The following is a 41,857-nucleotide window of genomic DNA, read 5'->3' as shown; positions in this document are numbered from 1 at the left end:
GCAGAATTGAAATAAGTCATTGTTTTAAATGGATTTTTGCAGGAATTGCTACGTTGCAGGGTCCTGTAGTTAGGATGACACTTTATTTTCCTCCCACAATATCAAAGCCAGGCAGGCTGCGGGGGTACAATTTGACACCCACGTCATCGTCAATCCGGGCAATACCTGCGAATGGATCGTGCTATTCAAAAAGGACGCCGGAACGAGCTTTTTTCTGGTTGATGAACAGGAACAAGTGGACACCTTCGCTGACCTGAATCAGCTGGTGGATGAACTGCGCCTGCTGGGAATCAAGAGCGTCGAATTGAGCTGTTAAGCCCGACCAGAAAAGCCCCCGAACCTCCGGTATTAGCCTGAGGTTCGGGGGTTTTGTGTTTTAGGCTGAGGCTGTCGCCGCGTCGGGTTTGCCAATGCCGTAGAACATGCAATACAGCACCGGCAGCACCACCAGGGTCAGCAGGGTGGCGAAGCCCAGGCCGAACATGATCACCACGGCCATGCTTTGGAAGAAGGCATCGGCGAGCAGCGGGCTCATGCCCAGAATGGTGGTCAGGGCCGCCATGGACACCGGGCGCACGCGGCTGATGGAGGCTTCTTCAACCGCTTGCAGGGCATCCTTGCCACTGGCCAGCTGCAGCTGGATTTCATCGACCAGGACAATGCCGTTTTTCACCAGCATGCCGCTCAGGCTGAGCAAGCCCAACAAGGCCATAAAGCCAAAAGGAATACCGGTGATTAAAAAGCCCAGGGTCACACCGATCATTGCCAGGGGCACCGTCAGCCAGATCACCGTGGCGCGTTTGAACGAGTCAAACAGCAAAATGGTGATCATAAACATCGCCAGAAAACCCAGCGGCAAGCTGCCAAATACCGCACTTTGTGCGTCGCGGGAGCTTTCGTATTCGCCGCCCCATTCCAGGCTGTAGCCTTCCGGTAGAGGAATAGCTTCGATCTCCGGGCGGATACGGCCGAACAGCTGAGCGGCAGTTTCGCCGCTGAGCAGCGCTGGGTCGGCTTGTACCGTGAGGGTGCGTTTGCGGTTCAAACGCATGATCAGCGGGTCTTCCCATTCGGTGGTAAAGCCCAGCAGCACCTGCTCAATCGGCAGGTAACCGCCACGGGCGTTGCTCCACACCTGCAGGTCGTTGAGGCTGTCGGCATTCAGGCGCTCGTTGTCCGGCGTGCGCGCGATGATCGGCAACAGCTGCGTGCCTTCGCGGTACAGGCCCACGGTCATGCCCGAGAAGCTCATGCGCAGCAGGTCATCCAGTTCGCTTTTATCCACACCCAGCTCGCGTGCGCGGGCCTCGGCAAATTGCGGGCGGATCAGCTTGGTGCGCTCGTGCCAGTCGTGCGTCACGGCGTTGGCGACCGGGTCCTGGCGCATACGGCGGATGGCTTCACTGCCCAGCTGGCGCAGCACCTCGGGGTCGGGGCCGCTGAAGCGGGCTTCGATCTTGCTGTCGTTGCCGGGGCCAAGCATCAGTTGCTTGAACTTGGGTTTGATCTGCGGGTACTGCTCGGCCACATGCTGTTCAAGTTGGTTGATCAGCGGTTCGATGCGCGCCAACTCGTCGGTACGCACCAGCAACTGGGCATAGTTGGGGTACTGCTTTTGCGGTGAGTAGGTCAGGATAAAGCGCAGCGCGCCCTGGCCGATGGTGCTACTGACGGCGGTTACACCTTCCTGCTCCAAAACATGCTGGTCTAGTTCGGCCACCAATTGCTCGGTGTAGCGGATGTCCGTGCCTTGCGGCAGCCACAGGTCGATAAAGAACATCGGCGTGTTGGACGGCGGGAAGAAGCTCTGCCGTACGTTGCCGAAACCGGCAATGGCCACCACCAGCAGCACGCTCAGCAGGCCCAGTGTCAGGCGACGGTGGTGCAGGGCGAAGTCGAGCAGGGCGCGGTAGGCGGTGAAAATCACCCCGCCGTAAGGGTCGCCCTGGCTCTGGCCGGTCAGCGTCTGGTTGTCACGGAAGAACAGGCTGGCGAAGAACGGCGTCAGGGTGATGGCCGTGACCCAACTGAGCAGCAGGGAAATCATCAACACTTGGAACAGCGACAGGCAGAACTCACCCGTGGAGTCATCGGACAGGCCGATGGGGGCGAAGGCGATGATCGCAATCAGGGTGGCCCCGAGCAGCGGCAGGTTGGTCTGCTTGACGATGGCCCGCGCGGCTTGCAGCGTGGTTTGCCCGCGTTGACGGCCAACCAGAATGCCCTCGACCACGACAATGGCGTTGTCCACCAGCATGCCGAGGGCTATCACCAGCGCGCCGAGGGAGATGCGTTGCAGTTCAATCCCCAGCATGCGCATGAAGATAAAGCTGCCTAGCACGGTAAGGGCCAGGATCAGGCCGATCAGCAGGCCGCTGCGCATGCCCATAAACACCAGCAGCACGACAATCACGATGACCACAGAGGCGACGAAGTTGATCACGAAGCCCTGCACCGAAGAATCAACCTCGGCGGCTTGGTCGTAAAACACCTGCAACTGCATGCCGGCCGGGCGCTGGTTGTCCAGTTCGGCCAGGCGCGCATTCACCGCCGCACCGACATCGACCACGTTGACCTTGGGTGCAAAGGCAATACCCAGGGTCAGTGCATCCTGGCCGTTCATGCGGTAGAGGTTGCCCGGGGTTTCGCTGAAGCCACGGCTGACCTGGGCAATGTCGCCCAGGGTGACCTGTTGTGAGCTGCCGGGATCGCTGATGATCAGCCGCTCCAGCTCGCGCACATCCTGAAATTCTCCGGTGGGGTGCAGGCGGATAGACTCGCTGCCCACCAGAATTCGCCCAGCATTGGACACCACGTTTTGCTGGCTCAAGACCTGCGCCAGGCGCTGCGGTGCGATACCCAAGGCGCTCATCTTGCTGCGGGAGATTTCCACCTGCACCTGTTCCTGGCGCGCGCCGGCCAGTGTCACTTTGCCCACACCGGGTAGCAACACCAGTTCACGCCGCAGGTAGTCGGCAAAATCTCGCAGCTCCTGGGCGCTGTAGCCCTTGCCGGTGACCAGCAGGAAGAAACCGAAGACATCACTGAAATCGTCGCGCACCTGCGGTGGGTTCACCCCCGGTGGCAGGTGGGGTTGCAGGTCGTTGATCTTGCGCCGCAGCTCATCCCAGATTTGGGGGATTTCTTCAGATTTGATTTGGCTGTGCAGCTCCAGGCTGATTTGCGAGAGCCCGGCGCTGGAGATTGAGGTGATTTTTTTGATTGAGGGCAGCTGCTGGATGGCGTTTTCCAGCGGGTAGCTGACTTCCTCTTCCACCTGCTGCGGCGAGGCGCCGGGGTAGCTGGTGATAACCATGGCGTTTTTCAGGGTGAAGGAAGGGTCTTCCAGACGGCCGATGCCGAGAAAGGCCATCAAACCGCCAATGCCCAAGACCAGCGTGACCAGCCAGCTGGTGACCCGACGCTGGATAAAATAACCGGCGATATCCATTTACAGTCCCCGCTCGCGTACCCAGGGACGAACGGCCTGGCCTTCTTCCAGCTCAGCGCCGCCAACGGCAACAATCTGCTCACCGGGCGTCAACCCGCTCAACACTTCGATGCCATTGCGGGTCAGTTGGCCAACCTCAACGGGGCGCGCAGTGACAGTCATGCCATCCTCTACCGCGTTCACCACCCATACCTGCTTGGCGGTAGCCGGCCCGTTGTCGGGGCTGAATACCGCCTCGACGGGAACCAAAATGCGCGTATCGGGGTTGCGCACAATTTGTGCGAAGTCGACTTTAACGGTGGCGCTCATGCCCGGTAGTAGGTTGAGTTCCGGCGGGCGTGGAATCGACAGGGTGACTTGATAGGTCAGGGTCTTCGGGTCCGGCTGGGTGCTGTGTTCTTTGTACACCGCCTCAAACTCACGGCCTGGCAGGCTGTCGAGGGTCACGCTGGGGTGATAATCGGGATTTTCTTCGCGGCCACGCAGGTTGGTCAGCAGGTTTTCCGGCAACTGGAACAGCACATCCAGCATGTCGCCGCTTTGCAGTGTGGCGATGGGCTGTTTGGCCTGCACCACCTGGAAGTTATCCACATAAGTGCTGGCCACCACACCATCAAAAGGCGCGAGGATTTGCGTGTAATCCTGCTCTTGGCGCGCCAGGTTGAGCGCTGCCCGTGCCGAATCCAGGGTGGCTTTGCGCTGGTCGTACTCGGCGCGCGAAATCATCTGCCGTTCATAGAGTTTGGCGATGCGCTGGAACTGCGCGTTGGCTAGGTCATAACTGGCTTGGCGGTCACGTACGCGCAGGCGCTGGTCGGTGTCTTCGATGCTGGCGATCAGCTGGCCGCGTTTCACCTGCTGGCCTTGCAGCACGTTGAGGGTCTTCAACTGCCCGCCGATGCGGAACGACAGTTCGGCCTCGTTGGTGGCTTTCAGCCGAGCCGGAAATTCCCGCAGGCGCTGGCCAGCGGGATCGTCCACGGTGAACAGTTTGACCAGGCGCGGTGCCTGCTCCTGAGGTGGGCTGGGCTGATCACAGGCGGTCAGCAGCAGGCTGGCAGGCAAGCACAGCAGAAGCAGAGGGCGAAAACTCAAGATGGCTATCCCTAACGTCAAATGGAGATGGAAATCGGGGGTTGGGCTTTAGCCCAGGCGAAAGAGTTTAGGTGCATCCCGTGCTGATCTCCATGCGCGGAATCAATGTCCGGGCCAGCACGCGTAGCCGCCGGCATGACGTACCATGGGGATTTTCAGATTGGGATAGCGTTTTATGAACGATGCCCAGCGTCGCTGTCAGGTCACCCTGATCGTCCTGCTGATCCTGCTCGGGTTGCTGGCGAGCACCTGGCTGGCCGGGCGTTACGCCGAGCAGCGTGCCTGGCAGGATCGCAGTGTCGAGGCGCGGGGGCAGTTGCAGCTGTATGCACAATCGATCCACACCCTGGTTGAGCGCTTTCGCTCGGTGCCCGAGGTGCTGGCGCTGGACAGCGATATCCGTGCGTTGTTGAGCACGCCGGATGATCATCTGTTACGGCGTCAGCTCAACCTGCGGTTGGAGCAACTCAACACGGCGGCGGGGTCCAATGTGCTGTACCTGCTGGATGCTCAGGGCGAAACCCTGGTGGCGAGTAACTGGCGCGACTGGAGCAGTTTTGTCGGCAACAACTACGCCTTCCGCCCGTATTTTCAGGATGCCGTACGTCAGTCATCGGGGCGTTATTTTGCGGTAGGCGTGACCACCGGCATCCCCGGTTATTTCCTCTCCCATGCCGTGCGCGACGACAACGGCGTGGTGCTGGGCGTGCTGGTGGTCAAGCTGGAGCTGGAAGAGCTACAGCGCGAATGGGCCGGGCAATCCGGCGTATTTTTGGTGGCGGACAGTCATTCGGTGGTGATTCTCAGCAACCGCCCGGCGTGGCGCTTTCTGGCCCTGAGGCCCTTGAGCGAAAGCCAGCGTGCCGAGTTGGTCAACGAGCGCAAATACGCCGAACAAGCCCTGCAACCGCTGGTCAGCAGCTTGCGCCGACAGATCGACAGCGACAGTCAGTGGCGTTGGGTGCAGGGCCCGGACGGCCCGCGCGATTACCTCTGGCAGCAGCAGCGTTTGCAGGATGAAGACTGGACCCTGCACTTGCTGCACGAGCCGAAAAATCTGCTCGACAGCGTGCGCAGCTACCGCCTGGCCGCCGCCGGGCTGTGGATGACCCTGGCGTTCCTGCTGCTCTACCTGGCCCAGCGGCGCAAGACGCAACGCTTGCAGGCGGGCATTCGTGAACGCCTGGAGCAGGAAGTGGTGTTGCGTACGGCTGAATTGCGCGAAGCGCAGGAAGGCTTGGTGCACGCGGCGAAGATGGCCGCACTCGGGCAGATGTCGGCCGCCATGGCCCATGAGATCAACCAGCCGCTGACCGCCATGCAGATGCAACTGGGCAGCCTGCGCCTGTTGCTCGACAGCGGTCGGCAAGACGATGTGCGCGAAGGGCTGCAGCGTATCGACGCGCTGCTGCAACGCATCGCCGGGCTCACCGGCCACCTGAAAACCTTCGCCCGTAAAAGCCCGGCGGGGCTAAGCGAGCGCCTGCGTTTGAGCGATGTGCTGGAGCAAGCGCTGCAGTTGTTGGCCCCGCGCCTGCGCAGTGAACAGGTGCAGTTGCACAGCGAGATCGACCCACAGGTGCGGGTGCTGGGCGATGCGATTCGCCTGGAGCAAGTGCTGCTCAATCTGCTCAACAACGCGCTGGATGCCATGGCGTCTGCCGAATCGCGGCAACTGCAGATCCGCATCGAGCGTCAGGGCGAATACGCGGTGCTGAGCATTGCCGACAGCGGTGGCGGAATCGCTACTGACGCACTCGGCCGTGTATTTGAACCGTTCTTCACCACCAAACCGGTGGGTGCTGGATTGGGCTTGGGTTTGGCGGTGTCCTACGGCATCGTCCGCGAGCTGGGCGGCAGCTTGGACGCGGCCAATGGCGAGCAGGGCGCGGTGTTTACCCTGCGCTTGCCGGTCGCGCCTTAACTCATGTGGGTGGGGTTTTAGTCGCGAAGTAGGTATGTCTTTGTCGCTGCTAAAGCGGAGTGCCGCCCAGCACCTCCCACTAGGCTGTGTGCTGTCTTCAGAGGGTGATCGCCACAGGCGTATTGTTTTCCCCGATTCCTTCCGGGCTACACTGCCCGCCGATTTAAAGCAGGGGAGATGCCATGAGCGGGCACGTAATAGTCGTCGATGATGAAGCCGCCATCCGTGAGGCGTTGCAGCAGTGGCTGGAGCTGTCTGGCTTCAGCGTGCTCAGCTGTGCCACGGCCGAGGCGGCGCTGGCGCTGGTCGACCGTGATTACCCCGGCATCCTCATCAGCGATGTGCGCATGCCTGGCACCGATGGCCTGCAGTTGCTCGACAGTGTGCTGGAGCGTGACCGCGACCTGCCGGTGATTCTGATTACCGGGCATGGCGATGTGCCGATGGCGGTGCAGGCGCTGCGCCAGGGCGCGTATGACTTTATCGAAAAGCCCTTTACCCCCGAACGTGTGCTGGACAGCGTGCGCCGTGCGTTGGATAAGCGCCGTCTGGTCTGTGAGAACCGTCAGCTGCGCCAACAGTTCGCTCTCAAGGACCATATCGAGTCGCAGCTGCTGGGTGTGTCCAAACCGATGGAAACCCTGCGCCGACAGATTCTCGAACTGGCCGGCACCTCGGTGAATATCCTCCTGCGCGGCGACACCGGCAGCGGCAAGGAGCGGGTTGCCCGTTGCCTGCATGATTTCAGCAACCGCGCCGGCAAGCCCTTTGTCGCGCTCAACTGCGCGGCGATTCCCGAGCACCTGTTTGAGAGCGAGTTGTTCGGCCACGAAAGCGGCGCGTTTACCGGTGCACAGGGCAAACGCATTGGCCGTATCGAACACGCCGACGGCGGCACGCTGTTTCTCGATGAGGTGGAGAGTCTGCCGTTGGCCCAGCAGGTCAAACTGCTGCGCGTGCTGCAGGAGAAAACCCTGGAGCGGCTCGGTTCCAACCGCAGCATTCAGGTCGATCTGCGGGTGATCAGCGCGGTCAAGCCGGACCTGCTCGATGAGGTCAAGGCTGGGCGTTTCCGTGAAGATCTGTACTACCGGCTGAATGTCGCCACGTTACGCATTCCGCCGCTGCGCGAACGCCGCGAAGACATTGCCTTGCTGTTTGAACACTTCGCCCAGCAGGCGGCGCAACGCCACGCACGTGAGATGCCAGCGCTGACGCCGACGCAGTTGACTCAACTGCTGGGGCACGACTGGCCGGGCAACGTGCGTGAGCTGATTAACGCTGCTGAACGCCATGCCTTGGGCTTGAGTGGCGACATGCAGCCTGGCGAGGGGTTGCCCGTGCAATCGCTGGCGGAGCAGATGGAAGCCTTCGAAGCGCAGTGCCTGCACCGTGCCTTGCAGCATTGTCAGGGCAACATCACTGAGGTGATGGCGCTGCTGCAACTGCCCCGCCGCACCCTCAACGAAAAGATGCAGCGCCACGGCCTGCTACGCAGCCGCTATCGGCCAGCCGGCAGCAGCGACGAAGAGTGATGCCCGTAGCCCGGATGTAATCCGGGAACGTCGTTATGGCCGGTGCCTTTGTCCCGGATTGCATCCGGGCTACGCTGTTTCTATAGGCGGAATTTCGCTTATCCAGGTTTTTCCAGCAGCGGATTTCCGCTGGTTCAACCCTGCAGGTGGTTCATCACCCTCAGCGTAAAGGCTCTAGCACGGGCTTTTCTATCGCTGGCACGGCACCTGCTATAGCCCTTGTCAGCCAGGCACTCGATTGCCCGGCAGCCTATAAGAAAGACAAGAGGTGAACCCCATGCACTGCCCAGCCCCATCCGCGCGTTTGTCGCGCAGTCCCTCTCTTGTACGCACCGCTTGCCCGTGCGTGAGCTTCGGCTCCTTTCTGCTTGCTCGTTAGCCATGCGTACCGCGCCATGTCGGCGCACTGCGCGGCGTCAACCTTTGCATAAAGCCATAACAACGACGGAGTTTCTTCCATGCGAATGACCAAACGTTTCAGCCTGTTTGCGGCAGCTGCCGCCCTGACCGCGAGCACTGCGGTACTTGCCGCGCCGACCTTTATCAACGTGCTGACCGGTGGCACCAGCGGTGTGTATTACCCCATCGGCGTGGCTCTGTCGCAGCTCTACGGCAGCGGCATCGACGGCGCCAAAACGTCGGTGCAAGCCACCAAGGCCTCGGTGGAAAACCTCAACCTGCTCGAAGCCGGTCGCGGCGAGTTGGCCTTTGCCTTGGGTGATTCGGTCACCGATGCCTGGAATGGCGTGGAAGACGCCGGCTTCAAAGCGCCGCTGAAAAAACTGCGGGCGATTGCCGGTACCTACCCGAACTACATCCAGATCGTTGCCAGCAAGGAGTCCGGCATCACCACCCTGGCGGATCTGAAAGGCAAGCGCATCTCCGTAGGCGCGCCGAAGTCCGGTACCGAGCTGAACGCCCGCGCCATCTTCAAGGCCGCCGGCCTGAGCTATGAAGACATGGGCAAAGTGGAGTTTCTGCCTTACGCCGAGTCGGTTGAGCTGATCAAGAACCGTCAGCTGGATGCCACCCTGCAGTCCTCGGGCCTGGGCATGGCGGCGATTCGCGACTTGGCCGCGACCCTGCCGATCACCTTCGTCGCGATCCCGGCGGACATCACCGCGAAGATCGACAACGCGGCGTATCAGGCGGCCTTGATTCCGGCCGGCACCTACGACGGCCAGGACAGCGAAGTACCAACCGTGGCCATCAACAACATCCTGGTCAGCCATGACGGCGTGTCCGATGAAGTGGCCTATCAGATGACCAAACTGATGTTCGACAACCTTGAGCGCCTGGGCAACGCCCACTCGGCGGCCAAGGACATCAAGCTGGCAGGCGCTGCCAAAGACCTGCCGATCCCGCTGCATCCGGGTGCTGAGCGCTTTTACAAAGAAGCCGGCGCGCTGTAAGGCTGCTGAAGGGTTTCAGGTGTAGGTTGGCGCTGTGCGCAGCGCCAACCTCTCCGGACACGAGCTAGAGCTGCGAATAAAACCGGCGTGCAGAACACGGCAGGTTTTGTTGGCGACTCTTGTGCCATCGATGTTGTAACGAGGGTGTGACCTTCATGAGTGAGCAAAACCAAGGCCTCGCCGGCAGTCCGAGCGATTGGCCGAAAGCGCTGTTTTATGTGGCGCTGTTGTTTTCCGTTTTCCAGATCATCACCGCGGCGTTCCACCCGGTATCCAGCCAGATTCTGCGTGCCGTGCATGTGGGCTTTCTGCTGTTGGTGGTGTTTCTCTGTTTTCCCGCCCGTGGCAAAGAGCAGCCCTGGCAGCCGATGGCCTGGCTGTTGGGCCTGGCCGGTATGGCCACGGCGTTTTACCAGTGGTACTTCGAAGCGGATTTGATCCAGCGTTCCGGTGACCTGACCCAGAGCGACATGGTGGTTGGCCTGGTGCTGATCGTGCTGGTGTTCGAAGCTGCGCGGCGGGTGATGGGCATTGCTTTGCCGATCATCTGTGCACTGTTTTTGGCCTACGGCCTGTTCGGCCAGTACCTGCCGGGCGACCTGATGCACCGTGGCTACGCCATCGACCAGATCGTCAACCAGTTGGCTTTCGGCACCGAAGGGCTGTACGGCACGCCGACCTACGTATCGGCCACCTACATCTTCCTGTTTATCCTGTTCGGCGCGTTCCTCGAGCAGGCCGGGATGATCAAGCTGTTCACCGATTTCGCCATGGGCCTGTTCGGCCACAAACTCGGCGGCCCGGCCAAGGTGTCGGTGGTGTCGTCGGCACTGATGGGCACCATCACCGGTTCTGGCGTGGCCAACGTGGTCACCACCGGCCAGTTCACCATCCCGCTGATGAAGCGCTTCGGCTACAAGCCAGCGTTTGCTGGCGGCGTTGAAGCCACTGCGTCGATGGGCAGCCAGATCATGCCGCCGATCATGGGTGCCGTGGCCTTTATCATGGCTGAGACCATCAACGTGCCGTTCTTCGAGGTGGCCAAGGCCGCGTTGATTCCGGCGTTGCTGTACTTCGGCTCGGTGTTCTGGATGGTTCACCTGGAGGCCAAGCGTGCCAACCTGCGCGGCCTGCCGAAGGAGGAATGCCCGAACCCCTGGGCGGCGGTTAAGCAGCGCTGGTACTTGCTGATTCCGCTGTTCATTTTGGTTTATCTGCTGTTCTCCGGGCGTACGCCGCTGTTCTCCGGCATGGTCGGTCTGGCGCTGACTGCCATTGTGATTCTCGGCTCGGCGATCGTTCTGCGGGTGTCGTCCAAGGTCATGCGCTTTGCTTTCTGGATCGCCTTGGGCGTGCTCTGCGCCGGCTTCTTCCAGCTCGGCATCGGCGTGGTGTTTGGCGTCGTCGCGCTGTTGGTGGCGGTGTGCTGGTTTATCAAAGGCGGGCGCGACACCCTGTTGATCTGCCTGCACGCGCTGGTGGAAGGTGCACGGCATGCGGTGCCGGTGGGCATTGCCTGTGCGTTGGTAGGGGTGATTATCGGTGTGGTCTCGCTGACCGGGGTGGCTTCCACCTTCGCCGGTTATATCCTCGCCATCGGCCAGGACAACCTGTTCCTCTCGCTGGTGCTGACCATGCTCACCTGCCTGGTGCTGGGCATGGGCATCCCGACCATCCCCAACTACATCATCACCAGCTCGATTGCCGCGCCGGCGTTGCTGGAGCTGGGCGTGCCGCTGATCGTCTCGCATATGTTCGTGTTCTATTTCGGCATCATGGCCGACCTCACGCCGCCAGTGGCGCTGGCCTGCTTCGCCGCCGCGCCGATTGCCAAGGAGAGCGGGCTGAAGATCAGCCTGTGGGCTGTGCGTATCGCCGTGGCCGGGTTCGTGGTGCCCTTTATGGCGGTATACGAACCGGCGCTGATGTTGCAGGGCGATAGCCTGCTGGCAACCCTGTATGTGGTAGCCAAGGCGCTGCTGGCTATTGGCATTTGGGGTGCGGCGTTTACCGGCTACCTGCAGGCTAAATTGAGCTGGTGGGAGCGCGCGCTGGCCTTCGGCGCGGGTGTCAGTCTGATTATGGCCACGCCCATGAGTGACGAGATCGGCTTCGCCCTTGCGGCGTTGTTTATCGGCCAGCACTTTTGGCGTGCCCGTCATGCTCAGGTGGCTACGGCGTGATTGGCCTGTGTCTGGGCCTGGCAGGGGCGGTATGGGCAGAAGTGCCCACGCCCAGCTTTACCCTGGCCTGGACGCACACCATTGAGAAGGTTCGTTGGGAAGAGGATTACCGTGTGACGCCTGAGGGGTTGCTCCTCGGCGAAGCGCGGGTCAAGGGTTCCGGTGCCGGTATGGAAATTCCAGACGGCGCCGAACTGCGCGAGGGCAGCTGGCATTACCAGCGTCAGCTACCACCCTTGCAACCACTGCGTTTGGGGCGAACCCCCGAGGCAGGGGATTATCAACTGTGTTTCAACCAGCGTTGCCACTCGATGAGTGAATGGCTCGGCCCGCCACAAGCGACCCAGCCAGCGTTGGAACTCTGGAGCTGTGAGCAACGCTCCCCGGCCGCTGCGGCGGCAGGCCCGGATGGCGCTTAAGGCATCGTCTGCTCCCAAGGCCACAAGCCCTGGCGTAAAAGAGGAGAACCCCCATTTGGCTTAGCCGGTGGGGGTTTTGTTCATATGTAGGTTGGTGTTGAGCGCAGCGAAGCCCAACTGAACCGTTTCGATAGCACTCTGTAGGAGCCAGCTTGCAGTGGTTCGGCACTCCGATGATCCTTGCAGAGCTAAAGCATCGCCAGCAAGCTGGCTCCTACAATCTGCGGGCACTCCAACAAGCAGGAAGCCGATGAGCACCATCACCTATTACCTGGCCATGCAGCACCCCGAGCAGTTGCGCGCCAAGCCGCTGCCGGTCGAGCTGAGCGTGGTCGAATGCCAGCACAAGCAATTCCAGCTCAACCGTTTTCTCTATCAGTTGGTCGGCGAGCCCTGGCAGTGGACCGACAAACTCAGCTGGACCGACGCGCAGTGGCGCGAGTTGATCGAGCAGCCCCATCACCGCACTTGGGTGGCTTATCACCAAGGCGCCATCGTCGGTTATTACGAGTTGCTGCGTGATGCGGATGGCGCGGTGGAGATTCTCTATTTCGGCCTGGCTGAGGCGTTTTTCGGTCAGGGCTTTGGTGGCCCGCTGCTGACTCACGCGCTGCAATCCGCCTGGGCCTGGCCGGGTACCACGCGCGTGTGGGTGCACACCTGCAGCCTCGATCACCCCAGCGCGCTGGCTAACTATCAGGCGCGCGGCATGGCTGTGTACCGCGAAGAGTCGGCTTAAATCCTCAGCGGTTTTGCAGGGGATCGCGGATGCCGTGACGGTCTTTCAGGGCTTGGACCAAGGCGGCCTGGCTGGTGAGGAACGCGTCGAACTGCTCAATCACCTGTGGGTGTTTGATGCTCGACAGCAGGTAGTGGTCGTCCTGGTAGGCCAGTGAGCGGTCAAATACCAAGGCGCTTTCCTCTGGACTGTTACGCAGGCGGTATTTGACCACTTGCGGGTTGAGGTATACGCCGTCCACCCGGTCGTTGAGTGCCATGGCTACTAGTGAGTCGATCTGGTTGGCCTGAACCAGCAAAATCCGCCCGGCTTTGATGTCGTCCAGATACGGCCACGGGGTAAATCCGCGCTGAGTGCCCAGGCGCTTCAGGCTGTCCTTTCCGGCACCCAGACGCTGCGGTTTAACCAGCACCCCATCAATCGAAGGCGCGGTGGCCTGGCTGAAATACACCTGATGCGCCTGCTTGAGATCGGCATTCCAGCGTGGATGGTCGGGGTATTTGAAGTCCACCTTGCCGTTGAGGAAATCGCTCAGTAAGCGCCGCACCGGCAGTGGCTGATAAACAAAGACATAACCTTGGTGCGCGGCAAAGGCATCCAGCAGTTCACGGCCATAGCCCTGATATTGGCCGTCCTGCACATCGGAGTAGGGCATATAGGGCTGCAGTTCCACGCCAATCCGGAAAGTTTCGGCATGCGCTTGCGCTAAAAGCGTAAGCCACAGGCCTACCAGCAAAGGCATTAGACGTCTCATGGTTGGCAATCCGTGCGGTGACGTTGGGGGGCAGGTCTTTACGATAGCGAAAGGCCCTGCCCCGTGTTAGCCCCCTGAGCGACTTATCTGACGTATTGAGCAGGAAATCCTTTAGGACAGTAGTTTGGTTCGGCCCGCACCTTCAGTGGCCGATGCGGATTAATCGCCAAAGCGTGAAAAAGAGCGTTTTGCTCAACGCTAATGACCGATTTTCTGACTCATAATCGCTTAACCGACACAGTGCTTTGGCAGCTTAATGCCTTCGTATAAGCACTATTCGGCCCATACGTCGTGACGCGCAGGCCGCTGAGGGTAAGCGGGCGATTCAAGGAGTGGTGATGGAAGGGACAGGATTCGCGTGGCTGCTTGCGCTGTTGGCCTTGGCCGCGCTGGTGATTTATTACTACAACCGGCTGGTGTTCAACCGTGCGCGGGTGGCTGAGGCGTGGAGCGGGATTGATGTGCAGCTCAAGCGCCGGGCCAGTTTGATTCCGGCGCTGGTCGAGTGTGTGCGGCAGTACATGCATTACGAGCAGGACGCGTTGCAAGCCGTGGTGCAGGAGCGTCAGCGCGCGGTGCAATTGGCGGACTCGCCGCTGGGGCAGCGTGCGCCGGTGGAGGCGCATCTCGGCACGCAATTGCGTCAGCTGTTTGCTTTGGTTGAGGATTACCCGGCGCTCAAGGCCGACGGTCAGTTTCTTGACCTGCAACGCACCCTGACAGATGTCGAAAACCACATTCAGATGGCCCGGCGTTATTACAACGGCGCGGTGCGCGAGCTGAATGTGCGGGTCGAGTCGGTGCCGAGCAATCTGGTTGCGCGGGCGTTTGCCTTTGCCCCGGCCGACTACTTCAGCCTGGATGACCCGCGCGACGCTCAGTCGCCCAACATGGAGTTTTAAGATGCACGGATGGCAGCGCGGTCTATTGCTGTGCCTGTGTCTGCTGTCGCCCCTGGCGATGGCGGCTGAGGTGATCGAGAACTTTGCCGTGCGCCTGCAGGTGCAGCGTGACGGCAACCTGCTGGTGACTGAACGCATCACCGTGCAGGCCGAGGGCGAGCAGATCAAACGCGGCATCTACCGTGATCTGCCGGTGCGTTACACCTTGCCCACGGGGCTGCAGCAGAGCAGCCCGATCATCTTGCTCGATGCCTTGCGTGACGGCCAGACGGAACGCGTGCGCCTTGAGCAGAACGGTACGTGGGTGCGTTATTACCTCGGTTCGGCTGATCGCTTGCTGCAACCGGGGCGTTATGAATACGAATTGCGCTACCAGGTTGAGCGGTCGTTGCTGCACCACAGCACCACTGACGAGCTGTATTGGAACGTCACCGGCAATGGATGGGGCTTCCCGATTCAGCAGGCTTCAGTTGAGGTGCAACTGCCGTCGGGTGCGCGCATGGGCCAGTTTGCCGCGTATACCGGTGGCTGGGGCAGCCGCGACAAGGCCTACGAGGTGCAGGAGCAGCGCGACGATTACCTGCGCCTGGCCAGCACGCAGCCATTGCCGGCGTATCAGGGGCTGACCGTGGCGGTGGACTGGCCGGCGGGTTTGGTCACGCGGCCCGATTTTGCAGAACGCAGCGGCGCGTTGCTGCGCGATAACCTGGGCCTGTTCCTCGGTGCGCTGGTCTGGGTAGGGCTGCTGCTCTTCTACCTGCGCGCCTGGAAGCGTGTCGGCCGCGACCCGCAAAAGGGCGTGATCATCGCTCTGTTTGAGCCCCCTAAGGGCATGCGCCCGGTGCAGGCTGGTTACCTCTGGTATCGCGGTTTCAAAGGCTATTTTCAGGAGGCGCGGGCGTTTAGCGTCTGGCTTACCGACATGGCCATTCGCAAGCACCTGCATATCGAAGACATGCGCCACGGCGGCGGCTTTAACCTAGCCCGTGGCACGGGCGCTAAAGCTGACCTCAGCGATGCGGATCGTGCCTTACGTAAACGCCTGTTCCCGGCCAACAAGGAGGGCATCGCACTGAGCATTGGCAGTGGTTACGAGCCGCGTCTGGCCGATGCAGTGGTCGGCCTAAAAAGTCAGCTGGAGGCCGAGGGTAAGGCTTGGTTCAGCCACAACCGAGGCCTTTGGGCGCTGGGTTTGATCGGGGCGATGGTTGGCTGCCTGTTGATGGTGTTGCTGGAGGCGCGCAACCCGGACGATCTGGCCACCGGCTTAGCGGGTGTGCTGTTTTCTCTGGGCTTTGGTGTGCCGTCGCTGGTGGTGCTGTACATGGCGTGGCACCAAGCCACCCTGTCCAAGCAGGTGGGGCTTGGGTTTGTTGGGCTGATGTTTATCTGGCCTGGGGTTGTTGGGGCTTGGATGCTGGTGACGGTGGTGTCCGCCTCAACCCTGCTGCTGCTCGCGGCCTATGTGGTAGTGGTGGCGGTGTTCTTCGTTTTGCTGCCAGCACCAACGCCGCTGGGACAGCAACTGCTGGACCAACTGGAAGGCTATCGCGACTACCTGCAACTGGGTGAACGCGAAGCCCTGGAGCGCGCCGCTAATTTGCCGGCCATGAGCATCGCCCTGTACGAGCAACACCTGCCTTATGCCATGGCCCTCGGTGTGGAAGAAAAGTGGAGCGCCCGTTTCAGCGCGGCTCTGGCCAACGGCTTGATCTATCCGGCGCAGGCGGACTACCAGCCCGAGTGGTACCACAGCCGCAGCCCCTACAGCTCACCGCTGGCCATGAGCAGCGCGCTGGCCGCCGGCCTCAGCAGCGCCACGGCACTGGCGTCGTCACCGCCCGCGAGCAGTTCGTCAGGTGGTGGCGGCTCATCCGGTGGGGGCTCCTCGGGCGGAGGTGGTGGCGGCGGAGGCGGCGGTGGCTGGTAAAGCGCTTTCGTGAGAGGGGCTTTCGGCTCGGGCATCCTGCTTCGCAATCCACAGGGATGTGGTGAATGCCGCAAGCAGGCCGGGAGTCGGCGCGGCGCTAACTCCTGCATCCATGCCGTCGTGGCCGCGATTAACGGCAATCGCGGCTAAAGCCCCTCCCACACATCATGATCTGCGCAAGGTTAAGGCTTGCGGGTTTCCTGCAGCTTTGCCAACAAGGCTTCGCCCTGCGCTTTTTGCTCGGCTTCGCTGAGCCGCGGGTTTTCCAGCAGGCTGTCGAGTTGATCGATCAGCTCGCTCTGCCGGTTGATCCGCTCATCGATCTTTTCCAGTTTGCGCTGGTTGTGCCAGCTCCACACTGCGAGGGCGCAGGCGGCCAGCACCACGGCGGCCAGGACAATCAGGGTCAAAGTGTTCATCACAGCTCCAGGGTTTTGCGCATCAGCATGCGCGGCAAGTTAACAGTGCCGCGCGTCACCGTCTGTGCCTGCTGCACAGAAAATCCCTGACCGGCAAAAAACGCCTGGGCCACTAGGCTGGCTTCGGTAAACAGCTCGCGCACACCCGCCGCGCGCAAGCGTTGCTCGGCAGCGGCATACAAGGCGCTGGCCACACCCTGGCGGGCATAAGCGGGCGCGCAGTACAGCAGGTCGATATGACCATCCAGGCTAAAGCCGATAAAACCGGCGATAGTCTGGTCTTCTTCTGCGATAAACAGCTCAAGTGACGCCAAACGTGTTTGCCAGGTGGGCATGTCCGCAACCTCGGAAGACCAGGCCTGACGCTGCACTGCGTCGTAATGCTGAGTGGCCAACTGGCTGACCGAGGCCTGAAACAGCGCGACGGTGGCGGGCAGGTCGTGAGGTTGGAAGGGCCGCAGATGGATCATAGGGGGCGGCGCCTCTGTAGTTGTGAATGCTCGGCATTGTCAGTGTGCGGCGGGGCATTGCTCAAGGTGATTGAGTCGCTCTGGATTGCAGAACCCGCTCAGGATTTTTTCTTGCCCAGGCTTTTCAGGCGTTGGCTGGCGCGCTGCACGGTGGCCATCTTTTCCGGGCGTTTCATGCGCTTCCATTGTTTGATTTCGGCCTTGCTGCGCCCGCAGCTCAAGCACAGGTCGCCGCTCAGCAGGCAGAGCGAAATGCACGGGTTTTCAATTTCCTTGGCCATGGGTTAACGCTTGCCCGAACGCTGGCGCGTCAGGCGTTGTTGCCAGTTACCGCCGTCGGCCCGAAGGCACTGTTGTTCATTGTCGAGGCGGACATGGGCGGCCGGGTTTTCGAGTGAAACCTCGGCGACCTGCAAGGCAGCAGCGGTCAGTTGTTGCATCAGGCGCTCCTGGCCCTTGGCGATGGCGGCGTCTTGTTCCGCCTGGCTGGCGAACACCCAGATCACCCGCAGGCTGGCGGGGAAGCGCTGGTAGTCGACGTCATGGGTCAGCCACTGGAAGCCGACAATCTCGGCCTTGCCGGCTTCGCAGGCGTCGGTGAGGGTTGCGGCCAGCGTCCGTTCGATCTGGTTTTGCTCGCGCTTGGTCAGGCTCATGGAGTTCCTTGGTGGTCTGCGGTTGCCGTGCAGGATAACGCCTGGCCAACGGGTTTATGCAGGTTGCTAAACGGTGCACCGCCAGCAACCTGCCGAACAGCATGTGATTAGTCTGTCGCGTTCTGACCGGGCATGCGCGCCTCAGTGCGCAGCCGTTCGACCAGCTCAGCCAGCGTCAGGCTGCCGAGGTTATCGCCGGCGCGGCTGCGCAGGGTGACGCGGCCTTCGGCTTTTTCCTGTTCGCCGATGACCAGCAGGTAGGGCACTTTCTGCAGGGTGGCCTCGCGGATTTTGTAGCCGATTTTCTCGTTTCGCAGATCCACGCTGGCGCGCAGCCCGGCGCGCTTGAGGGCAGCGAGTACCTGGCGGGCGTAGTCGTTCTGCCCTTCGGAAATGGTCAGCACGGCCGCCTGCTGCGGGGCCAGCCACAGCGGGAACAGGCCGCTGTAGTGCTCGATGAGAATGCCAGTGAAGCGTTCCAGCGAGCCGAACAGGGCGCGGTGCAGCATCACCGGGCGTTCGCGTTCGCCCTGTTCGTTGACGTAGCTGATGTCGAAGCGCTCCGGCAGGTTGAGGTCCACCTGCAGGGTGCCGCACTGCCAGTCGCGGCCGATGGCATCGCGCAGCACGAATTCCAGCTTGGGCCCGTAGAACGCGCCTTCGCCGGGGTTGAGCTGGTAGTCGATGTTCATCCGTTGTAGCGCGCCGGACAGTGCGCCTTCCAGTTGATCCCAGGTTTCGTCGCTGCCGATGCGGTTGGTGGGGCGGGTGGAGAGTTTGACTGCCACCTCGTTGAAACCGAAGTCGCGGTAGATGGCGAACACCAGGGCGATGGTGTCGGCGCACTCTTGTTCCATCTGCGCGGCGGTGCAGAAGATGTGCGCGTCGTCCTGGGTGAAGTGGCGCACGCGCAGCAGGCCGTGCAGCGCGCCGGAGGGTTCGTAGCGGTGCACCTTGCCGAACTCGGCCATGCGCAGCGGCAGGTCGCGGTAGCTCTTCAGACCACGGGCGTAGAGCGCCACCGCGCCGGGGCAGTTCATTGGTTTGAGGGCGAACACGCGCTCGTCTTCGGTGGTGGTGGTGAACATGGCCTCGCGGTAGTTGAACCAGTGCCCGGAGGTTTCCCACAGGCTGCGGTCCATCACGTCCGGGGTGTTGACCTCGACATAGCCGGCGACGTCCTGCTGCTGGCGCATGTAGCCGATCAGCTGCTGGAACAGGGTCCAGCCCTTGGGGTGCCAGAACACCGAGCCGGGGGCGCAGTCGTCGAAGTGGAACAGGTCGAGCTGGGCGCCGAGCTTGCGGTGGTCGCGCTTACCGGCTTCTTCCAGACGGGTGAGGTAGGCCTTGAGTTCTTTCGGCGTGCCCCAGCAGGTGCCGTAGATGCGTTGTAACGCGGCATTCTTGGCATCACCGCGCCAGTAAGCGCCGGCCACTTTGGTCAGTTTGAAGGCGTGCAGCAGGCCGGTGCGCGGGATGTGCGGGCCACGGCACAGATCCTCGAAGTCGCCCTGGCGGTACAGCGACAGCACCTCGCCTGCGGGAATGTCGCGGATCAGCTCGGCCTTGTAATGCTCGCCCTGCGCCTCGAAATGGGCGATGGCGTCATCACGCGGCAGTTCGCGACGGCTGACCGGAAGATCGGCGGCGGCCAACTCGGTCATGCGCGCTTCGATGCGCTCGAGATCGTCCGGGGTAAAGGGCCGCTCGAAGGCAAAATCGTAAAAAAAGCCGTCTTCGATCACCGGGCCGATGGTCACCTGAGCGCTCGGGTACAGCTGCTTCACGGCCATGGCCAGCAGGTGCGCGCAGGAGTGGCGCAGCAGCTCCAGGCCCTCGGGGTCGCGCGCGGTGATCAGGCTGAGCTGGGCGTCGTGGTCGATCAAGGCGCTGGTGTCCACCAGGCGGCCATCCAGGCGGCCGGCCAGGGCGGCCTTGGCCAGGCCGGGGCCGATGTCGGCGGCGACGTCGGCCACGCTTAGCGGTTGGGCATACTGACGCTGGCTGCCATCGGGCAGGGTGATGCTGGGCATATCGGTTCTCTAATCAGGTTCGGTTAATCATGAAATTTGAAGAAATGTAGGGTGGGTTACGGCGCTTTGAGCATTGGTGTTGTTTGCATGATCGCGGTTCGCGCAATCCCCATGGATGGAGTGAATGCCGCAAGCCCGCCGGGAGCGGGCGCGGCCTAACCCACCCTACAAAAGCGCTCTTATTCAGTCGTCTGTCAGCCGCGCTGGTAGCGCAGCGGCAAGCCCTCGCAGTCGTCCTGCACCTGACCGTTGTGCCAGGCCAGTTGTCCGGAAACGATGGTGGTGCGCACGGCATGGCGGAAGGCGCGGCCCTGGAAGGGTGTCCAGCCGCAGTGCGCGAGCGTGGGGTCGGCTTCGACCGGGCGCGGTTCGGCCAGGCGCTCGATCAGGGTCAGGTCGGCCCAGTAGCCTTCGCGCAGGTAGCCGCGCTGCTCGATGGCAAAACGCTGCGCCACGGCATGGCTGGTTTTCTCGACCAAGGTGGTCAGGGGCAGCAGGCCGTCGGCCACCAGTTCCAGCAGCGAGGGCAGGGCGTGTTGCACCAGTGGCAGGCCGGACGGGGCTTGCAGGTAAGGGCGCTGCTTTTCTTCGAGGGTATGTGGCGCGTGGTCGGTGCCGATGATGTCCAGCCGGCCGCACAGCAGGGCCTGACGCAGGGCATCGCGGTCGGCTTGGGTTTTGATCGCCGGGTTGCATTTGATCAGGTGGCCGAGCGCCGCGTAGTCGCGGTCATCGAAGTACAGGTGGTGCGCGCAGACCTCGGCGGTGATCTGCTTGCCGGCCAGCGGGCCGGGTTGGAACAGGCTCAGTTCGCGGGCCGTGGTGATGTGCAGCACGTGCAACTGGGTGTCAAAGCGCTGCGCCAGGCTGACGGCGAGGCTGGAGGATTGGTAGCAGGCCTCGGCATCGCGGATCAGCGGATGCTGCTCGGCGGGAATCTGCTCGCCGTACTGCGCCTGCCACTGCTGTTCGCGTTCGCGGATGCGCGGCGTGTGTTCGCAGTGGGTGAGGATGATGGTCGGGCAATCGCGGAACAGCCGTTCCAGCGAGGGCAGGTCATCCACCAGCATGTTGCCGGTGCTGGCCCCCATAAACACTTTCACCGCGGCCACGCGGTTGGGGTCGAGCGCGGCGACGATGTCGAGGTTCTCGTGGCTGACGCCAAAGTGGAAGCCGAAGTTGGTTTTCGAGCAGTTGGCGGCGCGCCGCTCTTTGGCTTCCAACGCCTCCAGGTTAAGGGTCGGCGGGTTGGTGTTGGGCATGTCCATCACGCTGGTGATGCCGCCGGCCACCGCCGCCCTTGATTCCGTGGCAAAGCTGCCCTTGTGCGGCGCACCGGGGTCACGGAAGTGCACCTGATCGTCGATCATCCCCGGCAGCAGAAACTGCCCGGCGGCGTCGATCTCAACCTTGGCATTCACGCCGGTCAGGCTGCTGGCGATGGTCTCGATGCGGCCGTGGCGCACCAGCAGGTCGGCCTCGTATTCGCGGCCTTCGTTGATCAGGCGTGCGTTGCGGATCAGCAGGTCATTCATGGCGATGCTTCTCGTGACAGGGATGAGTGGGCGGCACCGGGTCGTAGCCGCCCGGATGCCAGGGGTGACAGCGCAACAAGCGGCGCAGGGCCAGCCAACTGCCGCGCAACGCGCCGTGGCGTTCCAGCGCTTCGACGGCGTAGTGCGAGCAACTGGGGTGGAAGCGACAGCGCGGCCCGAGCAACGGGCTGATCAGGTATTGATACAACCGCACCAGACCCAGCAGCAGGCGTTTCATTGCGGCACGCTGATCACGCTCACCCGTTTGTCGCGGATGGCGTTGTAAAAGCAGTTGGGTCGGCCGGTGTGGCAGGCCGGGCCTTGTTGCTCAACGAGCAGCAGCACGGCATCACCGTCGCAGTCCAGCCGCGCTTCGACCAGTCGTTGCCGGTGGCCGCTGGTTTCGCCCTTGCGCCACAACTGCTGGCGCGAGCGCGACCAGTAACAGACCTGGCCGCTGGCGAGGGTTTCTTCCAGCGCCGCGCGGTTCATCCAGGCCAGCATCAGCACCTCGCCGCTGTCGTATTGCTGGGCGATGGCGGCGATCAGGCCGTCCGCGTTCCAAGGGATGGCCTCCAGCACGGCGGCCAGCGGGCGGCTGTCGCCCAGCCCGGCCTGTTCCAGCTCAAGCCATAGGCTCATGGCTTGAGCGCGGCCAGCAGGGTGTCGAGGTTGTACTTGAACATGCCCAGGTAGGTGCTGGCTGGCCCCTCGCTGGCCAGGGCATCGGAGTAGAGCGTGCCGCCGACTTTGGCCCCGGCCTCGCTGGCGATTTGCTCGATCAGGCGCGGGTCGCGGATGTTTTCCACAAACACGGCTTTTACCCCGTCGGCGCGAATCTGCCGGATCAGCGCGGCCACGTCGGCAGCGGACGGTTCATCAGCCGTGCTCAAGCCCTGCGGTGCGACAAATCTCAGGCCGTAGGCCTGACCCAGGTAGGCGAAGGCGTCATGGCTGGTGATGATCGTGCGCTGCGCGGGCGGCAGTTGGCCCAGGCCGGTTTTGGCCTCGGCCAGCAGGCTGCGGATTTGTGCCAGGTAGGCATCACGACCGGCGCTGTAGTGCGCGGCGTTGTCCGGGTCGGCCTGGATCAGCGCCTTGGCGATGTTCTGTACGTAGATTTCGGCGTTGGCGAGGTTCTGCCAGGCATGCGGATCGGCGACCTGCTGGCCGTCTTCATCAAGCATCAATGGCAGCACGCCGCTACTTGCATCCAGCCGTGTGCCGGGCGCTTCGCTGCTGTCGATCAAGCGCGCCAGCCAGGGTTCAAAGCCCAGGCCGTTGGCGATGATCAGGTCGGCGGCGAATACGGCCTTGGCATCCTCAGCGCTGGGTTGATAGACATGCGCGTCAGCATCCGCACCCACCAGGTTGCGAAGTTCGAGCTTATCTCCGGCAATTTGCTGGGTAATGTCGGCCAAAATGCTAAAGCTGGTAACAACTTTGAGTTTCTCTTCAGCGTGGGCGAACAGGGCAAGACTTAAGGTCAGCAGGGCAATCAGGGTGCGCATGGTGGGTTCCTTAGGGTGCGTGAGATAAATGCGGAGGCCGACGCAGCAGGCCATTTAGCGGGCCAAATACGACGGAGCCGATGTAAGCGAAACCGGCGAGCAGCACGATGCACGGGCCGCTGGGCAGGTTGGCGTAGTAGGAGAGCAGCAGACCAAGCCAGACGCAGGTTGCGCCGGTCAGGGCGGCGAGCAGCAACATGCGCGGCAGGCGGCGGCTCCAGAAGCGTGCGGCTGCGGCGGGTAACATCATCAACCCGACCACCATCAGCGCGCCGATGGCCTGAAAGCCGACCACTAAATTGAGCACCACCAAACCCAGAAACAACCCATAGGCCAGCGGCCCGAAGCGACTGACTCCACCGAGAAACAGCGGGTCGAGGCTGTCCATCAGCAGCCAGCGGTATATCAGGGCGAGCAGCAACAAGCTGCCGATGGACACCAGCAACATGCCGTTCAGGGTGGGCGGGTCCACGGCCAGCACCGAGCCGAACAGCAGGTGCAGCAGGTCCAGCTTGTTCCCGGCCAGGCCCAGCAGCAACACGCCGCTGGCCAGCGAAATCGGGTAAATGGCGGCCAGGCTGGCGTCTTCACGCAGGCCGGTACGCCGTGTCACCCAAGCGGCGATTCCGGCCATGCCAAGGCCGGCGACCAGCCCGCCAAGCGTCAAGGCCGGCAGGCTCAGGCCGAACAGCCAGAAGCCCAGTGCCGCGCCGGGCAAGATGCCGTGGGCAATCGCATCGCCCATCAGGCTCAAACGACGCAACACCAGAAACACCCCCAGTGGCGCGGCACTGATCGCCAGCGCCACGCCGCCCAGCAACGCGCGGCGCATAAAGGCGAATTCGATAAAGGGCGTCCACAGCAGTTCCAGACTCACGCCACATGCTCCAGTGGCGAGCGTTGGCCCATCAGCTCGCGAATCGGCGCGAAGATGCAGCCGCTGCGCGACACCAGCAGGGCGTTGTCCAAGTGCTGGCTCATGTGACTGAGGGAATGGCTGACGACAATCTGTGTGCGGCCCTCTGCCTGCCAGCGGGCGATGTGCTGCCAGAGCAGGGCCAGACCGTGTTCATCCAGCGCGGCTTCTGGCTCGTCGAGCAACAGCACCTGCGCCTCGGTCAGGCTCAGGCGGGCGAGCAGGGCGCGCTGCAATTCACCGCCGGACAATGCGTGCAGGCTGTGCTGGTACAGCTCGCTCAGGCCCCAGTCGGCCAAAGCTTGCTCCAACCGCGCCTGACGGTGCGGGCGACTCAGGCGGCTGCGCCATAAACCGGCGCTGACCAGCTCCTGCAGGGTGATCGGGAATTGCCGGTCCAGTGCCTGCTGCTGCACCAGATAGGCCACGCCACCCAGGCGCGGCACGGCCAGTTCGATCTGCCCGCGCAAGGGCTGAACGATACCCGCGATAACCTTGAGCAGGCTGCTTTTGCCACAGCCGTTGCTGCCGATCACCCCGGTCAGGCTGGCGCGGGCCAGGTGCAGATTAAGCGGCGGAGTCAGCGGGTGACCCGCAGGGCCCCATTGCAGGTTGTGGCAGTGGATCATGCCAAGCTCCAGTTCCAACGGCTGACGGCAACCGCATCGTGGGCATGCAGGCTTTCTGCGTGCACCACGCGCAGGTGAAAGGCGCTGAAGGCCGGTTGTTCGCGCAAGGCGCTGTGCAGGCGGCGGGCAGCGTCTTCGCAGAACATCAGGTTTTGCCCGTTGGCCAGGGCAAAGGCCTGCTCATCGGCGCGCTTTACCGCCGTCTGCACGGCGGTGCCGAGGGCCTGTTCGGCGGCGTCGATCAGCTCAACGAGCGGCAATGCTGTACTGTCGGCGTGCAAGCGCACCTGCAAGGTGGCGTAGCTGCGCTGGCTGTGTGGCGTGGCGACGATGCCTTGGGGCGAACCAAGCCATTCCAGCACCTGTTCATGGCTGAGCGGCTGGTTGGCGAAGTCGTGAGCGAACTGCTGCTGAATCAACTGGCGGGCCAGCGCGGCTGAGCAGGGGCACGTCGAGGAATAGGCCACCTGTACCTGTAGTTCCACGTGAAACCCCCATGAATCCTGACGTGCACGCACTTCGAAGGGGTAGGACTTCCATCCGGACAATGGGCTGACCAGCGCTGGACGACTCAATAAGGCGTCGCCGTTGAGGGTCACGCTGGCTTCTTGCGACAGGCCTTCGTGGCTGTGCAAAAAATTGTTGAGCAACTGTTGCAGCACGGCCGGGGTCAGGGGTTGCGCTTCCAGCGCATGCAGCGCCAGGTACAACCGCGACATATGAATGCCACGGGCGCTGCCGTCATCCAGGCTTACGCCAGCGCTGGCGCGCGCATTGATGCGCTGGTCGGCCAGCAACACAGGCAGGGCAATGTCGCCCATGCCCACCCAGTCCAGGCGCTGTGCATGGTGGCTGGCCTGGCTGGCGATATCCGGCAGGGTGAGTGCATTCATCTGAAAATCCGAGGTGGCGGCGGGTGATAAATGTTATGTTATAACAATTAAAGCCGCATACCAGTGAATTCGCATCATGAGCACGACCCTGATTAGCCAAGAACAACTGCTGGCCCAGCCGGCAGACGACTACATGAACGACGCCCAGCAGCAGTTCTTCCGCGCACTGCTGTTGCAGCAGCGCAGCGAGTTACAGGCGCGCATCGCTGAGGAGTTCGAGGCCCTGCGTGAACGGGAAACCAGCAGCGACCCGGCCGATATCGGCAGCGCCGAGGAACAGCGGCAATGGCAACTGCGCCTGCTGGAGCGCGAGAAGAAGTTGCTCGACAAGATCGACGAAGCCCTCGACCGCCTGGCGCGCGGCGAATACGGCTGGTGCATTGAGACCGGCGAGCCCATCGGCCTTAAGCGCCTGTTGCTGCGCCCCACCGCCAGCCTGTGCATCGAAGCCAAAGAGCGTCAGGAACAACGCGAAAAACATCTGCGTAACACCGAACAATGATGGAGCCTGAAACCATGACCAAACACCTTCCCGTAACCGTGCTGTCCGGTTTTCTCGGTGCCGGTAAAAGCACCCTGCTCAACGCCATCCTGAAAAACCGTCAGGGTTTGAAAGTGGCGGTGATCGTCAACGATATGAGCGAAATCAACATCGATGGCAGCGAAGTTCAGCGCGATGTCAGCCTGAGCCGTGGCGAAGAAAAGCTCGTGGAAATGAGCAACGGTTGCATCTGCTGCACCCTGCGCGAAGACCTGCTGGAAGAAGTCGGCCGTTTGGCCCGTGATGGCCGCTTCGACTATTTACTGATCGAATCCACCGGGATCAGCGAGCCGCTGCCGGTGGCCGAGACGTTTACCTTCCGCGGCGAAGACGGCCAGAGCCTGGCCGATCTGGCCCGCCTGGACACCATGGTCACCGTGGTCGACGGGGTGAATTTCCTGCGCGATTTCCACGAGGCCGAGAGCCTGGCCAGCCGGGGCGAAACCTTGGGCGAGGATGATGAGCGTTCGATCACCGACCTGTTGATCGAGCAGGTGGAGTTCGCCGATGTGATCCTGATCAGCAAGATCGACCTGATCAGCAGCCACGAGCGCGAAGAGCTGATGGCCATCCTCAAGGGGCTCAACACCCACGCCGAGATCATCCCCATGGCCATGGGCGCGGTGCCGCTTAATAAAATCCTCAACACCGGCCGTTTCAATTTCGAGCGCGCGGCCCAAGCGCCGGGCTGGCTCAAAGAACTGCGCGGTGAGCACATTCCGGAAACCGAGGAATACGGCATTGCCTCCACGGCGTACCGCGCGCGGCGGCCGTTCCACCCGGAGCGCTTCTTCACCTTCATCAACCGTGAGTGGACCAATGGCCGCCTGCTGCGCAGCAAGGGCTTCTTCTGGCTGGCCAGCAAGTACCAGGAAGCCGGCAGCTGGTCCCAGGCCGGCGGCCTGATGCGCCATGGGTTTGCCGGGCGCTGGTGGCGGTTTGTGCCCAAGGCGCAGTGGCCGACCGACGACGAAGGGCTGCAGGCGATCATGAAAAACTGGGAGGCGCAGAGTGGCGATTGCCGCCAGGAACTGGTGTTCATCGGCCAGAACATCAACTTTGCACAACTGACCGCCGAGCTGGACGCCTGTCTGTTGAATGACGCTGAAATGGCTCAGGGCGTGGACGCTTGGTCGGCGCTGCCGGACCCGTTCGGCCCTTGGCACGAGGAGGCCGCCTGATGCTTGCGCCGGTTTTGCGTCAACCCTTGCAGCAGATCGCCAGCGAGCAGATTGATGTGTTCGGCGAGGTGCTGCGTGATCACATCAACCTGGCGCTTTGGCAACGTCAGCTGCCCGCGCAGATCAGCGATTTTGCCAACGCCCTGTTGGCTCAGGGCGAGCCGCTGGGGCAATCCATCGTGCTGGAGTTGGCCAGCCCGGAGAGCGAGCCGAACCTGAGCGGCCTGGTCGATGCCTACAGCGATTTGCCGGGGCAGGTGGCCTTTTTGCAGGATGTCAGCTGGCTGATCAGCGCCTTTGTCTGCCTGTTCGACGCCAAACGTATCGGCGTGCGCCTGCGCATTCTCGATAAAGCCATGTGCCCGCGTTTTCATGTTGACCACGTGCCGGTGCGGCTGATTACCAGCTACGCCGGGATCGGCAGCGAGTGGCTGGAAGAAGGCGTGATGGCGCGCCGCCGGTTGGGCGACCCCGCCGCTGAGCCCAGCGATCCGGCTCTTATCCAGCGCGCTGAGGCCGGGCATGTGCTGCTGGCCAAGGGCGAGAAATGGATCGGCAACGAGGGCGGCGGGCTGATTCACCGCTCGCCGCAACCGCCTGCCGGTGAGCGGCGGTTACTGCTGACCCTGGATTGGCTGGCCTGAATGTAAGTAAAAAAATAGGCTGCGATTAAAGCAGCCCGAAGCACCAGAAAAACCTGCCGGCGCGTGATCCGGCAGGAGGGGTGAGGTACCCAGGGTCACTAAAACACAGACCGGGTTACGCCTTGATGACGGTGCTTGGAAGACACAGGAGTCGTATTGCGACACGCATAATGTGTCGCTAGCTGTGGGAGGGGCTTTAGCCGCGACGGTACGGTTTAAACCGGGTTTAACAGCCGTCTAGTACGCCATCCACACGCCTTTGCTCTGCTTCTCGCAGAAAGGCTTTAGGTAAGCCGTATCGCTGGCAATGCCGTAATAGTGCACATCCTGCTTATACGGTGTGCCACCGACGGTAGCGTTGCGGCACACGCCAAAGGCGCCGGTGGGGCATTGTTCAACAAACTCCACCTCGACCTTCTGCCCCTGCAACTGCGGTTGGCAGAAACCGGTGCGGAACAGGGTGGGCGGGATGCTGCGGTTCTGCTGGCACACCTTCACATCCAGACGCTCGGCCTGACTGTGCACCACGCAGGCTTCACCCCAGGCCAGGCCGGACAACAGGTACAAGCTAAGCAGTAGAGCGACACGCATCGTTAAAGCCTCGAAAAACGGACCATGACCAAAAACAGACGAACCTTGTAGGAGCGGCCCAAGTTAATGGCATGTCAAAAATTGGCTGCAAACTCTAGCACGCAGCTTTTATTCAGTCTGCGCCATGCTCGGGGTTCTCTCCCGGCAGGCAAACACGCACCATAGGCCCATGCTCAACAATATCCCCACCCATGTGATTGCCGGGCCGCTCGGTGCCGGTAAAACCAGCCTGATCCGTCATCTGCTGGCGCAGCGCCCGGCGCATGAACGCTGGGCCGTGCTGATCAACGAGTTTGGCCTGGTTGGTCTGGACGCCGCCTTGTTAACCACCGATGACGACGGCATCGCCTTGGGTGAAGTGGCGGGCGGCTGCTTGTGCTGCGTCAACGGCGTGCCGTTTCAGGTTGGTCTCAGTCGCCTGCTGCGTCAGGCCAAACCCGATCGCCTGCTGATCGAGCCGTCCGGCCTCGGTCATCCTCTGGTGCTACTCGAACAGCTGCGCGAAATGCCCTGGGCCGGTGTGTTGGCGGTCCAGGTGCCGTTACTGGTGCTGGATTCTCAGGCCCTTGCTGCGGGTGAAGCGCTGCCGGAGAGTCAGCAGGCGACGCTTAGCCGCGCCGGTTTGTTACTGCTGAACAAGGCCGAAGGGCTGGATGAAGCAACCAAGGCGCGCATTCAGGCGCAGTTGCCCGCACGCCCGATCTACTGGACCAGCCAGGGCGCACTGCCGCTGGCGAAACTGCCCGGTTTTGCCGCGCAGGCCACTGACGGCGACAGTGCACTGAGCCTGCCCAACGCTGCTGCGCCCTTAGCCCATCTGTGGCGCAGCGTGAGTGAGCCGATCTGCCAGATTCAGCAACAGGCCGAAGGCTGGAGCATCGGCTGGCGCTGGCACCCCAGCCAGCAATTTGCGCCGGTGCAGGTGCAGCAATGGCTGAATAGCCTGTCTTGGCGGCGCGCCAAGCTGGTGCTGCACGGCCGCAAGGGCTGGCAGTCCGCCAATGCCCTGAACGGCCAGCCGTTGCAGTGGCAACCCAGCGAATGGCGTAAGGACTCGCGGCTGGAGCTGATCTTCAACGAGGCGCAGGATGTGCCGGCGTTGCAGGCGGGGTTGGCTGATTGTGCTCTAGCGCCCGATTGTTTCAGCCAGGCTGCCGACTATCAGGATCAGCAAGGCGATGGCGCTGATACGTAAGGCCAGTGTTGAGGTCAGCCACTGGAGTACTTGTTGTTTGGGGCCGGCGCGAAGAGATTGCCATTCCGGGTTGAATTGCGGATCGATGCGCAATGCAAACAGTCTGTCGCGGTACAGAAGGTGCCGAGCTCTGCTCATCTGGCTGTAAAGCGGCAGGCGAATGGCAAAGTGCTCCTTGCCATCAGCGGCGCGTCCCAGGGCCAGTACATGGCAGTTGACGCCTGCGCTGCTGAGTTTTTCTTGCAGGTGTTCAATAAAAGCTGCGTTGCAAGACTCTAGTAAAACAAACACGCTGACTCCTCCCTGAATGGTCTGACGTCAGCATGCCGGAGTCAGATAGAACTGACGAGTTCTATGACGATGCGGATAATCTCCCCCCAACGCGATCACGCAAGGCAAGCCCATGCACCTCCAACCCTGGTCCCATGACTGCTCAGCCGGCTTCACCCTGCGTGGCTGGCACACGCCGCCTTCGGGTAAACCCCTGCTGCACTTTCTGCACGGCAATGGCTATTGCGGGCGCGTTTATACGCCGCTGCTGCAACTGTTGGCTGAGGATTTCGACCTCTGGCTGTGTGATGTGCAGGGTCACGGTGACAGTGACCACGGCGGGCGTTTTCATGGCTGGAACCGTAGTGCGGAACTGGCGATTGAGGCGTTTGAGCAGGGGCGCGGTGTGTTTGGCAACGTGCCTTGCTTTGCTTTGGGCCACAGCTTTGGCGGAGTGTTGACCAGCCTGATGCTGGCTCAGCAACCGCAGCTGTTTCAGCGCGCAGTGCTGCTCGACCCGGTGCTGTTCAGCCCGGCGATGATCGGGGTGATGGCGCTGTCGGATGTGATGGGCCTGAGCCGGCGTACCACCTTGGCCAGCAAGGCGCTGAAACGCCGCAGCAACTGGCCAGACCGCGCTGCTGCCCATACTGCGCTGCATGGCCGTGGTATGTTCCGTGGCTGGACCGAAGAGGCGTTTACCGCCTATATCCAGCACGCCCTCAAGGACAGTGAAAAAGGCGTGGAGCTGAAATGCCGGCCCAGTCGCGAGGCCGATATTTTCAGCTCCTTCCCCAGGCGGCTGTGGCCGTCACTGGCCAAGGTCAGCACGCCGGTTAAGGTGTTTTACGGTGAGCGCAGCTATCCCTTTGTCGCCAGGTCTGTCGCGCGTTGGTGCGCCAGCAACGGCCATGTCAGCGCCCGTGTGTTGCCGGGAGGGCACTGCTTTATGCAGGAGCAGCCAGCGGACAGTGCGCAGCGTGTGGCTGAGTTTTTGTTGCAGCGTGAGCAGGCCTAGCGCCGCCAATCGTCGAGGCGAATAACCTTGGCATCGTGCTGCACGACCACCGGCTCAGGCTGGGTTTCCCGCACCGGATGGGGGGCCAGTTCAATGCGCCCAACCTGTTTGCCAAACAGGGTGATGCTGCCCGCGTGACGCTGCTCGCCGGTGACGGTGAACTCAAAGCTATACACCCGCGCCAAGCGCTTGCGCCCGCGAGCATCGGGCAGCATTGCAAGGCGGCGCAGGGCGACATTGCCATCGAGTAATTCCACATCGGCTTTGGTGCAGTGCTGCTTCACCTGCATCAAGGCGAACTCACGCAAACCATGGGCGTGCCACAGCCAAGCGCAGGCGGTGGCGAACAGCATCAGCAGAAATACATCGAAAAGCTCAATCATGGTGTTCCTTCGTTCAGCGCCTCGTAGCGCTTTTGCAGCTCGTGGCGGATTTCCCGGCGTTGCAGCGCCTGGCGCTGGCGGCGCAATTCATCAGGCGTTTGCGGATCAAGGGCGGGCACGGGAGCCGGACGACCCTGATCGTCCATGGCCACCATGCTAAAGAAACAACTGTTGGTGTGCCGCACCGAGCGCTCTCGGATATTTTCGGTGATGACCTTGATGCCCACTTCCATTGAAGTGCGCCCGGCGTAGTTGACCGAGGCGAGAAAGGTCACCAGTTCGCCGACATGAATGGGTTCGCGAAAAATCACCTGATCCACCGACAAGGTCACCACGTAACGCCCGGCAAATCGGCTGGCGCAGGCGTAGGCAACTTCATCGAGGTATTTGAGCAGGGTGCCGCCGTGGACATTGCCAGAGAAGTTGGCCATATCCGGGGTCATCAGTACCGTCATTGTCAGTTGGGCATTTCCGGCTTCCATGGCTCACTCCACAACAAAAGGGCGTGGCCAACCATAGCAGCTGCGCAAAAGCATTGCCCAGACCGGCTGTGGCAACCGGTCTGGGCGGGTGTCGCCTCAGGCGTGGGTCAGGTACCAGCGCCAGTCCTGCTCACCGACCTCGCCCATAAACTGGCGGAATTCGGCCCACTTGATCGCCAGGAACACCGTGAGGAAGTCCTCGCCCAAGGCTTCCTTGGCCCAGGCGGAGTTCTCCAGCGCGCGCAGGGCGGTCAGCCAGTCGGTCGGCAGGGTTTCGCGGGCCTGCTCGTAGCCGTTGCCGATGATTTCTTCGCCCGGATCGATCTGGTTCTGGATGCCGTGATGAATACCGGCCAGGATCGCCGCCGCCGCCAGATAGGGGTTGGCATCGGCGCCGCAGATGCGGTGCTCGACATGCCGGCTCTTGGCCGGGCCGCCCGGTACGCGGAACGACACGGTGCGGTTGTTCACGCCCCAGCTCTTGGCCAGCGGCGCGTAGCTGTTGGCCTGGAAGCGGCGGAACGAGTTGGCGTTGGGGCAGAAGATCGCCAGTGCATCATTCAGCGTGGCCATCATGCCGCCGATGGCGTGCTTGAGCAGCGGTGTGCCGTGCGGGTCTTCGGATGCCATCAGGTTGTTGCCGTTTTCATCCGCCAGGCTGACATGCATGTGCATCCCGCTGCCGGCCAAGTCGCCAAACGGCTTGGCCATAAAGCAGGCCTGCAGCCCGTGTTTGTTGGCCACGCCCTTGACCAGACGCTTGTAGCGCACGCCTTCATCAATGGCCTGCAGCGCGTCGAAGCGGTGCTCCAGGGTCAGTTCGACCTGGCCGGGTGCGTACTCAGAAATCGCCGTACGCACGGGCAAGCCCTGTACTTCACAGGCGGCGTAGAGGTCATCGAGGAACGGCTGCAGCTGTTCCAATTCATAGACGCCGTACACCTGCGGCGCTTGCGGGCGCACGCCATTGGTTTGCAGTGCCGGTTGCGGACGGCCGTTGGCGTCGCGCTGCTTATCCAGCAGGTAGAACTCCAACTCCACCGCCATCACCGGGTGGTAGCCGTCGGCCTTGAGCCGGTCGATGGCGCGTACCAGTACATGGCGTGGGTCGGCCGGGGCGGCGGGCATGCCCTGAGTCGGGTGCATGCTCACCTGCAGTTGCCCGGTGGGCGTGGCGCGCCAGGGTTGCAGGGTCAGGCTGCCGGGCAGCGGGTAGGTCCAGCAGTCGGCGTCGGCGACTTCCCAGACCAGGCCGCTTTCTTCCACGTCCTCGCCCTGGATGGTCAGCGCCAGTATCGAGCTAGGCAGCGGCCGGCCGTTCTCGTAGATGGCCAGCAGCTCGTCGCGGTGCAGCAGCTTGCCGCGCGGGATGCCATTGGCGTCGATCAGCATCAGCTCGATGCTGCGCACTTCGGGGTGGGCAGCGAGGAAATCGCGGGCTTCCTGGGGGGTGGCGAATTGCATGGTGGTTCTCACAGTGAGTCGTTGTCTTGTGGGAGGCGCTTTAGCGGCGATAGTCGCGGCTGAAGCCCCTCCCACAGGCTGATCGATGGGTTATTCGCGCGCGCCGGGGATGGCCAGCAACTCGGTCAGGGCCTGGTCGAGCATGGCGATCAGTGTGTCCACATCATCAGCCGATGTGCTCGGGCAACACAGGGTCATGTTGTGGAAAGGGGTGATCAGGATGCCGCGGTTGATCAGGTACAGGTGCAGGGCCATCTGCAGTTCGTCGTGGAACGCTGCTTCGGCCTCGGCGCCGGTCTTCGGTGACACCGGGCAGAACTGAAACTCACTGCGCGCGCCCAGTTCGGTCACCGACCACTTGAGGTCGTGCTTGCCGATCAGCGTGCGGAAGCCATCCGCCAGGCGCTTGGCCAGCGGCAGCATGTGGTCATAGGCGGCTTGCGTCATCACCTGTTCCAGGTTGGCGCGCATGCAATGCATGGCCAGGGCGTTGGCCGACAGCGTGGTGCCCATGCCGCTGTGACCGTGGCCATGGCTGCCTTCGCTGGCACGTTTGCGCGCAGCGGTCATGGCCTCGGCCATCGCCGCGCTGCAGCCGAAGATGCCGCACGGCACGCCGCCGGCAATCGGCTTGCCGACCACGAAGAAGTCTGGGTCGAGGTTCCACAGTTGGGTGCAGCCACCCATATTGGTGGAAATGGTGTGGGTCTCGTCGATGATCAGCAGCGCGCCGTACTTGCGGGTCAGCTCGCGGCATTTCTGCATAAAGCCCGGCTCGGGCAGGACCATGCCGATGTTGGTCATCGCCGGCTCGCAGAGCAGGGCGCAGACGTCGCCTTTCGCCAGCGCGGCTTCGAGTGCAGCCACGTCGTTGAACGGGATCGAGCGGCTGTGCTGGGTCAGGTCATAGGCCTGGCCGACCAAACCGCTGCGCGGCACGGTTTCGCCGTCGATGCAGCGCACCATCACGTCGTCCACCGTGCCGTGGTAGCAGCCATCGAACACCAGCAGGGTTTTGCGTTGGGTGATCGCGCGGGCCCAGCGCAGCACATAGCGGTTCGAATCGGTGGCGGTGGCGGTGACCTGCCAGAACGGCAGGCCGAAGCGTGCGGCCAGCAACTCGCCGCAGACCACCGCGTCTTCGCCCGGCAGCATGGTAGTCAGGCCGTTGTTGCCTTGTTCGGCGATGGCCTTGGCGATCGGATCCGGGGAGTGGCCGAACATGGTGCCGGTGTCGCCCAGACAGAAATCGATGTACTCATGACCGTCCACATCATAGAAGCGCGCATCCTTGGCCCGCTCGACAAACAGCGGCACCGGGGTCGACCAGTCGGCCATCCAGTGCATCGGCACGCCGCCGTACAGCGAGTGGCGCGCACGTTCGGCCAGGGCCACGGATTTTGGATTGCGCGCGATAAATCGCTCGCGCTCACGCTGGGCGAAGGTTTCTACGGCGGATGGGTGGATACCACTGGCAGTCATGTTGAACACCTCGTTCGAATATCTGCACATGCTATTTTGTGATCACAGAAAACTCAAGCTTTGGTTTGATTCGGCTTTATTGCTAGATTAACGCTACATTTGTGATCACAGGACGTTATGAAATGGTCTTCCAACAGCAGGTAGCCCTGATCAGCGGCGCAGGCAGTGAGTCGGGTATCGGCCTGGCCATCGCCCGCCGCTTGGGTCAGCAAGGTGCGCGCGTGCTGCTCACCGCCAGCAGCGCCCGTGTTGAAGAGCGTGCCGCTGAGCTGTGCGCCCAAGGTATTGAAGCACGCGGCCGCGCCGCTGACCTCACCGATGAGCAGCAGGTCGGCGAATTGCTCGACTGGGCGCAGGCGCAGTGGGGCCAGATCGACATTCTGGTGAACAACGCCGGCATGGCCATGCAAGGCAGCCCGGAGCCCTTCGCCGAACTGGCGGACATGGACCTGGCCACCTGGAACCTCTCCATTGCGCGCAACCTCGGCACTGCTTTTCTGCTCACGCGCGCGGTGCTGCCGGGCATGCGTGCGCGCGGCTACGGGCGCATCGTCAATATCAGCTCGACCACCGGCACCCGTGGCAGCAACCCTGGCGAAGCGGCCTACAGTGCGGCTAAGGCCGGCATGCTTGGCCTGTCCATGGGCTTGGCGCTGGAAGTGGCCAAGCAGGGCATTACGGTTAACAGCGTGGCGCCGGGGTGGATCGCCACCGGCTCCAGTACCGAAGAAGAACGCCACGCGGCTGCTTACACGCCGATGCGTCGCGCCGGGCGACCCGAAGAAGTTGCTGCCGCCGTCGCCTTTCTTGCTTCGCCGGAGGCCAGCTATATCACCGGCGAGGTGCTGGTTGTGGATGGTGGCAACTGCCTGATCGAGAACAAGGCCCCCTGAGCGCTTCTGCGTCGGTCAGGCGTTGTTGCAGGGATACTTGAAAATGCTCATTGACTGCAGTCAACTCCGCTTTTCAAGCACCCCTGCGCCTAGCCAGCCTCTAGCAGAGCCACTCAGACCATTTTCTAAACATCGGAGAACTTCATGCATAACTGCTCGCTAACCCTCGCCCAACTCCCCGCGCCGCCGGTACAAGGACGCCGCTGAACCATGGCCGACAATCTGCAGGAACACCTTTACCAACGTATTCGGGAAGGCTTGCTGGCGGGGCGTTTCCAGCCCGGCGAGCGTTTGAAAATCCGCGACTTGGCCGCCGAGTGGGGCACCAGCCCAATGCCGGTGCGGGCTGCGCTGCAGCGGTTGGTTGCCGAAGGCGCGCTGGAAGGCGAACCGCAGCGCTCGGTGCGCGTGCCGCCAATGACCCGCGAACGCTATGAGCACATCTTTCAGGTGCGCATGGGCCTCGAAGGCCTGGCGGTCGAACTGGCCACCCCGCGCCTGAGCGCCGATGATCTGGCCGTGTTGCGTGACTGCGTGGCGCGCATGGATCAGGCCATCGAAGAACGGCAGATCACCGCCTACCTGGATGCCAACAGCCAGTTTCACCTGCACCTCTACAGCGCTTGCGGCAACCCTGTGCTGGTGCGCAGCATTGAAACGTTGTGGCTGCAGATCGGGCCCTTCTTTAATCGCTTGTTTACCGGCGCGGACCTGTCACTACGCCTCAACGACTTCCACGAAGACGCCTTTGCCGCCTTCGCCAACGGCGACGCCAAAGCCGCCCGCCTGGCGATTGAGCAAGACCTGCAGTACTTCGCCCGCTTCCTGCTCAACCTGCTCGATTTGGAACAGCGCCCGCGTTAACGCGGGCGCGGGTGCACGGCTCAGCTCTCCAGCCAGACGTCGCGCACCCAGTGCCAGACCGATTCCCAGGTTTCGTCTTCGTTGATCTCGCCGGTTTCGGCTTCCCACAGCAGCACGGTGCCGTCTTCTTCGACCACGTAGTAGTTGCCATGGTCTTCGCACAGCGGCACGTACTCGCGTGGTACGCCGAGTGACCAGGCGGTGGCGGCAACTTCCGGCAGGTAGGTGTGCGATTGCGGATCGCTGGCGGTGACGGGCTCCAGGCGGCCGTAGACCACATCGCTGACCTGCAGCAGGTATTCACGCAGGCCAAAGGGCAGGTGGATCAGGATCTCTTCCTGAATCTCCACTAAGGTTTCTTCATCGGGGAGTTCCAGCGGGACGGGCACCGGCTCGTTGAGTTCGCGCAACTGTTCGATGACTTCTTCCACGGTGTAGGCCTCATGGGTGACGGGTAATACGGGAGCGTCTTATACCGTAGAACAGGTTTTGGGGCATCGTGGATACGTGTTTAAGGCCTGTGGAGTTGCGCGGTTATGCAGGTGTGGCCTGATGCCAAGCAGGAAGCTGGCAAAGTGCTATCGTTGTACATGATGTGTCAATTTTTGAGCGTCATAAAACGGTCTTCCTATGAAAAGCCAAGCGCAAGAGTCAGATGACGGTGTGCTCAGCGAAGAGGAGCGGTTACAACTCCTGACCAAGGCGGGTCAGCGCAATCGCTTGTTTATCCTGGCCTTGGCCGGGGTGTTGGGCACGTTGATGTTGGTCTCGGTCGGCCTGAACATTCACAACCTGTTCAGTGCGGGCGATGAACCGCGTATCGAGGCACTGGAGAAGCAGGTTAAGCGGCTGGAAGAGCAGCTTAAGGTGCAGCAGAGTGCGCTGAATAATCAGGAGGAGTTGCTGGCCAGCCAGCAAGCGTCACAGCTCACCGGGCTGTTTGAGCGGGCGGAAAACCCCAACAGCATCGTCCAGGTCAGCCAGGTGCTGCGCGCGCAGGAGCGCGACTACCAGCAGGTGATGAATGGGTTGAAGGCAGGCATGCGTGATTTGGCCAATATGCTGCCGGGCTCGCGCAGTTGGTTGGCTGATTACAACGAAATGATCGACCGCGCCCTGCTCAACAGCCGCAAGCGCAGTGAGGAAATTGAGGCCTGGCGCGACAAGGCCCAGCAAGCTGCGCCGGCAGCCAAGCCGCCGGGCAGTGCCAATCCGGGGTGAGGCGGGGTGGGCTTTTAGCCCATGTGGAAGAACGCCAGCTTGTTGCCGTCCAGATCGCGGAAGTAGGCCCCGTAGAAGCCGGGCATGCGCTCGCCCGGTTGACCTTCGCAGGTCGCGCCCAATTCGAGGGCTTTGGCGTAGAGTTTGTCGACACCTTCACGCGAGCCGCCGGGCAGGGCGATCATGTTGCCGTTGCCAGGAGTGGCCGCCTGTTTATCGAACGGCAGGCACACACCCAGCATGGGCTGACCTTTACCGGCCCCGTAAAAGGCCGCGCGGCCCACATCCATCACGATTTTTGCACCCATCTCAGCCAGTAACGCGGTGTAGAAAGCCTTGGCTTTTTCCAGGTCATTGGTGCCGACCATGCTGTATCCGATCATGCTGCTGTCCTCGTCAGAGTGGTTCTGGGAAAGGTGCAGTGTGCGTCATCAGGCGGGTAAAGGGTATGCAGGTCTTTCGTCCTGTCTGGCCCGTTTGGCCTCTATTTCGGTCGCTTTGAGTGCGCTTAAAAACACAAAACCCGGGCAAGCCCGGGTTTTTTGATGAAGCTGATGCATCAGCCGTTCTGGCGGATACCGGCTACCAGCCACGGCTGGTTATCACCGGCCTGACGCTCAAGGCGCCAGCTCTCACTGAAGGCTTCACCTTGATCAAAGCGCGAAGTTTTGGCGACGCCAGTAAAGGTCAGGGTGGCGATGGTCTTGTCGCTGTGGTCATCGACGCCGTCGAGTTGCACATCAAGGTCATCGACATAAGTGGACTGGAAGCCTTCACCCAGATCGGCACGCTCACGGCTGAGGAACTCCAGCAGCTGCGGGGTGACGAACTCGGCAATCTTGTCCATTTCGTTGGCGTCCCAGTGCTGTTGCAGGCTGAGGAAGTGCTCACGGCCAGCGCTGACAAAGCTCTGCTCGTTGAACCAGGCCGGAGCATTGATCACGGGCTTGATTGCAGCACTGGCAGCATTGCCGCCGAAGATCGAGCTAGGGGCAGCCTGGGTCGGCATTTCACGCTGATACGGCGCGCCACCGGCGGCAGCTGGCTGGGCCTGGCGACGACGGGCAGCGAGGAAGCGGAACAGCAGGAAGGCGATCAGGCCGAAGATCAGCATGTCCATGATCTGCAGGCCTTCAAAGCCGCCACCCATGAACATGGCTGCCAGCAGGCCGCCTGCAGCCAGACCGGCCAGCGGGCCCATCCACTTCGATGCGCCGCTGGCGGCGGCAGGTTGACGGCCAGCAGCCGGAGCGGCGGCTTGTTGTTGGGTCGGCGCTTGACGAGCCTGATGGCTGGGCGCGGAACCAAAGGATTTGCCGCTGCCCATGCGCTTGGCTTCGGCGTCGAAACTCATGGTAAGCCCCAGGCTAAGGCACATGGCCAGGGCGATGCTAAGGAAACGCTGCATGGTGGGCTGTCTCTTGGTTGATGGATCTACGCGCGCATCTTGCCCGGCGCACGCGTGGCTGGCTAGGCATAGAGTGTTTCCGACTTTTGCCCGCCGCGCGGTTGCGCAGTGATGCTGGGGCGTGGCGCGTGAATGGTGGATCGGCAATGCGCCGCTGAGCGGGTCAGGCTCAGGCGGCGCGAGAGGGTGCAAGGCGTGCGCTTAACGCCAGTCGTACAGCTCTTTTTCCGAGAGCTTGTGCATCTGGCTAACCTGCGCTTGGAAGGCCTGCATCGACGCCCAGATGCGGCCGTTGAGTTCACTCTGTGCGGCCAGTTCGCCCAGCACGACCTCGGATTCGCGCTGCATGGCGCTGAGCACTTCATCCGGGAAGCGCTTGAGCAAGGTGCCCGATTGCTTCAACTGATCCAGCGCCAGGGCGTTGTGGTAGACGTAATCGTCGAGCATGTCCTGATTGGCGGCGCGTGTGGCTTCAGTGAGGATTGCCTGTAAATCAGCCGGCAGGCTGTCCAGCGCCTTTTGGTTGATCAGCAGTTCCAGCACTGCCTGTGGCTCCTGCCAGCCGGGGAAGTAGTAGTACTTGGCTGCCTTGTGCAAGCCGAAGGCCTGATCGTTGAACGGGCTGACCCAGTCGGTGGCATCGATGGCGCTGGTCTGCAGGGCGGTGAAGATCTCACCGCCGGGCAGGTTGACGGTGGTGGCACCGAGTCGGCTGAGCACTTCGCCGCCCAGGCCCGGCATGCGGATTTTCAAGCCTTTGAGGTCGTCGAGGCTGTTGATTTCCTTGTTATACCAACCGCCCATCTGCATGCCTGTGTTGCCCACCGCCAGCGGCTTCACGCCGAAGGGTGCGTAGGCTTCATCCCACAAGGCCTGACCACCACCCTTGCTCAGCCAGGCATTCATTTCGCTGGTGGACAGGCCAAACGGCACGGCGGTAAAGAACTGCGCCGCCGGCACCTTGCCCTTCCAGTAATACGCTGCGCCATGGCCCAGTTCGGCGGTGCCGCGTGACACGGCATCGAACACCTCAAGCGGTGGCACCAACTCGCCGCCGGCATAGACCTTAATCGTCAGGCGGCCATTGCTCATGGTCGCCACTCGCTCGGACAAGCGCTCGGCGGCGGTGCCCAAACCGGGGAAGTTCTTCGGCCAGGCGGTGACCATCTTCCAGTGGTAGGTCTGCGCCGGCTCTGCGCTGGCTTGCGGGGCGGCGGGTTCTTCCTTGCAGCCAGCCAGCCCGAAGGCGGCGAGCAGGGCGCTGGCGAGCAGCAGAGGACGGCGAATCATGTGAGCTCCTTATTGTTTGAATGGACGATCAATCACGCTGGACACCTTGAAGGAGCGGCCCATGGCCGCGACAGCAGGCACCCGAAAAAGCATCGCGGGCATGGCCCGCTCCTACGGTCTGTCGTAAAGCGCCTGCAGCGCGTAGCCCGGATGCAATCCGGGGGCGGGTTCAATGGCTTACATCGCTCCCGGATTGCATCCGGGCTACCGGTCTTAAACGTTACAGGGCGTAGGGTGTATGGCCTGCAACCTACGATAAGCACTCCGGCCGGTTGTTACAGCGCTTGCAGCTTGGCGTAGCTGAGCATTAACCATTTGCTGCCTTCGCTTTCGAAATTCACCTGTACCCGCGCTTGTGCGCCGGAACCTTCGAAGTTGAGGATGGTGCCTTCGCCGAACAGTGAATGCTGCACGCGCTGACCCAGGTTGAAACCGGTATCCGGCACCGCGCTGCCAGCGAACATACTGTCGCCACTCATGCTGTTGCCGCCCATGTTGCGACTCACCGCGCCAAAGGGGCGGCTGACGCTGTTGCTCAGGCGTACTTCCTGAATCAGCTGCGGCGGAATCTCGCGGACGAAGCGCGACACCTTGTTGTAGGTCTCGCTGCCATACAGGCGACGGGTTTCCGCATAGGTGATGACCAGCTTACGCATGGCGCGGGTGATGCCGACGTAGGCCAGACGCCGCTCTTCTTCCAGGCGGCCGGGCTCTTCCAGGCTCATCTTGTGCGGGAACAGGCCTTCTTCCATGCCCACCAGAAACACCTGCGGGAACTCCAGGCCTTTGGCGCTGTGCAGGGTCATCAGCTGCACGCTGTCTTCGTTCTCGGCAGCTTGGGTGTCACCGGCCTCCAAGGAGGCGTGGGTGAGGAAGGCTTGCAGCGGAGTCATGTCTTCGCCTTCGTCGTTGTCGAAGGTGCGCGCGGCGCTGACCAGTTCTTCCAGGTTTTCCACCCGTGCCTGGCCCTTTTCGCCTTTTTCCGCCTGGTGGTAGGCAATCAGCCCGCTTTGCTCGATGACCGTCTGGGTCATCAGGTGCAGCGGCATGTCCAGCACCTTGGCCGACAGGTTATTGATCAGTTCGATAAACCCGGCCAGCGCGCCCGAGGCACGGGCGGGCAGGGCTTTGCTGCTGACCATCAGGTGCAGCGCGCCCCACATCGACACCTCATGAGCGCGGGCGTATTCGCGGATGGCTTCGATACTTTTCTCACCGATGCCGCGTGCCGGCACGTTGATGATGCGTTCCAGCGCGGCGTCGTTGCCGCGACCGTCGAGCAGGCGCAGGTAGGCCATGGCGTTTTTGATTTCCGCACGCTCGAAGAAGCGCTGGCCGCCATAAATGCGGTACGGAATTTTCTCGCGCAGCAGGGCTTCTTCGAGCACCCGCGACTGAGCGTTGGAGCGATAGAGAATGGCGATTTCGCTGCGCTTGAGGCCGTCTTTGCGCAGGGCGTCTTCGATGGACTCGACCACGTAGCGGGCTTCGTCGTGCTCGTTGAACGCGGCGTACAGGTTGATC

At 62.1% G+C, this 41,857-nt stretch carries 43 protein-coding genes (1 of these 43 cut by a window edge); 17 read left to right on the top strand and 26 right to left on the bottom strand.

Annotation, left to right across the window (positions count from 1 at the left end; translation table 11 throughout):
* The first annotated feature begins 178 nt into the window (after nucleotides 1-178).
* A complete protein-coding gene (locus AUK77_RS18945) occupies nucleotides 179-316 on the top strand; it encodes a hypothetical protein (protein WP_363079396.1) in 138 nt (45 codons plus the stop codon).
* 60 nt (nucleotides 317-376) lie between these two features.
* Here the strand turns inward: AUK77_RS18945 and AUK77_RS13880 are convergent, their stop codons facing one another.
* Together AUK77_RS13880 and AUK77_RS13875 are read right to left on the bottom strand one after the other, a co-directional pair.
* The gene (locus tag AUK77_RS13880) at nucleotides 377-3,451 is read right to left on the bottom strand and encodes an efflux RND transporter permease subunit (protein WP_296130605.1); all 3,075 of its coding nucleotides are present in this window, start codon (nucleotides 3,449-3,451) and stop codon (nucleotides 377-379) included.
* On the bottom strand, nucleotides 3,452-4,546 hold the full coding sequence (locus AUK77_RS13875) for an efflux RND transporter periplasmic adaptor subunit (RefSeq protein WP_296130603.1): 1,095 nt from the start codon (nucleotides 4,544-4,546) through the stop codon (nucleotides 3,452-3,454).
* 175 nt (nucleotides 4,547-4,721) lie between these two features.
* Here AUK77_RS13875 and AUK77_RS13870 point away from each other — a divergent pair, with 175 nt between their 5' ends.
* The 6 genes from AUK77_RS13870 (at nucleotide 4,722) to AUK77_RS13845 (ending at nucleotide 12,758) form a co-directional block, all read left to right on the top strand.
* On the top strand, nucleotides 4,722-6,470 hold the full coding sequence (locus AUK77_RS13870; RefSeq protein ID WP_296130601.1) for an ATP-binding protein: 1,749 nt from the start codon (nucleotides 4,722-4,724) through the stop codon (nucleotides 6,468-6,470).
* Nucleotides 6,471-6,652: 182 nt separating this feature from the next.
* On the top strand, nucleotides 6,653-8,005 hold the full coding sequence (locus AUK77_RS13865) for a sigma-54 dependent transcriptional regulator (protein ID WP_296130599.1): 1,353 nt from the start codon (nucleotides 6,653-6,655) through the stop codon (nucleotides 8,003-8,005).
* Between the two features lie 458 nt (nucleotides 8,006-8,463).
* On the top strand, nucleotides 8,464-9,417 hold the full coding sequence (locus AUK77_RS13860) for a TAXI family TRAP transporter solute-binding subunit (RefSeq protein WP_296130597.1): 954 nt from the start codon (nucleotides 8,464-8,466) through the stop codon (nucleotides 9,415-9,417).
* A 155-nt stretch (nucleotides 9,418-9,572) separates the two neighbouring features.
* Nucleotides 9,573-11,600 carry a TRAP transporter permease gene (locus AUK77_RS13855; protein ID WP_296130596.1) on the top strand — a complete coding sequence of 676 codons (2,028 nt, stop codon included), beginning with the start codon at nucleotides 9,573-9,575 and terminating at the stop codon, nucleotides 11,598-11,600.
* A complete protein-coding gene (locus AUK77_RS13850; protein ID WP_296130594.1) occupies nucleotides 11,597-12,019 on the top strand; it encodes a DUF1850 domain-containing protein in 423 nt (140 codons plus the stop codon). The genes AUK77_RS13855 and AUK77_RS13850 overlap by 4 nt, the downstream gene beginning before the upstream one ends.
* 250 nt (nucleotides 12,020-12,269) lie before the next feature.
* Nucleotides 12,270-12,758 carry a GNAT family N-acetyltransferase gene (locus AUK77_RS13845; RefSeq protein WP_296130592.1) on the top strand — a complete coding sequence of 163 codons (489 nt, stop codon included), beginning with the start codon at nucleotides 12,270-12,272 and terminating at the stop codon, nucleotides 12,756-12,758.
* A gap of 4 nt (nucleotides 12,759-12,762) precedes the next feature.
* On the opposite strand, the gene AUK77_RS13840 is transcribed toward AUK77_RS13845, so the two are convergent.
* A complete protein-coding gene (locus AUK77_RS13840) occupies nucleotides 12,763-13,512 on the bottom strand; it encodes a transporter substrate-binding domain-containing protein (protein WP_296130590.1) in 750 nt (249 codons plus the stop codon).
* A 338-nt stretch (nucleotides 13,513-13,850) separates the two neighbouring features.
* On the opposite strand from AUK77_RS13840, the gene AUK77_RS13835 reads away from it, so the two are divergent.
* Nucleotides 13,851-14,414 carry a LemA family protein gene (locus AUK77_RS13835; RefSeq protein ID WP_296130589.1) on the top strand — a complete coding sequence of 188 codons (564 nt, stop codon included), beginning with the start codon at nucleotides 13,851-13,853 and terminating at the stop codon, nucleotides 14,412-14,414.
* Nucleotide 14,415: 1 nt separating this feature from the next.
* The gene (locus AUK77_RS13830; RefSeq protein ID WP_296130587.1) at nucleotides 14,416-16,344 is read left to right on the top strand and encodes a DUF2207 domain-containing protein; all 1,929 of its coding nucleotides are present in this window, start codon (nucleotides 14,416-14,418) and stop codon (nucleotides 16,342-16,344) included.
* A 182-nt stretch (nucleotides 16,345-16,526) separates the two neighbouring features.
* Here the strand turns inward: AUK77_RS13830 and AUK77_RS13825 are convergent, their stop codons facing one another.
* The 12 genes from AUK77_RS13825 to folE2 all read right to left on the bottom strand — a co-directional run bounded on the left by AUK77_RS13825 (nucleotide 16,527) and on the right by folE2 (nucleotide 25,406).
* Complete coding sequence (locus tag AUK77_RS13825; protein ID WP_296130586.1) at nucleotides 16,527-16,763, bottom strand: hypothetical protein; 237 nt, start codon at nucleotides 16,761-16,763, stop codon at nucleotides 16,527-16,529.
* Nucleotides 16,763-17,233 (bottom strand): GNAT family N-acetyltransferase, encoded by a 471-nt coding sequence (locus AUK77_RS13820; protein ID WP_296130585.1) that lies wholly within the window; start codon nucleotides 17,231-17,233, stop codon nucleotides 16,763-16,765. The genes AUK77_RS13825 and AUK77_RS13820 overlap by 1 nt, the downstream gene beginning before the upstream one ends.
* A 98-nt stretch (nucleotides 17,234-17,331) precedes the next feature.
* Complete coding sequence (locus tag AUK77_RS13815; RefSeq protein ID WP_296130583.1) at nucleotides 17,332-17,514, bottom strand: DUF1289 domain-containing protein; 183 nt, start codon at nucleotides 17,512-17,514, stop codon at nucleotides 17,332-17,334.
* A 3-nt stretch (nucleotides 17,515-17,517) separates the two neighbouring features.
* Nucleotides 17,518-17,889, bottom strand: coding sequence for a hypothetical protein (locus AUK77_RS13810; RefSeq protein ID WP_296130582.1), 372 nt, complete (start codon nucleotides 17,887-17,889; stop codon nucleotides 17,518-17,520).
* 107 nt (nucleotides 17,890-17,996) lie between these two features.
* Nucleotides 17,997-19,922: a threonine--tRNA ligase gene (thrS, locus tag AUK77_RS13805; RefSeq protein ID WP_296130580.1), complete on the bottom strand. Its 1,926-nt coding sequence runs from the start codon at nucleotides 19,920-19,922 to the stop codon at nucleotides 17,997-17,999.
* Between the two features lie 194 nt (nucleotides 19,923-20,116).
* On the bottom strand, nucleotides 20,117-21,457 hold the full coding sequence (locus tag AUK77_RS13800) for a dihydroorotase (protein ID WP_296130578.1): 1,341 nt from the start codon (nucleotides 21,455-21,457) through the stop codon (nucleotides 20,117-20,119).
* Nucleotides 21,450-21,695 (bottom strand): membrane protein insertion efficiency factor YidD, encoded by a 246-nt coding sequence (yidD, locus tag AUK77_RS13795; RefSeq protein ID WP_296130577.1) that lies wholly within the window; start codon nucleotides 21,693-21,695, stop codon nucleotides 21,450-21,452. Before yidD ends, AUK77_RS13800 begins: the two co-directional genes overlap by 8 nt.
* Nucleotides 21,692-22,099, bottom strand: coding sequence for a phosphoribosyl-AMP cyclohydrolase (gene hisI, locus AUK77_RS13790; RefSeq protein WP_296130575.1), 408 nt, complete (start codon nucleotides 22,097-22,099; stop codon nucleotides 21,692-21,694). The genes yidD and hisI overlap by 4 nt, the downstream gene beginning before the upstream one ends.
* A complete protein-coding gene (locus AUK77_RS13785) occupies nucleotides 22,096-22,968 on the bottom strand; it encodes a metal ABC transporter substrate-binding protein (protein WP_296130574.1) in 873 nt (290 codons plus the stop codon). The genes hisI and AUK77_RS13785 overlap by 4 nt, the downstream gene beginning before the upstream one ends.
* Nucleotides 22,969-22,978: 10 nt before the next feature.
* Nucleotides 22,979-23,800: a metal ABC transporter permease gene (locus AUK77_RS13780; RefSeq protein WP_296130612.1), complete on the bottom strand. Its 822-nt coding sequence runs from the start codon at nucleotides 23,798-23,800 to the stop codon at nucleotides 22,979-22,981.
* A 41-nt stretch (nucleotides 23,801-23,841) separates the two neighbouring features.
* Complete coding sequence (locus AUK77_RS13775) at nucleotides 23,842-24,513, bottom strand: ATP-binding cassette domain-containing protein (protein ID WP_296130572.1); 672 nt, start codon at nucleotides 24,511-24,513, stop codon at nucleotides 23,842-23,844.
* A complete protein-coding gene (folE2, locus tag AUK77_RS13770; RefSeq protein ID WP_296130570.1) occupies nucleotides 24,510-25,406 on the bottom strand; it encodes a GTP cyclohydrolase FolE2 in 897 nt (298 codons plus the stop codon). Before folE2 ends, AUK77_RS13775 begins: the two co-directional genes overlap by 4 nt.
* A gap of 91 nt (nucleotides 25,407-25,497) precedes the next feature.
* Between folE2 and dksA the strand changes: the two genes are divergently transcribed.
* The 3 genes from dksA to AUK77_RS13755 are packed head-to-tail and all read left to right on the top strand — an operon-like array spanning nucleotide 25,498 to nucleotide 27,772.
* Nucleotides 25,498-25,908 (top strand): RNA polymerase-binding protein DksA, encoded by a 411-nt coding sequence (gene dksA, locus AUK77_RS13765; protein WP_296130610.1) that lies wholly within the window; start codon nucleotides 25,498-25,500, stop codon nucleotides 25,906-25,908.
* Between the two features lie 14 nt (nucleotides 25,909-25,922).
* Nucleotides 25,923-27,128: a zinc metallochaperone GTPase ZigA gene (gene zigA, locus AUK77_RS13760; protein WP_296130569.1), complete on the top strand. Its 1,206-nt coding sequence runs from the start codon at nucleotides 25,923-25,925 to the stop codon at nucleotides 27,126-27,128.
* Nucleotides 27,128-27,772: a DUF1826 domain-containing protein gene (locus AUK77_RS13755; protein WP_296130567.1), complete on the top strand. Its 645-nt coding sequence runs from the start codon at nucleotides 27,128-27,130 to the stop codon at nucleotides 27,770-27,772. Before zigA ends, AUK77_RS13755 begins: the two co-directional genes overlap by 1 nt.
* A gap of 237 nt (nucleotides 27,773-28,009) precedes the next feature.
* Here AUK77_RS13755 and AUK77_RS13750 read toward each other — a convergent pair whose 3' ends face one another.
* Nucleotides 28,010-28,363 (bottom strand): NADH:ubiquinone oxidoreductase, encoded by a 354-nt coding sequence (locus AUK77_RS13750; protein ID WP_296130565.1) that lies wholly within the window; start codon nucleotides 28,361-28,363, stop codon nucleotides 28,010-28,012.
* Nucleotides 28,364-28,532: 169 nt separating this feature from the next.
* Here AUK77_RS13750 and AUK77_RS13745 point away from each other — a divergent pair, with 169 nt between their 5' ends.
* Complete coding sequence (locus tag AUK77_RS13745) at nucleotides 28,533-29,558, top strand: CobW-like GTP-binding protein (protein WP_296130564.1); 1,026 nt, start codon at nucleotides 28,533-28,535, stop codon at nucleotides 29,556-29,558.
* Here the strand turns inward: AUK77_RS13745 and AUK77_RS13740 are convergent.
* Entirely contained in the window at nucleotides 29,490-29,849 is a 360-nt protein-coding gene (locus AUK77_RS13740; RefSeq protein ID WP_296130562.1) for a hypothetical protein, read from the bottom strand. The genes AUK77_RS13745 and AUK77_RS13740 overlap by 69 nt on opposite strands.
* A 112-nt stretch (nucleotides 29,850-29,961) precedes the next feature.
* Here AUK77_RS13740 and AUK77_RS13735 point away from each other — a divergent pair, with 112 nt between their 5' ends.
* Complete coding sequence (locus AUK77_RS13735) at nucleotides 29,962-30,846, top strand: alpha/beta hydrolase (RefSeq protein WP_296130560.1); 885 nt, start codon at nucleotides 29,962-29,964, stop codon at nucleotides 30,844-30,846.
* Here the strand turns inward: AUK77_RS13735 and AUK77_RS13730 are convergent.
* The 4 genes from AUK77_RS13730 to AUK77_RS13715 all read right to left on the bottom strand — a co-directional run bounded on the left by AUK77_RS13730 (nucleotide 30,843) and on the right by AUK77_RS13715 (nucleotide 34,657).
* The gene (locus AUK77_RS13730; protein WP_296130559.1) at nucleotides 30,843-31,229 is read right to left on the bottom strand and encodes a DUF3301 domain-containing protein; all 387 of its coding nucleotides are present in this window, start codon (nucleotides 31,227-31,229) and stop codon (nucleotides 30,843-30,845) included. The two genes, AUK77_RS13735 and AUK77_RS13730, sit on opposite strands and share 4 nt — an antisense overlap.
* Nucleotides 31,226-31,711: an acyl-CoA thioesterase gene (locus tag AUK77_RS13725; RefSeq protein ID WP_296130557.1), complete on the bottom strand. Its 486-nt coding sequence runs from the start codon at nucleotides 31,709-31,711 to the stop codon at nucleotides 31,226-31,228. Before AUK77_RS13725 ends, AUK77_RS13730 begins: the two co-directional genes overlap by 4 nt.
* Before the next feature lie 96 nt (nucleotides 31,712-31,807).
* Nucleotides 31,808-33,175, bottom strand: a complete 1,368-nt coding sequence (locus AUK77_RS13720) for a glutamine synthetase family protein (protein WP_296130556.1) — start codon at nucleotides 33,173-33,175, stop codon at nucleotides 31,808-31,810.
* A 90-nt stretch (nucleotides 33,176-33,265) separates the two neighbouring features.
* The gene (locus AUK77_RS13715; protein WP_296130555.1) at nucleotides 33,266-34,657 is read right to left on the bottom strand and encodes an aspartate aminotransferase family protein; all 1,392 of its coding nucleotides are present in this window, start codon (nucleotides 34,655-34,657) and stop codon (nucleotides 33,266-33,268) included.
* 122 nt (nucleotides 34,658-34,779) lie between these two features.
* On the opposite strand from AUK77_RS13715, the gene AUK77_RS13710 reads away from it, so the two are divergent.
* Together AUK77_RS13710 and AUK77_RS13705 are read left to right on the top strand one after the other, a co-directional pair.
* On the top strand, nucleotides 34,780-35,550 hold the full coding sequence (locus AUK77_RS13710; protein WP_296130553.1) for an SDR family NAD(P)-dependent oxidoreductase: 771 nt from the start codon (nucleotides 34,780-34,782) through the stop codon (nucleotides 35,548-35,550).
* 210 nt (nucleotides 35,551-35,760) lie between these two features.
* The gene (locus AUK77_RS13705) at nucleotides 35,761-36,414 is read left to right on the top strand and encodes a GntR family transcriptional regulator (protein WP_296130551.1); all 654 of its coding nucleotides are present in this window, start codon (nucleotides 35,761-35,763) and stop codon (nucleotides 36,412-36,414) included.
* Between the two features lie 20 nt (nucleotides 36,415-36,434).
* Here AUK77_RS13705 and AUK77_RS13700 read toward each other — a convergent pair whose 3' ends face one another.
* Complete coding sequence (locus AUK77_RS13700; RefSeq protein WP_296130549.1) at nucleotides 36,435-36,845, bottom strand: SMI1/KNR4 family protein; 411 nt, start codon at nucleotides 36,843-36,845, stop codon at nucleotides 36,435-36,437.
* Nucleotides 36,846-37,044: 199 nt separating this feature from the next.
* Here AUK77_RS13700 and AUK77_RS13695 point away from each other — a divergent pair, with 199 nt between their 5' ends.
* On the top strand, nucleotides 37,045-37,635 hold the full coding sequence (locus AUK77_RS13695; protein ID WP_296130547.1) for a hypothetical protein: 591 nt from the start codon (nucleotides 37,045-37,047) through the stop codon (nucleotides 37,633-37,635).
* A 14-nt stretch (nucleotides 37,636-37,649) separates the two neighbouring features.
* Here the strand turns inward: AUK77_RS13695 and AUK77_RS13690 are convergent, their stop codons facing one another.
* From AUK77_RS13690 to uvrD, 4 genes are all read right to left on the bottom strand, one after another.
* Entirely contained in the window at nucleotides 37,650-38,018 is a 369-nt protein-coding gene (locus AUK77_RS13690; RefSeq protein WP_296130546.1) for a VOC family protein, read from the bottom strand.
* Between the two features lie 176 nt (nucleotides 38,019-38,194).
* The gene (locus AUK77_RS13685) at nucleotides 38,195-39,043 is read right to left on the bottom strand and encodes a TIM44-like domain-containing protein (RefSeq protein ID WP_296130545.1); all 849 of its coding nucleotides are present in this window, start codon (nucleotides 39,041-39,043) and stop codon (nucleotides 38,195-38,197) included.
* Nucleotides 39,044-39,244: 201 nt separating this feature from the next.
* On the bottom strand, nucleotides 39,245-40,333 hold the full coding sequence (locus AUK77_RS13680; RefSeq protein WP_296130544.1) for a TRAP transporter substrate-binding protein: 1,089 nt from the start codon (nucleotides 40,331-40,333) through the stop codon (nucleotides 39,245-39,247).
* Between the two features lie 275 nt (nucleotides 40,334-40,608).
* Nucleotides 40,609-41,857: the 3' portion of a DNA helicase II gene (uvrD, locus tag AUK77_RS13675; RefSeq protein ID WP_296130542.1), read on the bottom strand. 956 nt of this gene lie beyond the right edge of the window; 1,249 of the gene's 2,205 nt are visible here — the last part of the coding sequence; the start codon falls outside the window, past its right edge; it ends in the stop codon at nucleotides 40,609-40,611.

This window comes from Pseudomonas sp. Ga0074129, assembly GCA_001465025.1.
Classification (GTDB): Bacteria; Pseudomonadota; Gammaproteobacteria; order Pseudomonadales; family Pseudomonadaceae; genus Aquipseudomonas.
Note: the sequence above shows the minus strand (reverse complement) of the source record. Positions and strands in the feature narration are given on the sequence as shown.

Bases quoted from the DNA above. Each gene is read 5' to 3' on its own strand.
- AUK77_RS13880 (WP_296130605.1), bottom strand. From the start codon at position 3,451: ATGGATATCGCCGGTTATTTTATCCAGCGTCGGGTCACCAGCTGGCTG.
- AUK77_RS13870 (WP_296130601.1), top strand. From the start codon at position 4,722: ATGAACGATGCCCAGCGTCGCTGTCAGGTCACCCTGATCGTCCTGCTG.
- AUK77_RS13865 (WP_296130599.1), top strand. From the start codon at position 6,653: ATGAGCGGGCACGTAATAGTCGTCGATGATGAAGCCGCCATCCGTGAG.
- AUK77_RS13860 (WP_296130597.1), top strand. From the start codon at position 8,464: ATGCGAATGACCAAACGTTTCAGCCTGTTTGCGGCAGCTGCCGCCCTG.
- AUK77_RS13855 (WP_296130596.1), top strand. From the start codon at position 9,573: ATGAGTGAGCAAAACCAAGGCCTCGCCGGCAGTCCGAGCGATTGGCCG.
- AUK77_RS13845 (WP_296130592.1), top strand. From the start codon at position 12,270: ATGAGCACCATCACCTATTACCTGGCCATGCAGCACCCCGAGCAGTTG.
- AUK77_RS13840 (WP_296130590.1), bottom strand. From the start codon at position 13,512: ATGAGACGTCTAATGCCTTTGCTGGTAGGCCTGTGGCTTACGCTTTTA.
- AUK77_RS13835 (WP_296130589.1), top strand. From the start codon at position 13,851: ATGGAAGGGACAGGATTCGCGTGGCTGCTTGCGCTGTTGGCCTTGGCC.
- AUK77_RS13830 (WP_296130587.1), top strand. From the start codon at position 14,416: ATGCACGGATGGCAGCGCGGTCTATTGCTGTGCCTGTGTCTGCTGTCG.
- AUK77_RS13825 (WP_296130586.1), bottom strand. From the start codon at position 16,763: ATGAACACTTTGACCCTGATTGTCCTGGCCGCCGTGGTGCTGGCCGCC.
- AUK77_RS13820 (WP_296130585.1), bottom strand. From the start codon at position 17,233: ATGATCCATCTGCGGCCCTTCCAACCTCACGACCTGCCCGCCACCGTC.
- AUK77_RS13815 (WP_296130583.1), bottom strand. From the start codon at position 17,514: ATGGCCAAGGAAATTGAAAACCCGTGCATTTCGCTCTGCCTGCTGAGC.
- AUK77_RS13810 (WP_296130582.1), bottom strand. From the start codon at position 17,889: ATGAGCCTGACCAAGCGCGAGCAAAACCAGATCGAACGGACGCTGGCC.
- thrS (WP_296130580.1), bottom strand. From the start codon at position 19,922: ATGCCCAGCATCACCCTGCCCGATGGCAGCCAGCGTCAGTATGCCCAA.
- AUK77_RS13800 (WP_296130578.1), bottom strand. From the start codon at position 21,457: ATGAATGACCTGCTGATCCGCAACGCACGCCTGATCAACGAAGGCCGC.
- yidD (WP_296130577.1), bottom strand. From the start codon at position 21,695: ATGAAACGCCTGCTGCTGGGTCTGGTGCGGTTGTATCAATACCTGATC.
- hisI (WP_296130575.1), bottom strand. From the start codon at position 22,099: ATGAGCCTATGGCTTGAGCTGGAACAGGCCGGGCTGGGCGACAGCCGC.
- AUK77_RS13785 (WP_296130574.1), bottom strand. From the start codon at position 22,968: ATGCGCACCCTGATTGCCCTGCTGACCTTAAGTCTTGCCCTGTTCGCC.
- AUK77_RS13780 (WP_296130612.1), bottom strand. From the start codon at position 23,800: ATGCGCCGCGCGTTGCTGGGCGGCGTGGCGCTGGCGATCAGTGCCGCG.
- AUK77_RS13775 (WP_296130572.1), bottom strand. From the start codon at position 24,513: ATGATCCACTGCCACAACCTGCAATGGGGCCCTGCGGGTCACCCGCTG.
- folE2 (WP_296130570.1), bottom strand. From the start codon at position 25,406: ATGAATGCACTCACCCTGCCGGATATCGCCAGCCAGGCCAGCCACCAT.
- zigA (WP_296130569.1), top strand. From the start codon at position 25,923: ATGACCAAACACCTTCCCGTAACCGTGCTGTCCGGTTTTCTCGGTGCC.
- AUK77_RS13755 (WP_296130567.1), top strand. From the start codon at position 27,128: ATGCTTGCGCCGGTTTTGCGTCAACCCTTGCAGCAGATCGCCAGCGAG.
- AUK77_RS13750 (WP_296130565.1), bottom strand. From the start codon at position 28,363: ATGCGTGTCGCTCTACTGCTTAGCTTGTACCTGTTGTCCGGCCTGGCC.
- AUK77_RS13745 (WP_296130564.1), top strand. From the start codon at position 28,533: ATGCTCAACAATATCCCCACCCATGTGATTGCCGGGCCGCTCGGTGCC.
- AUK77_RS13735 (WP_296130560.1), top strand. From the start codon at position 29,962: ATGCACCTCCAACCCTGGTCCCATGACTGCTCAGCCGGCTTCACCCTG.
- AUK77_RS13730 (WP_296130559.1), bottom strand. From the start codon at position 31,229: ATGATTGAGCTTTTCGATGTATTTCTGCTGATGCTGTTCGCCACCGCC.
- AUK77_RS13725 (WP_296130557.1), bottom strand. From the start codon at position 31,711: ATGGAAGCCGGAAATGCCCAACTGACAATGACGGTACTGATGACCCCG.
- AUK77_RS13720 (WP_296130556.1), bottom strand. From the start codon at position 33,175: ATGCAATTCGCCACCCCCCAGGAAGCCCGCGATTTCCTCGCTGCCCAC.
- AUK77_RS13715 (WP_296130555.1), bottom strand. From the start codon at position 34,657: ATGACTGCCAGTGGTATCCACCCATCCGCCGTAGAAACCTTCGCCCAG.
- AUK77_RS13710 (WP_296130553.1), top strand. From the start codon at position 34,780: ATGGTCTTCCAACAGCAGGTAGCCCTGATCAGCGGCGCAGGCAGTGAG.
- AUK77_RS13705 (WP_296130551.1), top strand. From the start codon at position 35,761: ATGGCCGACAATCTGCAGGAACACCTTTACCAACGTATTCGGGAAGGC.
- AUK77_RS13695 (WP_296130547.1), top strand. From the start codon at position 37,045: ATGAAAAGCCAAGCGCAAGAGTCAGATGACGGTGTGCTCAGCGAAGAG.
- AUK77_RS13690 (WP_296130546.1), bottom strand. From the start codon at position 38,018: ATGATCGGATACAGCATGGTCGGCACCAATGACCTGGAAAAAGCCAAG.
- AUK77_RS13685 (WP_296130545.1), bottom strand. From the start codon at position 39,043: ATGCAGCGTTTCCTTAGCATCGCCCTGGCCATGTGCCTTAGCCTGGGG.
- AUK77_RS13680 (WP_296130544.1), bottom strand. From the start codon at position 40,333: ATGATTCGCCGTCCTCTGCTGCTCGCCAGCGCCCTGCTCGCCGCCTTC.